Annotated in this window: 54 protein-coding genes, 2 pseudogenes and 1 riboswitch (2 of these 57 cut by a window edge); of the genes and pseudogenes, 36 read left to right on the top strand and 20 right to left on the bottom strand. The window is 62.9% G+C overall.

All coding sequences use genetic code 11. The features are described 5' to 3' along the window. The 10 genes and pseudogenes from paaA to ACF8GF_RS10575 all read left to right on the top strand — a co-directional run. Positions 1-391 carry the 3' portion of a 1,2-phenylacetyl-CoA epoxidase subunit PaaA gene (paaA, locus tag ACF8GF_RS10620; protein WP_010954157.1) on the top strand. Its footprint begins 599 nt before the window's first position, so only the last 391 of its 990 coding nucleotides appear in the window; the start codon falls outside the window, past its left edge; its stop codon occupies positions 389-391. A gap of 25 nt (positions 392-416) precedes the next feature. Next, positions 417-698 (top strand): 1,2-phenylacetyl-CoA epoxidase subunit PaaB, encoded by a 282-nt coding sequence (gene paaB, locus ACF8GF_RS10615; protein WP_004374528.1) that lies wholly within the window; start codon positions 417-419, stop codon positions 696-698. Positions 699-706: 8 nt separating this feature from the next. Further along, positions 707-1,465, top strand: a complete 759-nt coding sequence (gene paaC / locus ACF8GF_RS10610; RefSeq protein WP_392488593.1) for a 1,2-phenylacetyl-CoA epoxidase subunit PaaC — start codon at positions 707-709, stop codon at positions 1,463-1,465. Then, a complete protein-coding gene (gene paaD / locus ACF8GF_RS10605; RefSeq protein ID WP_392488592.1) occupies positions 1,452-1,985 on the top strand; it encodes a 1,2-phenylacetyl-CoA epoxidase subunit PaaD in 534 nt (177 codons plus the stop codon). Before paaC ends, paaD begins: the two co-directional genes overlap by 14 nt. A gap of 15 nt (positions 1,986-2,000) precedes the next feature. Further along, positions 2,001-3,077: a 1,2-phenylacetyl-CoA epoxidase subunit PaaE gene (gene paaE, locus ACF8GF_RS10600; protein ID WP_176684222.1), complete on the top strand. Its 1,077-nt coding sequence runs from the start codon at positions 2,001-2,003 to the stop codon at positions 3,075-3,077. A gap of 151 nt (positions 3,078-3,228) precedes the next feature. Continuing rightward, entirely contained in the window at positions 3,229-3,537 is a 309-nt protein-coding gene (locus ACF8GF_RS10595; RefSeq protein ID WP_004374508.1) for a DUF485 domain-containing protein, read from the top strand. Next, a pseudogene (locus tag ACF8GF_RS10590) lies at positions 3,528-5,096 on the top strand (cation acetate symporter); the annotation flags it as partial. The gene ACF8GF_RS10595 and the pseudogene ACF8GF_RS10590, both read left to right, overlap by 10 nt. A gap of 39 nt (positions 5,097-5,135) precedes the next feature. Beyond that, positions 5,136-6,368 (top strand): OprD family porin, encoded by a 1,233-nt coding sequence (locus ACF8GF_RS10585; protein ID WP_392488591.1) that lies wholly within the window; start codon positions 5,136-5,138, stop codon positions 6,366-6,368. Between the two features lie 37 nt (positions 6,369-6,405). After that, on the top strand, positions 6,406-8,460 hold the full coding sequence (gene paaZ / locus ACF8GF_RS10580) for a phenylacetic acid degradation bifunctional protein PaaZ (RefSeq protein WP_392488590.1): 2,055 nt from the start codon (positions 6,406-6,408) through the stop codon (positions 8,458-8,460). A gap of 251 nt (positions 8,461-8,711) precedes the next feature. Next, complete coding sequence (locus tag ACF8GF_RS10575) at positions 8,712-8,882, top strand: hypothetical protein (RefSeq protein ID WP_176684163.1); 171 nt, start codon at positions 8,712-8,714, stop codon at positions 8,880-8,882. Between the two features lie 78 nt (positions 8,883-8,960). Here ACF8GF_RS10575 and ACF8GF_RS10570 read toward each other — a convergent pair whose 3' ends face one another. Continuing rightward, positions 8,961-9,230 (bottom strand): DUF6555 family protein, encoded by a 270-nt coding sequence (locus tag ACF8GF_RS10570; RefSeq protein ID WP_004374494.1) that lies wholly within the window; start codon positions 9,228-9,230, stop codon positions 8,961-8,963. 144 nt (positions 9,231-9,374) lie between these two features. On the opposite strand from ACF8GF_RS10570, the pseudogene ACF8GF_RS10565 reads away from it, so the two are divergent. Beyond that, positions 9,375-9,496, top strand: a pseudogene (locus ACF8GF_RS10565) (DNA mismatch repair protein MutT); the annotation flags it as partial. A 1-nt stretch (position 9,497) separates the two neighbouring features. On the opposite strand, the gene ACF8GF_RS10560 reads toward ACF8GF_RS10565, so the two are convergent. Then, positions 9,498-10,049: an ATP-dependent Clp protease proteolytic subunit gene (locus ACF8GF_RS10560; protein ID WP_209966113.1), complete on the bottom strand. Its 552-nt coding sequence runs from the start codon at positions 10,047-10,049 to the stop codon at positions 9,498-9,500. 124 nt (positions 10,050-10,173) lie between these two features. On the opposite strand from ACF8GF_RS10560, the gene ACF8GF_RS10555 reads away from it, so the two are divergent. Genes ACF8GF_RS10555 through ACF8GF_RS10540 form a run of 4 tightly spaced genes read left to right on the top strand, consistent with a single transcriptional unit; the run spans position 10,174 to position 14,148 of the window. Further along, positions 10,174-11,226 carry a DUF72 domain-containing protein gene (locus tag ACF8GF_RS10555; protein ID WP_392488589.1) on the top strand — a complete coding sequence of 351 codons (1,053 nt, stop codon included), beginning with the start codon at positions 10,174-10,176 and terminating at the stop codon, positions 11,224-11,226. Next, the gene (locus tag ACF8GF_RS10550; protein ID WP_176684228.1) at positions 11,223-11,996 is read left to right on the top strand and encodes an endonuclease/exonuclease/phosphatase family protein; all 774 of its coding nucleotides are present in this window, start codon (positions 11,223-11,225) and stop codon (positions 11,994-11,996) included. The genes ACF8GF_RS10555 and ACF8GF_RS10550 overlap by 4 nt, the downstream gene beginning before the upstream one ends. Then, positions 11,993-13,195 carry a cardiolipin synthase ClsB gene (gene clsB / locus ACF8GF_RS10545; RefSeq protein ID WP_176684229.1) on the top strand — a complete coding sequence of 401 codons (1,203 nt, stop codon included), beginning with the start codon at positions 11,993-11,995 and terminating at the stop codon, positions 13,193-13,195. Before ACF8GF_RS10550 ends, clsB begins: the two co-directional genes overlap by 4 nt. Beyond that, positions 13,195-14,148 (top strand): lysylphosphatidylglycerol synthase domain-containing protein, encoded by a 954-nt coding sequence (locus ACF8GF_RS10540; protein ID WP_176684230.1) that lies wholly within the window; start codon positions 13,195-13,197, stop codon positions 14,146-14,148. The genes clsB and ACF8GF_RS10540 overlap by 1 nt, the downstream gene beginning before the upstream one ends. Before the next feature lie 226 nt (positions 14,149-14,374). Here ACF8GF_RS10540 and ACF8GF_RS10535 read toward each other — a convergent pair whose 3' ends face one another. After that, a complete protein-coding gene (locus tag ACF8GF_RS10535; protein WP_392488588.1) occupies positions 14,375-14,599 on the bottom strand; it encodes a metallothionein in 225 nt (74 codons plus the stop codon). After that, entirely contained in the window at positions 14,596-15,060 is a 465-nt protein-coding gene (locus tag ACF8GF_RS10530; protein WP_176684232.1) for a phosphotransferase system, HPr-related protein, read from the bottom strand. Before ACF8GF_RS10530 ends, ACF8GF_RS10535 begins: the two co-directional genes overlap by 4 nt. Before the next feature lie 127 nt (positions 15,061-15,187). On the opposite strand from ACF8GF_RS10530, the gene ligD reads away from it, so the two are divergent. Genes ligD through ACF8GF_RS10505 form a run of 5 tightly spaced genes read left to right on the top strand, consistent with a single transcriptional unit; the run spans position 15,188 to position 20,792 of the window. After that, entirely contained in the window at positions 15,188-17,689 is a 2,502-nt protein-coding gene (gene ligD, locus ACF8GF_RS10525) for a DNA ligase D (protein WP_176684233.1), read from the top strand. Between the two features lie 40 nt (positions 17,690-17,729). Further along, a complete protein-coding gene (locus ACF8GF_RS10520) occupies positions 17,730-18,773 on the top strand; it encodes an acyl-CoA dehydrogenase (protein ID WP_392488587.1) in 1,044 nt (347 codons plus the stop codon). Continuing rightward, complete coding sequence (locus ACF8GF_RS10515) at positions 18,770-19,525, top strand: PIG-L deacetylase family protein (RefSeq protein ID WP_176684235.1); 756 nt, start codon at positions 18,770-18,772, stop codon at positions 19,523-19,525. The genes ACF8GF_RS10520 and ACF8GF_RS10515 overlap by 4 nt, the downstream gene beginning before the upstream one ends. Positions 19,526-19,536: 11 nt before the next feature. Beyond that, complete coding sequence (locus tag ACF8GF_RS10510; RefSeq protein WP_176684236.1) at positions 19,537-20,136, top strand: bifunctional 2-polyprenyl-6-hydroxyphenol methylase/3-demethylubiquinol 3-O-methyltransferase UbiG; 600 nt, start codon at positions 19,537-19,539, stop codon at positions 20,134-20,136. Beyond that, a complete protein-coding gene (locus ACF8GF_RS10505) occupies positions 20,133-20,792 on the top strand; it encodes a glycosyltransferase family 2 protein (protein ID WP_176684237.1) in 660 nt (219 codons plus the stop codon). The genes ACF8GF_RS10510 and ACF8GF_RS10505 overlap by 4 nt, the downstream gene beginning before the upstream one ends. 22 nt (positions 20,793-20,814) lie before the next feature. On the opposite strand, the gene ACF8GF_RS10500 is transcribed toward ACF8GF_RS10505, so the two are convergent. From ACF8GF_RS10500 to ACF8GF_RS10480, 5 genes are all read right to left on the bottom strand, one after another. Next, complete coding sequence (locus ACF8GF_RS10500; RefSeq protein ID WP_176684238.1) at positions 20,815-21,636, bottom strand: Ku protein; 822 nt, start codon at positions 21,634-21,636, stop codon at positions 20,815-20,817. An 85-nt stretch (positions 21,637-21,721) separates the two neighbouring features. Continuing rightward, the gene (locus ACF8GF_RS10495) at positions 21,722-22,309 is read right to left on the bottom strand and encodes a nucleosidase (RefSeq protein ID WP_176684239.1); all 588 of its coding nucleotides are present in this window, start codon (positions 22,307-22,309) and stop codon (positions 21,722-21,724) included. A gap of 151 nt (positions 22,310-22,460) precedes the next feature. After that, a complete protein-coding gene (locus ACF8GF_RS10490) occupies positions 22,461-23,744 on the bottom strand; it encodes an NTP/NDP exchange transporter (protein WP_176684318.1) in 1,284 nt (427 codons plus the stop codon). A 4-nt stretch (positions 23,745-23,748) separates the two neighbouring features. Further along, on the bottom strand, positions 23,749-24,660 hold the full coding sequence (locus ACF8GF_RS10485; protein WP_176684240.1) for an aldo/keto reductase: 912 nt from the start codon (positions 24,658-24,660) through the stop codon (positions 23,749-23,751). 89 nt (positions 24,661-24,749) lie between these two features. Beyond that, complete coding sequence (locus ACF8GF_RS10480; protein WP_176684241.1) at positions 24,750-25,613, bottom strand: Dyp-type peroxidase; 864 nt, start codon at positions 25,611-25,613, stop codon at positions 24,750-24,752. A 184-nt stretch (positions 25,614-25,797) separates the two neighbouring features. Here ACF8GF_RS10480 and ACF8GF_RS10475 point away from each other — a divergent pair, with 184 nt between their 5' ends. Further along, positions 25,798-26,691 (top strand): bile acid:sodium symporter family protein, encoded by an 894-nt coding sequence (locus ACF8GF_RS10475; RefSeq protein WP_176684242.1) that lies wholly within the window; start codon positions 25,798-25,800, stop codon positions 26,689-26,691. Between the two features lie 43 nt (positions 26,692-26,734). On the opposite strand, the gene ACF8GF_RS10470 is transcribed toward ACF8GF_RS10475, so the two are convergent. Continuing rightward, on the bottom strand, positions 26,735-27,202 hold the full coding sequence (locus ACF8GF_RS10470; RefSeq protein ID WP_004374446.1) for a sterol desaturase family protein: 468 nt from the start codon (positions 27,200-27,202) through the stop codon (positions 26,735-26,737). A gap of 396 nt (positions 27,203-27,598) precedes the next feature. Between ACF8GF_RS10470 and ACF8GF_RS10465 the strand changes: the two genes are divergently transcribed. The 4 genes from ACF8GF_RS10465 to ACF8GF_RS10450 all read left to right on the top strand — a co-directional run bounded on the left by ACF8GF_RS10465 (position 27,599) and on the right by ACF8GF_RS10450 (position 29,722). Next, entirely contained in the window at positions 27,599-28,312 is a 714-nt protein-coding gene (locus tag ACF8GF_RS10465; protein ID WP_176684243.1) for an MgtC/SapB family protein, read from the top strand. Positions 28,313-28,329: 17 nt separating this feature from the next. Next, the gene (locus tag ACF8GF_RS10460) at positions 28,330-28,851 is read left to right on the top strand and encodes a GNAT family N-acetyltransferase (RefSeq protein ID WP_176684244.1); all 522 of its coding nucleotides are present in this window, start codon (positions 28,330-28,332) and stop codon (positions 28,849-28,851) included. A gap of 110 nt (positions 28,852-28,961) precedes the next feature. After that, positions 28,962-29,462 carry a DUF4142 domain-containing protein gene (locus ACF8GF_RS10455; RefSeq protein WP_392515170.1) on the top strand — a complete coding sequence of 167 codons (501 nt, stop codon included), beginning with the start codon at positions 28,962-28,964 and terminating at the stop codon, positions 29,460-29,462. An 8-nt stretch (positions 29,463-29,470) separates the two neighbouring features. Next, entirely contained in the window at positions 29,471-29,722 is a 252-nt protein-coding gene (locus ACF8GF_RS10450) for a hypothetical protein (RefSeq protein ID WP_176684246.1), read from the top strand. Positions 29,723-29,819: 97 nt separating this feature from the next. On the opposite strand, the gene ACF8GF_RS10445 is transcribed toward ACF8GF_RS10450, so the two are convergent. Continuing rightward, positions 29,820-29,984 carry a DUF6021 family protein gene (locus ACF8GF_RS10445; RefSeq protein ID WP_256122357.1) on the bottom strand — a complete coding sequence of 55 codons (165 nt, stop codon included), beginning with the start codon at positions 29,982-29,984 and terminating at the stop codon, positions 29,820-29,822. 55 nt (positions 29,985-30,039) lie between these two features. Then, positions 30,040-31,026, bottom strand: coding sequence for a DNA-binding protein (locus tag ACF8GF_RS10440; protein WP_176684247.1), 987 nt, complete (start codon positions 31,024-31,026; stop codon positions 30,040-30,042). Positions 31,027-31,265: 239 nt separating this feature from the next. Between ACF8GF_RS10440 and ACF8GF_RS10435 the strand changes: the two genes are divergently transcribed. The 3 genes from ACF8GF_RS10435 (at position 31,266) to ACF8GF_RS10425 (ending at position 33,936) form a co-directional block, all read left to right on the top strand. Further along, the gene (locus tag ACF8GF_RS10435) at positions 31,266-31,871 is read left to right on the top strand and encodes a transcriptional regulator (RefSeq protein ID WP_392488585.1); all 606 of its coding nucleotides are present in this window, start codon (positions 31,266-31,268) and stop codon (positions 31,869-31,871) included. Positions 31,872-31,990: 119 nt separating this feature from the next. Next, positions 31,991-32,992, top strand: coding sequence for a threonine/serine dehydratase (locus ACF8GF_RS10430; protein ID WP_392488584.1), 1,002 nt, complete (start codon positions 31,991-31,993; stop codon positions 32,990-32,992). Further along, the gene (locus ACF8GF_RS10425) at positions 32,989-33,936 is read left to right on the top strand and encodes an ornithine cyclodeaminase family protein (RefSeq protein WP_392488583.1); all 948 of its coding nucleotides are present in this window, start codon (positions 32,989-32,991) and stop codon (positions 33,934-33,936) included. Before ACF8GF_RS10430 ends, ACF8GF_RS10425 begins: the two co-directional genes overlap by 4 nt. A 13-nt stretch (positions 33,937-33,949) precedes the next feature. On the opposite strand, the gene codA is transcribed toward ACF8GF_RS10425, so the two are convergent. The 5 genes from codA to ACF8GF_RS10400 form a co-directional block, all read right to left on the bottom strand. Then, positions 33,950-35,191 carry a cytosine deaminase gene (gene codA, locus ACF8GF_RS10420; RefSeq protein ID WP_392488582.1) on the bottom strand — a complete coding sequence of 414 codons (1,242 nt, stop codon included), beginning with the start codon at positions 35,189-35,191 and terminating at the stop codon, positions 33,950-33,952. A 4-nt stretch (positions 35,192-35,195) separates the two neighbouring features. Next, the gene (locus ACF8GF_RS10415; protein WP_392488581.1) at positions 35,196-36,413 is read right to left on the bottom strand and encodes a PucR family transcriptional regulator; all 1,218 of its coding nucleotides are present in this window, start codon (positions 36,411-36,413) and stop codon (positions 35,196-35,198) included. Beyond that, the gene (gene codB / locus ACF8GF_RS10410) at positions 36,410-37,675 is read right to left on the bottom strand and encodes a cytosine permease (protein WP_176684253.1); all 1,266 of its coding nucleotides are present in this window, start codon (positions 37,673-37,675) and stop codon (positions 36,410-36,412) included. The genes ACF8GF_RS10415 and codB overlap by 4 nt, the downstream gene beginning before the upstream one ends. 230 nt (positions 37,676-37,905) lie before the next feature. Continuing rightward, a complete protein-coding gene (tenA, locus tag ACF8GF_RS10405; protein ID WP_176684254.1) occupies positions 37,906-38,571 on the bottom strand; it encodes a thiaminase II in 666 nt (221 codons plus the stop codon). Further along, the gene (locus tag ACF8GF_RS10400) at positions 38,568-39,215 is read right to left on the bottom strand and encodes a TenA family protein (RefSeq protein WP_176684255.1); all 648 of its coding nucleotides are present in this window, start codon (positions 39,213-39,215) and stop codon (positions 38,568-38,570) included. The genes tenA and ACF8GF_RS10400 overlap by 4 nt, the downstream gene beginning before the upstream one ends. A gap of 78 nt (positions 39,216-39,293) precedes the next feature. Continuing rightward, positions 39,294-39,408, bottom strand: a riboswitch (TPP riboswitch). 252 nt (positions 39,409-39,660) lie between these two features. On the opposite strand from ACF8GF_RS10400, the gene ACF8GF_RS10395 reads away from it, so the two are divergent. The 4 genes from ACF8GF_RS10395 to ACF8GF_RS10380 all read left to right on the top strand — a co-directional run bounded on the left by ACF8GF_RS10395 (position 39,661) and on the right by ACF8GF_RS10380 (position 47,546). Next, positions 39,661-43,056 (top strand): Ig-like domain-containing protein, encoded by a 3,396-nt coding sequence (locus tag ACF8GF_RS10395; protein WP_176684256.1) that lies wholly within the window; start codon positions 39,661-39,663, stop codon positions 43,054-43,056. Positions 43,057-43,112: 56 nt separating this feature from the next. Next, positions 43,113-44,096 carry an SCO family protein gene (locus tag ACF8GF_RS10390; protein WP_392461293.1) on the top strand — a complete coding sequence of 328 codons (984 nt, stop codon included), beginning with the start codon at positions 43,113-43,115 and terminating at the stop codon, positions 44,094-44,096. Positions 44,097-44,177: 81 nt separating this feature from the next. Beyond that, positions 44,178-46,505: a putative bifunctional diguanylate cyclase/phosphodiesterase gene (locus ACF8GF_RS10385; RefSeq protein ID WP_392488580.1), complete on the top strand. Its 2,328-nt coding sequence runs from the start codon at positions 44,178-44,180 to the stop codon at positions 46,503-46,505. Between the two features lie 60 nt (positions 46,506-46,565). Next, on the top strand, positions 46,566-47,546 hold the full coding sequence (locus ACF8GF_RS10380; protein WP_176686031.1) for a site-specific integrase: 981 nt from the start codon (positions 46,566-46,568) through the stop codon (positions 47,544-47,546). Here the strand turns inward: ACF8GF_RS10380 and ACF8GF_RS10375 are convergent. Next, positions 47,536-48,582 (bottom strand): SMP-30/gluconolactonase/LRE family protein, encoded by a 1,047-nt coding sequence (locus ACF8GF_RS10375; protein ID WP_176684260.1) that lies wholly within the window; start codon positions 48,580-48,582, stop codon positions 47,536-47,538. The two genes, ACF8GF_RS10380 and ACF8GF_RS10375, sit on opposite strands and share 11 nt — an antisense overlap. A 127-nt stretch (positions 48,583-48,709) precedes the next feature. On the opposite strand from ACF8GF_RS10375, the gene ACF8GF_RS10370 reads away from it, so the two are divergent. After that, the gene (locus tag ACF8GF_RS10370; protein ID WP_392461287.1) at positions 48,710-49,609 is read left to right on the top strand and encodes a LysR substrate-binding domain-containing protein; all 900 of its coding nucleotides are present in this window, start codon (positions 48,710-48,712) and stop codon (positions 49,607-49,609) included. 20 nt (positions 49,610-49,629) lie between these two features. On the opposite strand, the gene ACF8GF_RS10365 is transcribed toward ACF8GF_RS10370, so the two are convergent. Next, positions 49,630-50,769 (bottom strand): glycerate kinase, encoded by a 1,140-nt coding sequence (locus ACF8GF_RS10365; RefSeq protein ID WP_392488579.1) that lies wholly within the window; start codon positions 50,767-50,769, stop codon positions 49,630-49,632. A 141-nt stretch (positions 50,770-50,910) separates the two neighbouring features. Then, positions 50,911-52,008, bottom strand: a complete 1,098-nt coding sequence (locus ACF8GF_RS10360) for a sugar diacid recognition domain-containing protein (RefSeq protein WP_392461286.1) — start codon at positions 52,006-52,008, stop codon at positions 50,911-50,913. Between the two features lie 163 nt (positions 52,009-52,171). Between ACF8GF_RS10360 and ACF8GF_RS10355 the strand changes: the two genes are divergently transcribed. The 3 genes from ACF8GF_RS10355 to ACF8GF_RS10345 form a co-directional block, all read left to right on the top strand. Beyond that, positions 52,172-53,500, top strand: coding sequence for an MFS transporter (locus tag ACF8GF_RS10355; protein WP_392461285.1), 1,329 nt, complete (start codon positions 52,172-52,174; stop codon positions 53,498-53,500). 174 nt (positions 53,501-53,674) lie between these two features. Continuing rightward, the gene (locus ACF8GF_RS10350; protein WP_392488578.1) at positions 53,675-55,195 is read left to right on the top strand and encodes an FAD-dependent oxidoreductase; all 1,521 of its coding nucleotides are present in this window, start codon (positions 53,675-53,677) and stop codon (positions 55,193-55,195) included. A gap of 72 nt (positions 55,196-55,267) precedes the next feature. Further along, positions 55,268-55,865: the 5' portion of an aldo/keto reductase gene (locus ACF8GF_RS10345; protein ID WP_392488577.1), read on the top strand. Its footprint extends 413 nt past the window's final position; the window shows 598 of its 1,011 coding nt (coding positions 1-598); its start codon is at positions 55,268-55,270; the stop codon falls past the right edge of the window.

Here is a 55,865-nt window from a genome sequence, read left to right as displayed (position 1 = left end):
TCAGGACGCCATCAACCGCCTGTGGTGGCCGGCGCTGATGATGTTCGGCCCGAGCGATGAACACTCGCCCAACAGCGCCCAGTCGATGGCCTGGAAGATCAAGCGCCAGACCAACGACGAACTGCGCCAGCGCTTCATCGACCAGACCGTGCCGCAGCTGGAACTGCTTGGCTGCACTGCGCCTGACCCTGAGCTGAAGTGGAACGCCGAGCGCGGCCACTACGACTTCGGCGAAATCCAGTGGGACGAGTTCTACGAAGTGATCAAGGGCAATGGCCCGTGCAACCTGGAACGTGTCGCCACCCGGCGCAAGGCCATCGAGGACGGCGCCTGGGTACGCGAGGCTGCCGTGGCCTATGCGCGCAAGCAACAGAACAAGAACGCCGCCTGAGCGGCGATTGATGCGGAGATCGAATATGTCTGTCTGGACCCTCTACGAAGTGTTCGTGCGCAGCAAGCACGGCCTTAACCACAAGCATGTCGGCAGCGTGCACGCCGCCGATGCCGCCATGGCCATCGAGAATGCCCGCGAGCTCTACACCCGCCGTAGCGAAGGTGTGAGCCTGTGGGTGGTGCCTTCGGCGCTGATCACCGCCTCCTCTCCCGACGAGAAAGACCCGCTGTTCGCCCCTTCGGACGACAAGGTCTATCGCCATGCCAGCTTCTACGAGCTGCCCGACGAAGTCGGACACATGTGAGGTGGGCCATGCATAAAGAAGCCTTAATCCCCTATCTGCTGTTGCTCGGCGACAGCGCCCTGGTCCAGGGCCAGCGCCTCTGTGAGTGGTGTGGCCGCGCCCCGGCCATCGAGGAAGAGCTGGCCCTGATGAACGTCGGCCTCGATCTGGTCGGCCAGGCCCGCAACTGGCTGGAGTATGCCGCCGAGCTGCTCGACGATGGCCGGGATGCCGATGCCCTGGCGTTCCGCCGTGACGAGCGCGCCTACCGCAACCTGTTGCTGGTCGAGCAGCCCAACGGTGATTTTGCCGTGACCATGACCAAACAGTTCCTCTACGACGCCTGGCACTTCGCCGTGCTGCGGGGGCTGGTCGAGTCCAGCGACGCGCGAATCGCCGGTATTGCCGCCAAGGCCCTGAAGGAAGTCACCTACCACCTGCGCCGGTCCAGCGAGTGGGTACAACGTCTGGGTGGTGGTAGCGATGCCAGCCGCCAGCGCATGCTGGCCGCTATCCCGGCACTGTGGCGCTTCACCGTCGAACTCGCCGCTGGCAGCGACAACGAAGTGCGTTTGGCCGAATGCGGTATCGCCGCCGACCCAGCGACCGTCGGCGCCACCTGGCTGAAGCAGGTCACGGAGACCTTTGCTTCGGTCGAACTGCCGCTGCCCAAGGCCGCCAGCCACTTTTACCTGGATGGCCGCAAAGGCCTGCACACCGAGCATCTGGGCCTGCTGCTGGCCGAAATGCAGTTCCTGCCAAGGGCCTACCCCGATGCAACCTGGTGAACTGATTGCCGGTGACCGCGGCGCGCGGGCACAGCAAGGTGACGACCTGACCCGGGCCTGGGCGGTACTGGGCCAGGTCATGGACCCTGAAGTGCCGGTGGTCAGCGTGGTCGACCTGGGGATCGTGCGCGATGTCGATTGGCGCGCCGGCCACCTGCACTTGGTGGTTACCCCGACCTACTCTGGCTGCCCGGCCACCGAAGTCATCGAAGGGGATATCCGCCAGGCGCTGGAACAGGCCGGTTTCACCGCGCCAGACCTGGAGCGCCGGCTCACCCCGGCCTGGAGCACTGACTGGATCAGCGAACTGGGCCGCGAGCGCCTGCGCGCTTATGGCATTGCGCCGCCGCAAGGCAGCGCCAGCAAGCGCAGCCTGCTCGGCGAAGCGCCCCAGGTGTGCTGCCCGCAATGCGGCAGCGCCCATACCGAATTGCTCAGCCAGTTCGGCTCCACGGCCTGCAAGGCGCTGTACCGCTGCCGCGAGTGCCTGGAGCCATTCGACTATTTCAAATGCATTTGAGCCGTGGAGACCACCATGAGCCAGTTTCACAGCCTGACCATCAAGCAAGTGCGCAATGAGACCCGTGATGCGGTATCGATTGCCTTCGATGTGCCCGAGCACCTGCAGGACCAGTTCCGCTTCACTCAGGGCCAGTACCTGGTCATGCGTACCCAGCTGGACAACGAAGAAGTCCGCCGCTCCTACTCCATCTGCAGCGCCGTGCAGGACGGCGAGCTGCGCGTGGCCGTCAAGCGCGTGCCGGGCGGGCGCTTCTCGGCATTTGCCAATGAAGTGCTCAAGGCCGGCCAGCAGCTGGAAGTGATGCCGCCATCGGGGAGCTTCTTCGTGCCTCTGGACCCGGCTCGCCAGGGCAACTATCTGGGGGTGGCCGCCGGCAGCGGCATCACCCCGATACTGTCGATCATCGCCACTACGCTGGCCAGCGAGCCGCACAGCCGTTTCACCTTGCTGTACGGCAACCGCTCCAGTTCGGGGGCGCTGTTCCGCGACAAGCTCGAAGACCTGAAAAACCGTTACCTCGACCGTTTGAACCTGATTTTCGTGTTCAGCCGCGAACAGCAGGACGTCGACCTGTACAACGGCCGCATCGACGCTGACAAATGCGGCCAACTGTTTTCGCGCTGGCTGGACGTTGCCGGCCTGGACGCGGCATTCATCTGCGGCCCGCAGGCGATGACCGAAACCGTGCGTGACAGCCTGCAGGCCAACGGCATGGCCAAGGAACGCATTCACTTCGAGCTGTTCGCCGCCGCCGGCAGCGAGGCCCGCCGCGAAGCCCGTGAGGCGGCACACCAGGTGGATTCGGCGCTTAGCCATATCACCGTAATCAGCGACGGCCGGGCACTGAGCTTCGACCTGCCGCGCAACACCCAGAACGTGCTGGACGCCGGCAACGCCATTGGCGCCGAACTGCCGTACTCGTGCAAGGCCGGCGTGTGCTCCACCTGCAAGTGCCGGGTGATCGAGGGCGAAGTGGAAATGGACAGCAACCATGCCCTCGAAGATTACGAAGTGGCGGCCGGGTATGTGCTGTCGTGCCAGACCTACCCGGTGAGCGACAAGGTGGTGCTTGACTTCGACCAGCTGTAGACCGAGTCGACTGCTTCGCGGGTAAACCCGCTCCTACGGGGCCTGCGCAAGGCCTTGGGGCGTCATCCTACCTGCGAAGAGGGCCTACGCAACAACGCAATACCCCGCGTGACCTCAACAAAACAATTACAAAACCAAGAGATCGCTTGCCATGACACCCGAACGCATAGAAAGCATCGCCAACCACCCCGACTTCCAGCACCTGGTGCGGCGCAAACGCCGCCTGAACGGCAGCCTGACCCTGGCCATGCTGGTGGTCTACTACGGCTTCGTCCTGCTGGTCGCGTTCTCGCCCAGCACCCTCGGCCAGTCCCTCAGCGGCGGCGTAACCACTGTCGGCATGCTGGTGGGCGTGCTGATGGTGCTGCTGTCCTTTGCCCTGACCGGCATCTACGTGCACCGCGCCAACAACGTGCTCGACCCGCTCAACGACAAGGTCAAGCAGGAGTGCGCACAATGAACTGGACAGCCATTTCGATGTTCATGGTGTTTGTCTGCTTCACCCTGCTGGTCACCCGCTGGGCTGCCCTGCGGACCCGTTCGGCCAGCGACTTCTACACCGCCGGCGGGGGCCTGACCGGCATGCAGAACGGCCTGGCGATCGCTGGGGACATGATCAGTGCCGCTTCGTTCCTGGGCATTTCCGCGATGATGTTCATGAACGGCTATGACGGCCTGTTGTATGCCCTCGGTGTCCTGGCAGGCTGGCCGATCATCCTGTTCCTGATTGCCGAGCGGCTGCGCAACCTGGGCAAGTACACCTTCGCCGACGTGGTCAGCTACCGGCTGGCGCAAACCCCGGTGCGCTTGACCTCGGCTTTCGGCACCCTGGTGGTGGCGCTGATGTACCTGGTGGCGCAAATGGTCGGTGCCGGCAAGCTGATCGAGTTGCTGTTCGGCATCAGCTACCTGTACGCCGTGATGCTGGTCGGCGTGCTGATGGTTGCCTATGTCACCTTCGGTGGCATGCTCGCCACCACCTGGGTGCAGATCATCAAGGCGGTAATGCTGCTGTCGGGCACCAGTTTCATGGCTTTCATGGTGCTCAAGCACTTCGGCTTCAGCACCGAGGCCATGTTTGCCAGCGCCGTGGCCGTGCATGCCAAGGGCCAGGCGATCATGGCCCCAGGCGGCTTGTTGTCCAACCCGGTGGACGCCATTTCCCTCGGTTTGGGCATGATGTTCGGCACCGCTGGCCTGCCGCATATCCTGATGCGCTTCTTCACTGTCAGTGATGCCAAGGAAGCACGCAAGAGCGTGTTCTATGCCACCGGTTTCATTGGTTACTTCTACCTGCTGCTGATCATTGTCGGCTTTGGCGCCATCGTCATGGTCGGCACCGAGCCGTCCTACCGCGACGCCTCCGGCGCAATCATCGGTGGTGGCAACATGGTCGCCGTGCACCTGGCCCAGGCCGTGGGTGGCAACCTGTTCCTCGGCTTCATCTCTGCCGTGGCCTTCGCCACCATTCTGGCGGTGGTTGCCGGCCTGGCGCTGTCCGGGGCTTCGGCAGTGTCCCACGACCTGTATGCCTGCGTGATGCGCAAAGGCAAGGCCACCGAGCAAGAGGAAATGCGCGTGTCGCGCATCGCCACGCTGGTCATAGGCCTGCTGGCAGTGATCCTGGGCCTGATGTTCGAGTCGCAGAACATTGCCTTCCTGTCCGGCCTGGTGCTGGCGGTGGCCGCTTCGGTCAACTTCCCGGTGCTGCTCCTTTCGATGTTCTGGAAAGGCCTGACCACCCGCGGCGCGGTGTGCGGCAGCATGGCCGGGCTGGTCTCGGCGGTGCTGTTGGTGGTGCTGGGCCCGGCGGTGTGGGTCAACGTGCTGCACAACGAAACGGCGCTGTTCCCCTACAGCAACCCGGCACTGTTCTCCATGAGCCTGGCCTTCCTCAGTGCCTGGGTGTTCTCGGTTACCGACAGCTCCGAACGTGCCGTTGAAGAGCGTGGCCGCTACCTGGGCCAGTTCATCCGCTCCATGACCGGTATCGGTGCGGCTGGCGCCAGCAAACACTGACTTCAAGGACGAACAGACATGTCGGGTAAAACAACAACAATGAACCGCACACACTTCCTGTCAGCCGCCTGGCTGGCCACCCTCGCCCTGCCCATGCCCGCGCTGGCCGACTTCATCGGCGACAGCCATGCTCGCCTGGAGCTGCGCAACCACTACCTCAACCGCGACTTCCGCCAAAGCAACGCCCCGCAGGCCAAGGCCGAGGAATGGGGCCAGGGCTTTACCGCCAAGCTGGAATCGGGTTTTACCGAGGGCCCGGTCGGCTTTGGCGTGGACGCGCTGGGGCAGTTGGGCATCAAGCTCGACTCCAGCCGCGACCGTCGCAACACCGGCCTGCTGCCGTTTGGCCCGAACAGCCACGAACCGGTCGACGACTACAGTGAGCTGGGCCTGACCGGCAAGGTTCGTGTGTCCAGGAGCACCTTGCGCCTGGGCACCTTGCAGCCGATCCTGCCGGTGGTGGTGTACAACGACACCCGCCTGCTGGCGTCCACCTTCCAGGGGGGGCTGCTCACCAGTCAGGACCTCGATGGCCTCACCTTCAATGCCGGGCGCCTGACCAAGGCCAATCTACGCGATTCCTCTGGCCGCGATGATATCGGCTATGGCGCAGCCAGCAGTGACCACCTGGACTTTGGTGGTGGCAGCTACGCCATCACGCCGCAAACCACGGTCAGCTATTACTACGCCAAGCTCCAGGACATCTACCGTCAGCAATTCGTCGGGCTGATCGACACCCGCCCACTGGCAGAAGGTGTGAGCCTGCGCAGCGACCTGCGCTACTTCGACAGCCGCAACGACGGTGCCGAGCGTGCCGGCAACATCGACAACCGTAACTTCAACGCCATGTTCACGCTGGGCGTGCGGGCGCACAAGTTCACCGCCACCTGGCAGCAGATGTCCGGTGACAGCGCCTTCCCGTTCGTCAACGGCGGCGACCCGTTCACCGTCAACCTGGTCACCTACAACACCTTCACCCGCGCCGGGCTGGACTCTTGGCAAGTACGCTACGACTACGACTTCGTTGCCATGGGCATTCCCGGCCTGAGTTTCATGACCCGCTACACCGACGGTCGCCACGCCGAAACTGCCACCGTGACCAATGGCCGCGAGCGCGAGCGCGACACCGACATCGCTTATGTCATTCAGAGCGGTCCGCTCAAGGACGTCAGCCTGCGCTGGCGCAATGTCACCTTCCGCTCCGGCAACGGCCTGACCAACGCCGTGGACGAAAACCGCCTGATCATCGGCTACACCCTGGCGCTGTGGTAACAGCGCCCCTCACATTTTGAACAGCATGGAGAACAGCATGTCTGCCGCCCCTACTCTGCAGAGTTTCATCGCCGGCCGTTGGCTCGGCCAGCATGGCGCCCAGGCCCTGCGTAGCGCCCTCGACGGCCACGTGTTGGCCTACAGCCATGAAGAGCGCCCTGACTTCGCCGAAGCCGTGGACTACGCGCGTGCGCGCGGCCTTGCCTCGCTGATGGGCATGGATTTCCAACAGCGTGCCCAACGCCTCAAAGCCCTGGCCCTGTACCTGGCCGAACGCAAGGAGCAGCTCTACGCCCTGTCGCACCACAGCGGCGCCACCCGGGCCGACAGCTGGATCGACATCGAAGGCGGCAACGCCACGCTGTTCTCCTATGCCGGCATCGGCAGCCGCGAGCTGCCGTCGGGTAACCTGGTGCACGAAGGCCCAGCCATACCGTTGGGCAAACAAGGCCATTTCGCCGGCAGTCATATCCTGGTGCCACGGGCAGGCGTTGCGGTGCACATCAACGCGTTCAACTTCCCCATCTGGGGCATGCTGGAAAAATTTGCCCCGACGTTCCTCGCCGGTATGCCCTGCATCGTCAAGCCGGCGACCTCGACCAGCTATTTGACCGAGGCCGTGGTACGCCTGATGAATGCCTCAGGCCTGCTGCCCGAAGGCAGCCTGCAGCTTGTGATAGGCAGCACCGGCGACCTGCTCGACCGCCTGCAAGGCCAGGACGTGGTGACTTTCACTGGTTCTGCCGATACCGCTGCCAAATTGCGCGTGACGCCCAATCTGATTCGCAACTCGGTGCCGTTCACTGCCGAGGCCGACTCGCTCAACTGCGCCATCCTCGGCCCGGACGTGACACCGGACAGCGAAGAGTTCGACCTGTACATCAAGGAAGTGGTGCGTGAAATGACCACTAAAGCCGGGCAGAAATGCACCGCCATCCGCCGGGCGATCGTTCCGGCCAGGCACCTGGATGCCGTTGCCACCCGCCTGCGCGAGCGCCTGAGCAAGGTCGTGGTTGGCGACCCGTCGCTGGAAGGTGTGCGCATGGGGGCCCTGGCCTCCCATGACCAGCAGCGCGACGTTGGCGAGCGGGTGCGCAGCCTGCTGCAGAGTTGTGATCAACTGTTTGGCGCCAGCGATGGCTTTGCCCCGCGTGGCGAAGGCGTGGCTGAAGGCGCGTTCTTTGCGCCAACCTTGTTGCAGGCCCGCGACCCACATGCCGAGGGCGGCGCCCACGACATCGAAGCGTTCGGCCCGGTCAGTACGCTGATGGCCTATGACGACCTCGACGAGGCCTTGGCACTGGCTGCCCGTGGCAAAGGCAGCCTGGTGGCGACCCTGGTCACCGCCGACCGCAGCGTGGCCGCCAAGGCTATCCCGGTGGCTGCTGCCTGGCATGGCCGACTGCTGGTGCTCGATAGCCAGGCCGCCAAAGAGTCCACCGGTCACGGCTCGCCACTGCCGCAGCTCAAGCACGGTGGCCCGGGCCGCGCCGGTGGTGGTGAAGAGCTGGGTGGCCTGCGTGCGGTCAAGCACTACCTGCAGCGCGCGGCAGTACAAGGCTCGCCGAGCATGCTCACGGCGGTCACCGGCGAGTACGTGCGCGGCGGCGAAGTGATCGAAACCGAAGTACACCCGTTCCGTCGCTACTTCGAGCAGCTGCGTGTCGGCGAGTCGCTGCTCACCCATCGCCGCACCGTGACGGAAGCTGACCTGGTCAATTTCGGCTGCCTCTCCGGCGACCATTTCTATATGCACTTCGACGAAATCGCCGCCAAGGCGTCGCAGTTCGGTAAACGCATTGCCCACGGTTACTTCGTACTGTCGGCAGCGGCCGGGCTGTTCGTGTCGCCCGGTGCCGGCCCGGTGCTGGCCAACTATGGGCTGGACACCCTGCGTTTCATCAACCCGGTGGGCATTGGCGATACCATTCAGGCGCGCCTGACCTGCAAGCGCAAGATCGACCAGGGCAAGACCAGCCCGCTGGGGCAGCCGCAGGGGGTGGTGGCATGGGATGTGGAGGTAACCAATCAGTTGGGTGAACTGGTGGCCAGCTATGACATCCTGACCTTGGTGCTGAAAAAGCCAGCATGATGGGTTGAATCTACTGGCCTCTTCCCGGGCAAGCCGCCTTTGCCCGGTACTGCACAGCGCCCTTGTAGGAGCGGGTTCACCCGCGAAGAGGCCGTTAGCAGCTCAAGGTACTTGGGATCAATGCACCTACGTGGCTGCCGTGAAGTATCCAGGCATTTGAAACCGTTGGTCAGCGACTGCCAATGCTCAGTGGACCTCTGGCGTGCACCTGTCGCTCTTAGTTTATGAGGATCATGAACGAGGACTGCACCATGGATTCCCTACTGCGAATGGGTGGCGGCAATGTTGAAGATGACTGGCCGGAGCTGGAGCCGGATCGACGCAATGATCGGGCAGACGACCCGGATACCGACCCCAATTTGACTGATGATGAGGAAAACCGGCCCGGCGTCCCGGCCAGCGACCCTGAGTCTGGCGCCTGACACTATGAGTATCAGCGTACCCTGCAGGAGCGGGCACGTCCGCTCCTGCAGTTTCTTCTACCGGTTGCAAGCGAGCTATTAAACCATCGCCGCCGGATCGCCCACCGACTGGTTGGGCTTGCTCCCCGAAATCCGCCAGCTCACGGCGGTAATGCCGTAACGCTCGGCCATCGGCCGACTGACCTTCCTGATCTTCTCGCGACCGAACTTGGGAATGATGCCGATGCCCGCATCACAACTTGCCCAATGCCAGGCCTCGGCATTATCCAGACGTTCCAGGCGAATGATGAAGCTGCGCGGCTGGTCATGCAGTTTGTAATCAATTATGTACAGCTGTGGGCTAGGCATCGCAGGGGGCCTCCTCTTCTCCATGGATGACATTTTGATTGATCTGGCCGTGACCGGAAGATTCAAAATTTTGTCGAACCTTTGGTGCCAGTGGCCGAATGTGTGCCCCTGCCTCGGTTTCGAGAGCCTGTTTTATCGCTGTGGCACGAAATTTCCGATTGCCACTTTGCTCACCTCACCAGGTGGCTACGGTAAAGGGCGAGATCAAGTCCCTGATCCGCTCCTTGCTGGCTTGTGCCCCCGGCACTGCGGCGTCCGTTCGGTAAGCTAGGCGTGCACACTCCACTGAACGGCGTCTGACGCGATCGGCATCTCGTCGATTGCATGGATCATTCCGTTTTCCAGCGCCTCCCGCGGCGCCAGTATCCTTGGATAGGCCATTAGATAGCGCGGTACATCCAGAACCTCGGCCGCGCCTTTCGTGCGCTCGGCCACGATCTGCGCATACAGACGCAAGTCGTAATCCAGGCTCATTGCATACTCGGACATCCGCGAATGGTCTACCGAGCCATGCAAGGTCCAATGAAACGGGTGGAAAAGAAACTTGCTGAAACTGCAAGCCGTACGTCGCTCCCCGGCCAGGAAGAGGATATTGCCCATGGATTCCACCGTGCCCAGGTTGTGGGTATGCACCTCTACGGGTAACGCCCGCAGAAAGTTGTAAAGGGTAAACCCATAGCTGCACTCGCCGCCCATGGTGGCGATGTTCAGTTGCAGCGTTTCGGCACCCTGTTGCAATGCCCGCGAGCAGGTACTGATCAGGTTGCCGCAGGTAGACGAATTGATCGGTCCGGTGAAGTGGATGATATGTCTGGCCATGCTTGCCTCCACGGGTGGCAGGTCATTGCTTGTTCTACAGCACATCGTCACCCTGCCCGGCAATCTGCCAGAGGGCGAGGCGGTCGAATTTCATCCTGGCACCCTGCCATGAGGCGGGTATGCGGTGGAGACGCCAGCCGCTGCAAAGTTCAACTCGGCGTCAGCATTTCCGTTGGTCAAGCGTTGTGAACCCTCGCCGGCCTTTGCCGGTCGCACCTTCAGAGCGACCGAACAAGGAACCGGCAGTGAGGACGGCAGCGTGAGCGATATTCGCATCGGTATCTCCGGGTGGCGCTATGGCCCCTGGCGCAAGGATTTCTACCCCAAAGGCCTGAAGCAGGACGATGAACTGGCATTCGCTTCACGGGCGGTGAACAGCATCGAGATCAATGGCTCGTTCTACAGCCTGCAAACGCCCGAGCGTTATCTGGGCTGGCGTGAACAAACACCGGACGGCTTCGTGTTCGCGGTCAAGGGGCCGCGCTATATCACCCATGTGCGGCGGCTGAAGGACATCGAAGAGCCAGTGGCCAACTTTTTTGCCTCCGGGCCGCTGCTGTTGGGCGAAAAGCTCGGGCCGTTCCTGTGGCAGTTCCCTCCTAACATGAAGTTCGATGAAGACCGTTTCGCCCGGTTTTTCGAGCTGCTGCCACACACCCGCAAAGCGGCCCGCGAACGCGCCCAGGGCTGCGCTGAACGCCTCAAGGGCAATGGCAGCCTTGCCATCAAGGGCAATGCACGCTTGCGTCACGCCGTGGAAATCCGCCACGAGAGCTTTCTCTGCGAAGCCTTCATCAAGCTGTTACGCAAGCATCGCGTGGCGCTGGTGGTTGCCGACAGCGCCGGCAAGTGGCCCTGTGTCGAAGATGTGACCGCCGACTTCGTCTACATGCGCCTGCACGGTGATGTGGAGCTGTACAGCAGCGGATATACCGCACGCGCGCTACGGCGCTGGAAACAACGTATCCAGCAATGGAGTGAAGGTAACCAGACGGACGATGCCCGTCTGATCGTGCCGGGGCCGCCGCCTCGGCGTGCGACACGGGATGTATACTGCTACTTCGACAACGACCAGAAGGTTCACGCGCCATACGACGCCAGGCGCTTGCTGCAAAAGCTGTCGTTGGACCATGAGCTGATGACTGAGCCTGGCATGGTGCCGGAGGTGGCCTTGTGAACAAGACCCTGCCCACCCCACGCTGCATCATCGACAAGGTGACCGCTGTACGCCGGCTCAATGTGTTGACGCTGAACGTGCACAAAGGCTTCACCTTCTTCAACCGGCGCTTCATCTTGCCCGAGTTGCGCGAGGCGGTGCGCGCCACCGGCGCCGACCTGGTGTTTCTGCAAGAGGTGCACGGCAGTCATCAGCAGCACGCCTTGCGTCACCCTGCCTGGCCAGAAACGCCGCAGTACGAGTTTCTGGCCGACAGCATGTGGCCGCAGTTCGCCTACGGTCGCAATGCCGTGTATCCACATGGCGATCACGGCAACGCACTGCTGTCGAAATTCCCCATCAGCCGCTTCGACAACCTGGATGTCTCGGTGCAGGGCAATGAACAGCGTGGCCTGCTGCATTGCCAGCTGGAGGTGCCGGGCCATGACGAGGTGCATGCGGTATGCGTACACCTGGGCCTGCGGGAAGCCCACCGGCAGAGCCAGGTGAAGCTGATGCTGGACCTGCTGGCCAGCCTGCCGCCCACAGCGCCGGTCATCATCGCCGGCGATTTCAACGACTGGCGGCTGAAGGCGGACGCGGTGCTGAGCGAACACCTGACGGAGGCCTTCGGCACCCCGGCGCGCAGTTTCCCGGCGCGCCTGCCGTTGTTGCGTCTGGACCGCATCTACGTGCGTAACGCCATGCCGGGCGCTGCCCAGGTGCTGTCGAAATACCCGTGGTCGCATCTGTCCGACCACGTACCACTGGCTGCGGAGATCAACCTGTGAACCGACCTTGGGTAGAGGGCAACAGCGTGCAGTTGCTGATCAATGGCGAGCAGTACTACCCCCGCGTGTTCGAGGCCATGGCCAAGGCGCGGGAAGAAATACTGCTGGAAACCTTCATCATCTTCGACGACAAGGTGGGCCAGCAATTGCAGCAGGTGTTGATCGACGCTGCCCGGCGTGGTGTGCGCGTGGAAGTGGCTGCGGACGGCTACGGCACAGCCGACCTGCCGGCTGCATTCATTTCAGCGATGACCGATGCGGGCGTAAGCTTTCACGCGTTCGATCCACAACCCCGGTTGTTAGGCATGCGCACTAACCTGTTCCGCCGTTTGCACCGCAAGATCGTGGTGGTCGATGGCGAGCGGGCCTTCATCGGCGGTATCAACTACAGCGCCGACCATTTGGGGGACTTTGGTGCCATGGCCAAGCAGGACTATGCCGTGGAGGTCACCGGCCCGGTGGTGGCGCAGGTGCATGCCTCCAGCAAGCGCCTGATGTCCCCCGTGTTGCAGCCCCCCAGTGCGGTGCGTCCGGTTACCGAGCCTGCCGGGGGGAGCGACGCGGTGTTGATCGAGCGCGACAACGGGATGCGCAGTAACGATATAGAAGCGTACTACCTTCAGGCTTTTCGCAAGGCCAGGCAACGCATCGTGGTCGCCAATGCGTACTTCTTTCCAGGCTATCGGTTGATGCGAGAGTTGCGTAACGCGGCCCGGCGTGGCGTGGAGGTTCACTTGATTTTGCAGGGCCAGCCTGACATGCGCTGGGTACGTGCGCTGTCGCGCCTGCTGTACAACTACCTGCTGCGCGACGGCGTGATGATTCATGAGTACTGCCAGCGGCCGTTGCACGGCAAGGTGGCACTGGTAGACGACCAGTGGGCCACCGTTGGCTCCAGCAACCTCGATCCTCTGAGCCTGTCGTTCAACCTGGAGGCCAACCTGTTCATTCGTGATCGAGCCTTCAACCAGCAACTGCACCAGCATTTGCAAGCACTGGCCAGCGAGCAATGCAAACCGGTTACCTTGGAGCGGATGATTCGCGGCTACTGGTGGCGAGCACCGTTGATCTTCGTGTGTTTCCACGTGATCCGTCACTTCCCGCGCATTGCGGGTTGGTTCCCTGCGCACCGGCAGCGATTACGCTCGCTGCAGCCGGACGCCGAACCCCAGGGCAAACTGCACGAGGGCAATTCCTGATGGCGGGCAAAAACTGGCAAACCTGGGGCAAACGCTTGTTTACGCTTGCGTTCCTGATCCTGATCCCTGTGCTGTTGTACCTGCTGGCACGCAATCTGGACTGGAATGAAGTGCGCCAGTCTTTGCTGGCCTACAAACCTGGCACCCTTGTCATCGGCTTGGCGATCGCGTTGTGCAGCTATTTCGCGTTTGCCAGTTACGACCTGCTCGCCCGGGCTTACACCGGCCATACACTACCTGCCCGTCAGGTATTGCCAGTCGCGTTCGTGTGTTATGCCTTCAACCTCAACTTCACTACCTGGGTAGGCGGGGTTGCCTTGCGCTACCGGCTCTATGGCCGACTGGGCCTGGATACCGCGACCATTACGCGAATCCTCACCTTGGGCCTGTTGACCAACTGGATGGGTTACATGCTGCTGGCCGGCACCGTCTTCGCCCTGGGCCTGGTCGAGATGCCCGGCAACTGGGCGGTAGGCACTACAGGCCTGCGCCTGATCGGCTTGCTGCTGCTGGCGATTGCTGGAGGCTACCTGCTGGCCTGTGGTTTTGCCAAGAAGCGCACCTGGTGCTGGCGCGACCACGAAGTGACGCTGCCCTCGCTGCGTCTGGCGCTTTGCCAGGTGGTGCTGGGTGCCAGCAACTGGGCGCTGATGGCGCTGCTGATCTTCTGGTTGCTACCGGGCGAAGCCTTCTACCCGTCGATTCTCGGCATCCTGCTGATCAGTTGCGTGGCTGGGGTGGTTGCGCACATCCCTGCGGGGCTGGGCGTGCTGGAGGCGGTGTTTCTGGCCCTGCTGCACGGGCAGATGGCCCAAGGCACGCTGGTGGCTGCCCTGCTCGGCTACCGCACGCTGTACTACCTGATTCCGCTGCTGTTGGCGGTGGTGACCTACCTGATCCTGGAAAAGCGCGCCAAGGCCATGCGCCGGCGCGACAAGCCTGCCCAGACCTGAAAGGGGCCATGTGCGCTGGAGGTGACAAATGCGACGCGTTGCGTGGCACCGGCTGCGCCGGTGTTCGCGGGTGAACCCGCTCCTACGGGGGCGCGCGCCAAGAAACCAACCCCGCGCAAGCCATGCGCCGTAAATGTAGGAGCGGGTTTACCCGCGAAGCAGGCAACGCAACACCCGAGGCCCCAATGACTGGCGCCCGGGTGAAAGGGCAGCCCGCCTATCGGCCTCAGGGCGAACTGGGGTCACTCGCCGGATAGGTTTCATCCAGCGCATTGTCCACCGCATTCTCGCCCGGCTTTTCACCACAATGGCAGTCCTGCATCCGGCATGGCTCACCCTTGCGGTGGCCGGTGGCGCAGGCCTCGCAGCAATATGCCTTACCGTCGCGCTGCAGGGCATTGGCATCCACCGTGCAGGAACAATGCGTGCACGCGCAGCGTTGTTCGTTCATGGCTTGTTCTCCTCGTCGTCAATTACATCATCGGTCCAGGGCACCCCATCCAGCGGCGCGGAGCGGGCCAGTTCGGCCTCGTCCAGGCCAATGCCGCCACCAATCTCATCGGCGTCCACCTGCCGCAGGCGTTGGTCTGCCGGACCGCCTCTGCCGCCCGGCTCGTGGGGATCGCGGGCACCGGTTTCGTCAAGCAGCGTGTCCGGGCTCAAATCGTCATCGGTAACATTGTCCTCATGCAGGCTGTCACTCAGCGCCTCGCCGCCGGTCATGCCACTCTGCGCCACGCGTCGGGGGGGAAACTCACGGGCGACCTCGGCGGCCGGTCGTTCGTCGCCCACACGCCCTTCACGCTCATCCAGGCGTTCGTCGAAATCCAGCTCATGCACGCTGCCCATGCGGTCTTCGGTGTCATCGATTTCGCTGGGGGTGTACGGCTGAGGTTCATCGGGTCGGGTCATGTGCGTTCTCCATCAGTTGGCTTCATTCGGTCGACTGCGCCAGCTCAGGGAAGATTCAGAGTTTTTTGAACTACCGCCTCGGCCGACGCCTCCCACCTTAGAGACTGTGATCTGCCCGGAGCCCGCCATGGCCAAGCCCCTGCAGGAATACGCGCGCAAGCGCAACTTCAACGCCACACCCGAGCCCGCCGGCAAACGCACCCGTGGCAAGCGGGCTCATGCGCTGCAGTTCTGCATCCAGAAACACGACGCCAGTCACTTGCACTACGACTTCCGCCTGGAACTCGATGGCACCTTGAAAAGCTGGGCAATCCCCAAAGGCCCTTCGCTGGACCCCAAGGTGCGCCGCCTGGCAGTGCATGTGGAGGACCATCCGCTGGACTACGCCAATTTCGAGGGCCATATCCCGGAAGGCCACTATGGTGCAGGGGACGTGATCGTCTGGGACCGTGGCACTTGGGAGCCTGAAGGCGATGCCCATGAAGGCTACGCCAAAGGCAAGCTGCGTTTCCGCCTGCAAGGTGAGAAGCTTGGCGGCGTGTGGAACCTGTTCCGCACCCACTTGGCCGGCAAGAAAGAGCAATGGATGCTGGTCAAGTCGCACGACGCCCAGGCGCGCAGCGAAGCGGAGTACAGCATTGTCGAGGCCCTGCCCGACAGTGTGCTCAGCGAGCGCACGCTGGTGCCACGCAAACCCGCTGCGAAAAAAGCCGCTACACCGCGCAGCAGCCGTAAACGCCCTGGCAAAGCTCAGACTGCACCGTTGCCAGCGCAGCTGCCGCCGCAGCTGGCCACGCTAGTGGATTCTCCACCCAGCGGCGACTGGCGCTACGAAGTCAAGTTCGATGGCTACCGTCTCCTCGCCCGTATCGAGGGCCAGGACATCCGCCTGTTCACCCGCAACGGCCATGACTGGAGCAGCAAGATGCCCCGGCAGGTTGCTGCCCTGCGCGCACTCAGTATCGACTCGGCCTGGCTCGACGGCGAAATGGTGGTGGCTGATGAGAATGGCATGGCTGACTTCCAGGCGTTGCAGAACGCCTTCGATACCGAGCACGACGAACACATCACTTATTACCTGTTCGACCTGCCATTTCTGGGCGGTCAGGACCTGCGACAGCTACCGCTGCAGAACCGCCGCGATACATTGCGCCAACTGCTTGAACACAACCATTCCGACGTCATCAAGTATTCCGCCGACTTCGACCAACCTGTCGGGTCACTGCTCGACAGTGCCTGCCGGCTGAAGCTGGAAGGCCTGATCGGCAAGCGAGCTGACAGTGTTTACAGCGGCCGCCGCAGCCCAGACTGGATCAAGCTCAAGTGCAAGCAACGCCAGGAATTCGTGATCGTCGGCTACACCGACCCCAAAGGCAGCCGCAGCGGCTTTGGTGCCCTGCTGTTGGCCCTGCACGACAACGAAAGTGGCGAGCTGCGCTATGCCGGGAAGGTAGGTACCGGCTTCAATACCACGACACTGGCCAGCATCCACGCGCGGCTCAAGCCCCTGGAAGTCGCCAGGCCAGCCCTGCCCTCGCCGCCTGCCGGTACCCAGGCGCGTGGTGTGCACTGGCTGCGGCCCCAGCTGTTGGCCGAAGTCGCCTATGCCCAAATGACCCGTGACGGCATCGTGCGCCACTCGGTATTCCACGGACTGCGCGATGACAAGGCGGCAACCGCCATTGACCTGGAGCGCGCCATGCCCGCAACGACTGTATCCAACCGCAACAAGCAGGCCAAGGCGTCTGAAAACCTGGGTGAACTTCGCCTGACCCACCCCGACCGGGTCATTGATCCCACCACTGGGGTGACCAAGCGCGAGGTCGCCGAGTATTACGCCGGCATCAGCCAGTGGATCCTGCCCCAGCTCAAGCACCGCCCGGTGGCATTGGTGCGCGCCCCGGACGGCCTGGGCGGCGAGCTGTTCTTCCAGAAAAACGCGGGCCAGCTGCACATACCCAACCTACTCAGCCATGAAAAGGCCGAGGCAGGCCAGGCGGCGATGGTCATCAATCGCCCGGACACGCTGCTGGGCGCGGTGCAGATGAACATGCTGGAGCTGCACACCTGGAACGCCACGGACAAGGACTTCGACAAACCGGACCGTTTCGTGCTCGACCTGGACCCTGACCCCGCGCTGCCCTGGAAGGCAATGGTGGAGGCGACCCAACTGACCCTCACCCTGCTGGACGAGCTGGGCCTGAAGGTGTTTCTGAAAACCAGTGGTGGCAAGGGTATTCACGTGGTCGTGCCCTTGACCCGGCGAACCGGGTGGGACGAGGTCAAGGACTTCAGCCACGCCATCGTCAATTACCTGGCCAAGCTGTTCCCGGAGCGCCTGAGCGCGGTGTCGGGGCCGAAAAATCGCGTGGGACGCATCTTCATCGACTACCTGCGCAATGGCAAGGGCGCCACCACGGCGTGCGCCTATTCACTGCGTGCCCGTGACGGGCTGCCTGTATCGGTACCTGTCTGGCGTGAGGAACTGGCGCAAATAAAAACCGCCAATCAATGGAACATCACCAACCTGCGCGAGCGCCTGGCGGAGGTCGACGACCCTTGGGCCGACATGGGCAAGGTACGCCAGTCGATCACCGCGCGCATGCGCAAGCAGCTAGGGCTCGAATGATGACGCCACAGCGATTGGACACGAACCGGGAGGCCCGCCCATGAGCATCGTTCAGGACTTCAACCTGACCACCCTTGACCGCCTGTTACGCACCTTTGGCGAACGCCAGTTACCGCTCAACCTCGACAGCCAATTGCCGCAACTGATCCAGGCGCTGCAAGCTGATCATCTCGACCTGCTACCGCTGCCGGGGCAAGGCAACACTTTGCTGCGCTGGCAGACCTTGGCACGGGTGGCCGGTTGCGACCTGGCGTTGACCAAGCTCTATGAGGGCCATACCGATGCGTTGGCGATCCTGGCGGAATGCGGCGCAGCGCACCACGCCAACGACGGCATCTGGGGCGTGTGGGCGGCAGAGCCGCCCGATGCACGGGTCCTCATCACTGCGCGTGAAGGCGACCAGGTGCGCCTGAACGGCACCAAAGCCTGGTGTTCCGGTGCCTTGCAGATCGATCGCGCGCTGATTACCGCCTGGGATGAGGCCGAGCAGCCGCAATTGGTGGCAATCGAGCTGTCGCAGCCAAGCCAGGGCCTGAACATCGAACACTGGCAGGCCGTTGGCATGGCCACTACCGCCAGTGTCGAGGTGGCGTTCAACGATACCCCAGGCACGCTCATCGGCACGCCAGGCCAATACCTTTCGCGCCCTGGCTTCTGGCAAGGCGGTGCGGGTATCGCCGCCTGCTGGTACGGCGCGGCCGAGGCGCTGGCGGATTACCTGCGTGAACATTGCCGCAAACCCCGCCCAGACCCGCATGCCGATGCGCATCTGGGCGCTGTGGATGCTGCGTTGCAGGGCGCCCGGGCGTCACTGCGTGAGTGTGCTGCCTGGATCGATCAGCACCCCGGAGTGGATGCCAGTTTCGAAGTTCGCCGCACCCGCGCCCAGGTAGAACAGGCCGTAGAGCAGGTCATCAGCCACGTCGGGCGTGCCTTGGGGGCCTCGCCGTTCTGTCGCTGCAGTCATTTTGCCCGGCTGAGCGCCGACCTGCCGGTGTTCCTGCGCCAAAGCCATGCCGAGCGCGATCTGGCGATGCTGGGCCAGCAGTTGGCCCACTTGCCAGCGGGGGTATGGCAGCTATGAACCAGAACCTGATCCAATCCGCCGGTGGCACGCCCTGGACAGCCTGGCAGCATAGCGCGCACCTGGCGCGTGCAACCTGGCTCGACGCACACCAACTGTGCCCGCCGGGGCGCCGGCTGGTATTGATTGCGCCGCATCCGGATGACGAAATTCTCATGGCCGGCGGCCTGCTGGCAGGCTTCAAAGGGCGCGAGGATGAGCTGGTGCTGGTCTCCGCCACCGACGGCGAAGGCAGCCACCCCGGCTCCAGCCATTGGACCGAACATCGCTTGCGCCGCCAGCGCCCCCAGGAAAGCAGACAGGCCCTGCAACAGCTCGACCTGGACCTTGAGCGCCTGGACTGGCGCAGGCTCCATCTGAAGGACGGCCAGTTGCCGCGCGAAGAAGCGTTTCTGGCCAGTCACCTCACGCAGTTACTGCGCCCCAATGACCTGCTGATGGCCACCTGGCGCAGTGACGGCCATTGCGATCACGAGGCCGTCGGCCGCGCCGCTGCGCAGGCGGCTGCAGCCCGTGGGGTGCAATTGGCTGAGGTACCGGTCTGGGCCTGGCACTGGGCTGAGCCTGACGACCCGCGCCTGCCATGGCCCCGTGCGCACCGTCTGCAGCTCGATGAAAGCCATCTGGCACGCAAGCGCAAAGCCTTGGCCGCCCACGTCAGCCAGCTGCAGCCGGACGGCGAGCAGCCGCCGGTGCTACCGCCGCACCTGTTGGATTGCCTTCTGCAACCTTTCGAACTGGTGTTCCTTTGAGTGGAGCTGTCATGAGCCTCGATCCTCAGTATTTTGCCGAGCTATACGCCACCAATGAAGACCCTTGGGCCTTTCGCAGCCGCTGGTATGAGAAGCGCAAACGCGAACTGGTGATGGCCAGCCTGCCACGCCAGTGCTATCAGCGTGTGTTCGAGCCAGCCTGCGCGAATGGCGAGCTCAGTGCGCTGCTGGCCGAGCGCTGCGCTGACCTGCTATGCCAGGACCTGGACCCGACGGCCGTAGGCCTGGCCCGGGAACGCCTGGCTCACGTGCACAACGCTACGGTCGAGCGGGCCCGGCTACCGGGGGACTGGCCAGGCGGGCGCTTTGACCTGATCGTGCTCAGCGAGGTGGGCTATTACCTTGATCCCACCGACTGGCTGCAGGTGATCGAACAGTCGGTGGCCAGCCTTGGCTACGACGGCGCGCTACTGGCCTGTCACTGGAAGCACCCTATCGCGGGTTGCCCTCAGGACGGTCGCGAAGTGCACCGCCTATTGACCCGGCATTTGCCGTTGCATCAGCAGTTCCGGCATGAGGAGGCGGACTTTTTGCTGGAGTGCTGGTCATGCCAGCCAAGCGTCGTCGATCTCGATGAGACGTGCCCATGATTGCCGTTGTCATCCCTGCGCATAACGAAGCCCGCCGCCTTGGGCGATGCCTGCGGGCGGTGCTGGTGGCTGCCCAGCAGGCGCAGCAAACGGGGCTGCACGTGGAAGTGCTGGTGGTACTGGACCGCTGCAGCGACGGCAGCGCTGCCGTGGCGCGGCGTTTCGCTGTACACATGCTGGAGGTGGATGCCGGTAATGTCGGCATGGCACGTCGTGTGGGGGCGGCGCACATGGTCGAGCGTGGCGCCACGTGGCTGGCATGCACCGATGCGGACAGCCGGGTCCCGGCGCACTGGCTGCTGTCGCAGCTGGCCTGTAGCGCCGAGGTGGTTTGCGGCACCGTGCATGTCGAGTACTGGCAACCCTGGCAGACCGCCGCGCTGCGCAAGCTGTACCAGAGCCGCTACCAGGCGTGCGAAGGGCATCGGCATGTGCACGGCGCGAACCTGGGGGTATGTGCCGATGCTTATGAGCGTGTGGGTGGCTTCCAGCCCCTGGCGGCGCATGAAGATGTGCAACTGGTCAGCGACCTGCAGGCCAGCGGTGCCCAGATCATCTGGACCGCCAGGCATAGTGTGGCCACCAGCAGCCGGCGCGATAGCCGCGCCCGCGAGGGGTTTGGTGATTACCTGGCCGGGTTGCAGGCGCAGCCTTGAAATCAATGGATTTCGGCGGTGTTCATGAAGCCTTGCGCGTTTTCTTTACCGGTTTCTTGCCACCCAGGCTGCGCTTGAGCAGTTCGGTCAGGTCGAGGATGTCCGCACCTTTCTCGCTCCCCCCTGCGTCGCCCTTCTCCACCGCCTCGATCTTGCCCTTGCTGGCCTTCTCTTCCACCAGGTCCATGATCGTCTGGCGGAAGGCGTCATGATAATCCTCAGGCTTCCAGGGCCCGCTCATGTCTTCTACCAGGCGCTTGGCCATCTCCAGCTCGCGCTTCTCCACCTTGCTGTCGGTCACACTGGAATCCAGCTCCAGCGTTTCCAGCCCGCGCACCTCTTCAGGCCAGCGCAAGGTGATCATCACCAGCGCATCCTCCAGCGGCCGCAGCAGCGCCAGGTGCTGCCGGGTATGCAGTACCACAGTGGCCAGTGCCACCTTGCCGGTCTTTTCCAGCGTCTCGCGCAGCAAGGCGTACACCTTGCCGCCACGGCGGTCCGGGGTCAGGTAGTACGGCGTATCGAAATGCTGCAGCGGAATGTCGCCCGCTTCTACAAAGGAAAAGATATCGATCGTCTGGGTCGCTTCGGGCCGGGCCTTGCGGATCTCCTCCTCACTGATCACCACATAGCGGCCCTTCTCGAACTCTACGCCCTTGACGATATTGTCCTTGTCGATTTCCTTACCGGTCACCTTGTTCACCCGCTTGTAGCCGACCGGCTCCATGCTGCGCTTGTCCAGCCAGTCGAAGTCCACACGCTCGGTGCGCACGGCGGTATTGAGTGCCACGGGGATGTGCACAAGGCCAAAACTGATGGCGCCTTTCCAGATTGCCCGAGCCATGAGGGTGCTCCCAGGGTTGCCTGCTGATACCAGAAGTGACTGCGCCGGGCGACAAAGGTTTAGCTGCCCTGCCCTGCGGCAACCGTCACGCCTGGCTGAACAGCACCCGCTTGAACGCTTCGGCCGCCAGGTGCACTTGCACCGCCCAATCCCCCGCGGCATCGCTGCCGGCGTCATCGGAAATGTATTTCAGGCACAGAAACGGAATACTTTCGTCACGCGCGATCAATGCCAGCACGTAGGCTTCCATGTCGACCACGTCATAAGGTGCGTCGCCATGGTTGATCTCGAAGCTGTCACCGCTGCCACAGGTTTCCACAGCCAGGCCGGGAATTACCGCCCCATGCTCGAGTACCACCGGGGTATCGGACAAGGGCGTTTCATAGCGGGCAAAGCCCAGCGCGGTCACATCCATGTCGCGTTGTACGAAGCGGTTACAGCACACGACTTCGCCCTTGCCATGACGCTGGCTGCCAGCCGAGCCCAGGTTGACGATGAGCCTGGGCCTGCGCGTTGCGATCGCCTTGGTCAGGGCGATCGCGGCATTGACCTTGCCAATGCCGGTGAACACGGTGTTCACCTCGGTAAAGACATCGCCAGCCTCCGCCTCGAGGGCAAAGACGAACAGCGTGTCATCCAGGGAAATGTCGGGGAATTGCTTGATCAGCATCATGGAGCAGGTGTTTCCGAGTGGCTGCAAAGGGCGCGGTCATTGTCGGCCAACACAGCCTAAATGCAAGTCCCGGCGATATCGGCAGATTCGCTTTATTACGAGAGGTTCGGGCCGGTGGCGTTCAACGACATTGCCATATTGGGTGCGCTTGTCAGTGGTGCGGCGGGCTCTCCATGCGCGCCTGGCGCCGGCCCAGCCAGCCACCCGTCGCGGCCCAGCCCACGGCAAGCAGCGCGCCGATGAGCATTGCCAATTGCGGGTGCTCGCCCATCACGTCCAGTGCACGCTTGACCCAGCCGCTCAGGGCATCGCCGCCGCGGTAGACCACCGTGTCGATGAAGTTCTTGGCTTTGTACTTGTCCTCGGCGGGCAGCACGGTGAACAGCATCTCCCGCCCCGGCCGTACCAATGCGTATTCACCCGCCCGACGTACCACCATTACCACCACGAACAGGGCGAAAACCGGGGCCAGTGCCAGCCACAAGAAACCGGCAGCCATTACCAGCGGCACTGCAACCAGCAACACACCGACCCCCAGCCGACGGGCCAGGCGCCCGGTAAGAAAGACCTGGGTAAGGATGGCCAGGGCCTGCACAACCGTGTCGATCAGCCCGAATACCTGTGTCTGCCGGGTGCGGTCAGTGAAGGTTTCGCTGACAATACGCGCCTGCTCAAAGTACAAGAATGTGCTGACGCTGGCCAGCAATACCACGAACAAAGCGATGCCTAGCAGATAGGGCGAGCGCAGGACGGCGGTGGCGCCGGTAAACGGGTTGCCACCCAGTGGCCGCGCGTCCTGGTGTTTGGTTTGCATCGCAATGGGTTGGCGTGCTCGCCAGCGTTGCAGGAACAGTGTCGCGCCGATACTGCCCAGCAGAAATACCGCCGCCAGCACCAGCAACCCGGCATGTCCGAGCGGCGCCACCAGCAAGGTGCCAAGCACGGGGCCACTGAGCCCGCCCAGGCTGGCCCCGGCTGCCAGCAGGCCGAACAGCCGCTTGCCTTGGGCGGTGGAGAACAGATCGGCGAGCACGCTCCAGGCCAGCGAGATCGTCAGCAAATTGAACACCGACAGCCAGATGTAGAAAGCCCGGGCGGTCCACAGATCGTCAGGGTTACCGGCCAACAGTGCCGCGAACAGCAACAGGTTGCTGACGAAAAAGCCATAGGTCCAAGGCAGGATGTGCCTGCGCTGCACCTTGGATGCTAGCCAGCCAAACAGCGGCAGGCACGCCAACGTGGCAATGAAGGTGCCGGTGAACAACCACTGCAGGTTTTCCACGCCACCGGCAACGCCCATGGTCTCGCGCACCGGGCGCAGCATGAAGTAACCGGTGAACAACAGGTAGAACAGCAACAAGCCGGCGACTACCGCCGCCCCCTCACCAGGCTGGATGTTCAGCCCTTGGTCCAGGCGCCGCCGCCAGGCTTGCATGGTGTCAGGCAAACTGTTTGATCAGCGCCTGTTGCTGCGCCTGGGTGAGCATTGGCTCATGCCCGGCCTTGAGCTGATCGAGCTGGCGATCAGGCCGACTGGTAGCGGGTATGACCGTGGTCACTGCCGGGTGGCTGATGGCGAACTTGAGAAAGAGCTGTGCCCAGCTGCCGATGCCTGCCTCGGCAGCCCAGCCCGGCAAGGCCTGGCCCTTGACCCGGGCGAACAGCCGGCCATCGTCGAAGGCCCGGTTGATCAGTACCGCAACACCCTTGTCCTGACACAGAGGCAGCAGTTCACGGGCGGCGTCGGGAGCGTTGACCGCGTAGTTGATCTGGATGAAGTCCAGCGGCTCGCTGCGCACGATACGGGCGACGTCGTCGTGGCCACTGTTCAGGTAATGGGTGATGCCGACATAACGTGTCCCGCCCTGCTGCTTCAACTCGCGGGCATAAGGCAGCTGGGTCTGCCAGTCACGCAGGTTGTGAATCTGCAGCAAGTCCACCTTGTCGGTACGCAGGCTCCTGAGGCTGCCGGCCCACTGCGCCTGGGCTTCGGACCGGCTATTGGCGGCGATCTTGGTGGCAATGAAGCACTGGCGGTGCCAGCCGCCCTCTTCCAGCAACTGGCCGAGAATGCTGTCGGCTCCCCCGTAGTTGGGCGAGGTATCGATCACCCGGCCGCCGCCTTCGAAAAACGCCTTCAGCACGGTTCTGAGCTGAAGGTATTGGGGTGAACCACTTTTTACCTCGAAACTGCCAGAAGTACCGGCACCGATCACTGGCAACGCTTCACCGGTGGACGGGACTTTACGGGCCAGCAAACCCGCCGGCACGGTAGCGTGCAGCCAAGGACTGGCGGCGGCCAGCAACCCCAATGTTGCACCTGCGCGCAGGACTTCACGACGTGCGTACATGGAAAATCTCCCGTCATGAATCGGAAACTTTCAAGGCTAGCCGCTCTGTCCCTCGCCTGCGGGTGTTTCTGTATCTGGATGTTTAGTGATCAGGCCCGCAGCAACAGGCTCAGATCAACACCCGTCTCGCCCATCGGCGGGCACCAGTAGTAGCCACCCGTCAGCGGGCGACTAAAGCGGTACAGTCCGTCGATGATGCCGTCTTCCAGGCCACTCATGCGCCGCAATTGCACTTCGAATGCCTCGAAACTTTTGCCCAGGGCGACGAAGGCCAGGCCGGCGCCGCGTTGGTCCGCCCAGGCTACCGAGCGACGGACCATGAACGCCTCGGGCTCATAGCTTTCCTGGGCGGTGCGCTTGACGTGCGCGGACTCGGGGGCGTCGTCGAGCTCTTCGTTGTCGCTCAGGCGGCGGCCGATGATGTTGTCCTGGTCAGCTTGAGGCAACGACTTGAAGTATTCCAGGTCGTGCTTCCACAGCTGGAACGCGGCAAAGCTGGAGCCATCGCCGGCAATGGCCGCTTGTACGGCATCTTCGTCCACCGGGTTTTCGGTGCCGTCTTCGTAACCGGTAAGGTCATGGCCACCCCGGTGCAGGAAGCCATCAACGCTGTCGGCCAACTGCAGGGCGGGTGCCAGCGCCTGCTCCAGGGCCTGGGCACGCAGCAGCAGATCGCCACGTTCGTCGCCACGCAGCCACAGCCACAGGGCGTGTTGGGTGCTGGGGTTCTCCACCGCAGCATCCAGCAGCGGAAAAGCGCGCAGGCCTGGTACTTCACGGCCCAGGGCCTTGGCCAGCGGGGCGCCTACGCCGAGCAGCAACTGTTCGCCATCGACCTGCGGCAGCAAGGCATCCAGCGCGGCAGGCAACGCCTCGGGCGACTGCAGGGTGAAGAACAGGTGACGGGCGTGGGCCGGCACCGGGGTGGCAAGCAGACCTTGCTGGAACGGCATATCAGGCTAATCCTAGGTTAAAAGCGGAATGCTACTTCGCCTGCAGGCCTGCTGCAATGCGGCATGCAGCCTCGCCAGCCGCTGTGCTTGGTAACAAACGGTTACCAAGAGCTGGCCCATTGCAATTAGCTATCAATCAGGGCCGACCTACACTGCTTCAGATCCTTCGCCCGAGAACGCCCTCATGACTGCCTCGCCCCTGCTCACTGCGTTTCTGCCGCTTGCCCTGGGCATCATCATGCTTGGCCTTGGGTTGTCACTGACCCTGGCTGACTTCGCTCGCGTGGTGAAGTACCCAAAGCCCGTGGTGGTGGGCCTGGTTTGCCAGATCCTGCTGTTGCCGCTGGTGTGCTTTCTGATCGCCAATGGCTTTGGCCTGGAATCTGCCCTGGCAGTGGGGCTGATGCTGCTGGCTGCTTCGCCGGGCGGTACCACGGCCAACCTGTTCAGCCATCTGGCCCACGGTGACGTGGCGTTGAACATCACCCTGACAGCGGTCAACTCACTGATCGCGATCCTGACCATGCCGTTGCTGGTGAACCTGTCGCTGAGCTGGTTCATGGCCTCGGACCAGGCTATTCCACTGCAGTTCGCCAAGGTCATGCAGGTTTTCGCCATCGTCTTGCTGCCGGTGGCGCTGGGCATGCTGATTCGCCATTTCGCCCCGGCATTCGCTGCGCGCATGGAAAAACCGATGAAGCTGGTGGCTGCGCTGTTCCTGGCCTTCACTATCGTCCTGGCATTGGCAAAGGACTGGCAGACGGTGGTCGAGTACGCACCGGTGGTGGGGCTGGCGGCGCTGCTGTTCAACCTGCTGAGCCTGGCAGTGGGCTATTGGGTGCCGCGGCTGTTGAACATTCCCAAGCGCCAGGCGATTGCCATTGGTATGGAGATTGGCATCCATAACGGGACCTTGGCGATTGCCCTGGCGTTGAGCCCTTCGCTGCTGAACAACGCGACCATGGCGGTGCCGGCTGCGTTGTACAGCTTGATCATGTTCTTTACCGCGGCCGGGTTTGGCTGGTGGGTGAGCCGCGGGCATGTGGCGGCAGAGCCCAAGGGTGAAACCGTGAACTGACGTCACCCAATGCCCGGCAGGTGCCGGGCCTGTCAGGGATGCGTCACGATTGGCTGCGCCTGCTGCGCAATTGCTGCTTCAACACCTTAAGCGGCGGCGCATAGAAGAACCCGAACGACACGCTCCCCGTGCGCCCCTTCACCGCATGGTGCAGGCGGTGCGCGCGGTGCAAGCGTTTCAGGTAGCGGTTGACCGGCCGCGGCTTGCGCGGCCAGTGCCGGTGAAAGAAGCCGTCGTGGGCCAGCACATACAGCGCCCCATAGCCTGCCACACCACCGCCCACCCACTGCAAAGGCGCATAACCACTTTTGCCCAGCGCCACCAGCGCCGTGGCGATCAGCCCCAGGGCCACCAGGTACAGGTCGTTGGTTTCGAGCATGCCCAGGTGTGGCTCATGGTGCGATCGGTGCAGCCACCAGCCCCAGCCATGCATGATGTACTTGTGAGCCAGCGTACCAACGCCCTCCATGGCCACCAGGGTGCCGAACAATATGGCGAGATTGAACAGCATGGAACGGTCCGGGTGATGGCAAAGGAAGGCGCAAGGTTACCGGCTGCCCAGGGTTTTTTCCATGTGGGCGTGACCGGCAGCAGGCCGTTCCCGGATGAAGCCATTGTCATGATTTTGCCCTTGACCTGCTCTGCCCTGCGGCGTATGGTCCGCGACGCAATTTTGCCTTCCTCAACAGGAGACCTGCCTTGGACAGTAGCCCCAGTCGCTTGCGACAGGCCCGCGTGGCGCGCTAGCCCGGCAATGTTCTGCACTGTCTGGCCGCGCTGGCAAGACGGTGGTTTCCTGTAACCCCGCTTCTCCTTCCCTCCTCGTGGTCCTGCGCAATTTTCTGGTTTTTCAACCGCGCCAACTGATGGCGTTCATGCAGGCGTGTGCCTGCGGAAGAGGTTTGCTATGGATTGGAAAGTATTTCTGCTGCGCGTCAGCATTGCTTTGGTGCTGGGTGCGCTGATCGGTGCCGAGCGGCAATTGCGCCAGCGCCTGACCGGCCTGCGCACCAATGCGCTGGTCAGTACCGGTGCCTGCCTGTTCGTATTGATGACCCAGGCGGTGCCAGGCATGGCGCCTGCAGATGCGTCGCGCGTCGCAGCCTATGTGGTGTCGGGCATCGGCTTTCTCGGCGGTGGCGTCATCATGCGCGATGGTTTCAATGTACGTGGCCTGAACACCGCGGCCACCTTGTGGTGCACGGCTGCGGTCGGCGTGCTGTGCAGCCTTGGGCTGATGATGGAGGCGGCACTGGGTAGCCTGGTGGTGCTCTGCGCCAACATCCTGTTGCGTGATATCGCCCAGCGCCTGGACCGTCAGGACGTGGTGCCGGCCAGCGAGGTGGAACAGCACTTCGAAGTCCGTATCGTCTGCCGCGGCGAGGACGAGATCCAGGTGCGTAGCCTGATGCTGCACAGCCTGGGCGATCCACAGCTGCGCCTGCAGTCGTTGCAGAGCCAGGACCTGGACAACCCTGCGCGCCTGGAAGTGCGCGCCGAGCTGTTGGGCACCGCGCAGGCACCGGCGCAGCTGGAGCGCCTGGTCAGCAGGGTCAGCCTGGAGAAAGGTGTAAGCTCGGTGCGCTGGCAATTAAAGCCGCAGGTGCTGGCGACGGATTAGAACGACAGGAGTGATTCATGCTTATCCGCCCTACCCTTGAACAGGACATTGAGTGGCTGCCGGACGTCGAGCGCTCGGCAGCCCAGGCATTTGTCAGTTGGCCGGCACTGGCCTGGCTGGCGCAAGGCGAAGTCATGGATTGCGCGGCGCACAGGGCTTTCGTCGAGGCAGGTGGTAGTTGGGTGGCGCAGGACGCGGCTGGGTGCATTGTGGGTTTTGCATGCGCCCGGCTGGCGGATCAGGCATTGCACCTTCATGAAATATCGGTGCGCCAGGAGGCCCAAGGGCAAGGTGTCGGGCGCCGGTTGCTGCAGCAAGTGGTCGATGCAGGGCGCTGCGCCGGTGTACGCGAGCTGACGCTGACCACCTTCGTGGATGTGCCTTGGAATGCGCCGTTCTATGCACGTTTCGGTTTTGAGATGCTTGAGGAAAGCCGGCTTTGCGATCGGCTCCGGGGCATCCTGGCCAGCGAGCATGCTCACGGCCTCAGCGGGCGTTGTGTAATGCGTCTGCGCGTTTCGCCGCCTCTCACCCTATAGTTCAGTGTGGCGCGGTCGAAACCGGCAGCGAAAAAGATTAAACCTTTGCCACGGCTTCACCCTCAACCGTACGCGACACTGCGGTCGCGCCACGGTTTAAGGAGTGAAGCATGAATAGTCTCTTCATCAGACGCGTTGGTTTTTCCATGGTGCTCGGCTTGGCATCGGTGCACGCAATGGCGGCGACTTCCGATGATTTCGTAGATGCGGCCACCGAGGCCGGTATTGCCGAAGTGGTGACAGGCAAGCTGGCTCAGGAGAAAAGCCAGAACGCCGAGATCAAGACCTTCGCCCGGCAAATGGTCACCGACCACACCCAGGCCAACCAGAAACTCGGCGACATTGCCCGCAAACTGGACATTTCCGTGCCGGATGAGGCCGCAATGACCGACAAGGTCAAGAAAATGATCCTGGAATGGCGCGACGAATCCTTCGACAAGGCGTACCTCAACAACCAGGTCGACGCTCACGAAAAAGCGGTGGAGCTGTTCAAGAAAGAGGCTGCATCGTCCGACAAGGCCGAGCTGAAGGCCTTTGCCAGCGAAACGCTGCCCAAACTCGAACAGCACCTGGAGCAGGCAAAAGCCCTTCAGTCCAAGCACGGCAAGTGAGGCCGCACATGAGTAACCATGCATTGAAGACCGAAGTACTTACCCGCCTGTTGCATGCGCACCCCGAAGGGCTGGGCAAGGAAGTGCTGGACAACTACCGCGGCGAAAAGGCGGTGGCCGGCATGCTCAAGACGCTGCAGGAAGCCGGTTTGATTCACGACGGGAGCGTGGCAGTAAGCAGTGATCACCAGATCAGCGTGCACTATCCGATCAAGCTGTCGGCGGCGGGCGTAGAGGCCGCCAGGCGCGCCGAGGGCTGACACTTGCCTGGTCTGGTCTGGTCTTGTCGCCAGCAAGCCCGCCCCGAGGGATAGCGCATGGCTTGCCGGCGATGAGGCCAGTCATCAAGGCCGTGGCTCACTCCTTTTTCTCAATGTCTCCAGGCGGCTTGGCCGGCCCCTGTGGGTCGACTTGAGGGTCTTCGACATCCGGGGAATCGGGGTCGAAACCAAGGTCCGTCTTTTTATCGGCCTGCTCGGTCGAGTGAGGCCCCTCTTTGCGTGGTGGTTGAGATCCAGGCATGGCGTTGTCTCCGGTGAGTGTCTAGGGAAGAAACCACCCGCCAGGAAAAGTTTGATTAATCTGCGCCCGGGGCCAACTGCGCCCGACACTGTGCCAACGCCTCATCACGCGCCTGCAGTTGCTCCTCAAGCCGCTGCAGCTGCCGCGCCTGCTCGGCGCACAGGTCGCGCCTGGCTTCCAGGCTTTGGGCTTGCACATCGAGCTGGCGGCGCATCTCTTCGCTGGCACCTTGTGCCTGGGCCAGGATCGTGCGCAGGCCCTGGATCTGCGCATCGCGCTGCTCCAGCAACTCATCCTGTGCCCGGCATTCACTGGCCGCCTGACGGTGCTCTCCCAGTAAACGCTCATTGTCGCGGTGCAAACGGGTAAGTTCGTCCTGCTTGACGATCATGCCCTGCTGCAACTGGCGCAACTCCACCTGCATCTGCTGCAACTGCGCTTCATGGCGGCGCTGTTCCTGCTCGCGCTGTTCACGGCTGGCATTGCGGTAGTGCTCCAGGGCGTCGCGGGCATGGCGGTGCTTGTCTTCCAGGGACTTGACCTGCTCGTCCTTGTCAGCCAGGCGCACCTGCAACTCACCCAGCGCCTGGTTGAGGCTGGCACTGCGCAGCTGTTCGGCCTGCAGCGTGCTTTGTGTGGACAACAGTTTTTCTGTCTCGGCCGCCAATGCCGCGGCATCGATCTTGTGTTGCTGGTGCGCTGCAGCCAGTGCCTGCTGGGCGATTTCCAGCTGCGCCTCAAGCGTCTCGCGCTGTTGCGTGAAGGTGCTCTCGGCCTGCTCGATCTTCAGGTCGGCCTCGTCCTGCAGTTGGGTTGCCAATTGCCCGACCAGGCGGCTCAGCACATCGCTCAGCGCGACGCCGCCTTCGGAAGCCATCGGCTGCTGGCCGTTCAGTTCCTTCAGGTAGCGGTGAATCGTGGTTTTGGAGCCGGTATTGCCCAACTCGATACGTATGGCATCGATGCTGGGGTTTTCGCCCCGGGCAATCAGCGCCTGACGCGCCTGCTGCACTACCACCTTGTTGATACCGCCACGGGCCATGCTTGCTCCTACGATTTTGTACTGTGTTATGTAACATGTAATTACGTACCAATTATGGCAATATCAAACCACCCCTGCAAACATTTCCTCAGGTGGAATAATCACGGCTTATCGCATGTGTTACGCAAATTGGTCTTGTTTTCGACCTGCGCAACCGTACGGAAGCTGCGGGCTCGCCACCTTGTGTCGGTAACGCTTTGCCGCCACCATGGGCGTCCAGCACCGATCACCGACAGAAAATGACCCTGGAAAACTACAAAGCAATCGCCGACAGCATCGCTCTGCTGCTGTATCCGCACGCTGAAGTCATCGTCCATGAACTGCACAGTCAGACGGTCGTGCACATCGCCAATAACTTCTCCCGACGCAAGCTGGGCGATGATTCGGCGATCGATCACGAACTGGGCGATGTACTTGGCGGTGCCAACCTGGGCCCTTACGAGAAGCTCAACTGGAACGGCCAGAAAATCCGCTCTATCAGTACCGTACTGCGCAACTCGCAGGGCGAACCCGAGTACCTGATGTGCATCAATCTGAACGTGTCGGTACTGGAGCAAGCCCGCGTGGCGCTCGATGCGTTCTTCCAGATGAACCGGCTGGTACCGCAACCTGACTCGCTGTTCCGCAATGACTGGCAGGAACGTATCAACACCTTCCTGCATGCCTGGCTGCAAGCGCGCAGCTTGTCGCTGCAGACCTTACAGATGAAGGACAAACGCAGCCTGGTGCAGGCGCTGTACGCTGAAGGCGCGTTCGAAGGGCGAAGTGGTGCTGACTATGTCGCCAACGTTCTGAGCATGGGTCGGGCCACCGTGTACAAGTACCTGAAAGAGCTCAAGGGCTAACCGCCCGCCGCTTGGCCGAACTGGCAGCCTGTCAGGGTGTTGCCAGCGATTGCGCTCGCCCCCTTGCCTTGAATGGATTAATATTCTACTGTGGATAAATATTCCACAAGGAGCGCAGCATGCCAGTCGCGACTGTTTCACCGACCACTGTCGATGCCCGACACCTCGATGCACTGTACACGTCCATAAAGGAAGCCCACGGCGCGCTGCGCCCCGCCGTCAGCATCACACCGCTCACTCGCAGCGCCCGTTTGTCGGCACTGACCGGCTGTGAAGTGCTGCTCAAATGCGAACACCTGCAGCACACCGGTTCATTCAAGTTTCGCGGTGCCAGCAACAAGGTGCGCCTGCTGCCGGCCGAGGCGCGCAAGCAGGGGGTGATAGCCGCCTCTTCCGGTAACCATGGGCAGGCCCTGGCCCTGGCCGGCAAGATGGCTAGCGTGCCAGTGAAGGTCTACACCACCACGGGCGCATCGGCATACAAAACAGAGGCAATGCGCGCGCTTGGCGCCGAAGTGGTCTGCCTGCCCACCGACCCGCTGAGTGCAGAGCTGGAAGCAGCCAGGCAAGCCAAGGCCCAGGGCGTACCTTTCGTGTCCCCCTACAACGACCTGCAAGTCATTGCCGGCCAGGGCACCATCGGCATGGAGTTGTTCGAGCAGGCGCCAGACCTGGACGCGGTGTTCGTTGCCGTGGGCGGTGGCGGGATGATTTCCGGCATCGGCGCCGCCCTGCGCGTACTCAAGCCGGGCACTGAGATCATCGGCTGCTGGCCGGCGAATGACCCAACGCTGCAGCAATCACTCAAGGCCGGTGAAATCATCGAATTGGATGCCTGCGAAACGCTGTCGGATGGCACGGCTGGCGGCGTCGAGCCAGGCTCCATCACCTTCCCGCTTTGCCAGGCGCTGCTCACCGATACCGTGCTGGTCAGCGAGGACGAAATCCGCTGCGCCATGCGCGACATCGCCAGCAGTGAGCGCTGGATCATCGAAGGCGCTGCAGCGGTTGCGGTCGCCGGCATGCAGAAGCTCGCCGAGCGCTATCAGGGCAAGCGTGTCGCGGTGATCCTGTGTGGCCGTAACATCCTGCTGGAGAAGTTCCTCGAGGCCGTTCAATGAGGGTCTTCAGCAAGGCGCAGATCATCGCCCGCTTCAACCCGGAGCTCGCGGTCAGCCAACTGGAGGAAGGCTTCATCGCCTACTCCGAAGGCAAGGTGCAGGTACCGCCCGTGCAGGGCTTCGCATTCAAGGGCGCGAACGGTGACTGTTGCGTGAAGTCGGCCTACATCGAAGGCAGCCCGACCTTCACCGTCAAGCTTTCGACAGGCTTCTACGACAATCCGTCCAAGGGCCTGCCGAGCAATGATGGCCTGATGCTTGTGTTGTCTGCACACACCGGTCAGCCGCTGGCACTGCTGCAGGACCAAGGCTGGCTGACTGCCATGCGCACCGCGTTGGCCGGGCGTATCGCCGCCCGGCTGCTGGCGCCATCCCAGGTCAAGGCCATTGGCATCCTCGGCACCGGCATGCAGGCGCAGATGCAGCTTGAGCAGCTTCGCGCTGTGACCGACTGCCGCCAGGTGATTGTCTGGGGCCGGCATGAACGCGGGCTTGCGGCCTATACCGCATTTGCCCGCGAGCTGGGCTTCGGGGTTCGCAGCACGCAGGATGCGGCCGAGATTGCGGGTGCTGCAAACCTGATCGTCTGCACCACGCCTTCTCGCCAGGCGCTGTTGCACAGCGATTGGGTCCAGCCGGGTACGCATATCACCGCCGTCGGTGCCGATGCGCCCGGCAAGCAGGAACTGGACCCAGCACTGGTGGCAAGGGCAGACCGTATCATCGTCGACTCCATCGCGCAGTGCAGCCAGTACGGCGAAGTGGCCCATGCCCTCGGCAGCGGCCGGATCGACGCTAACCAGCTGATCGAGCTGGGTACGCTGCTGGCTGGCCGTGCCAAGAGGCGTGAGCACGACAGCCAGATTACCCTGGCGGACCTGACCGGTGTAGCAGTGCAGGATGCACAAGTCGCAAGCTACGCCCTGGCAGCCCTGTGCACCTGAGGCGACAACAGCGTCAGCGCAAACGTTGCACCTGCGCCGGCGTGCGCTGCATCAGCACCTTGCCATTGCGTACCGACACCAACGCGTGTCCCTGGCTGCGCACCATCTCGTAATCATCCGGCGCCGACAGCAGCAACAGGTTCGCCGGCCGCCCCACCTCGATGCCATAGCGCTCGCCCAGGTTCAGGGTGCGGGCGCTGTTGTCGGTAATCAGGTCCAGGCAGCGCTGCAGGTCTTCATAGCCGAGCATGTGGCAGATGTGCAGGCCTGCTTCGAGAATGCGCAGGATGTTGCCATTGCCCAGCGGGTACCACGGGTCGACGATGGAATCCTGGCCGAAGCACACGTTCATGCCAGCGCGGTCAATCTCGGCGACGCGGGTAACGCCACGACGTTTCGGGTAGTTGTCGAAGCGCCCTTGCAGGTGAATGCTCTCGGTCGGGCACGACACAAAGTTGATGCCCGACAGCTTGAGCAGGCGGAACAGCTTGTAGCAATACGCATTGTCATACGAGCCCATGGCCACGGTGTGGCTAGCCGTGACCCGGGCCCCCATGCCGCGTACCCGCGCTTCTTCGGCCAACACTTCGAGGAAGCGCGATTGCGGGTCGTCGGTCTCGTCGCAGTGCACGTCCACCAGGCAGCCGGTACGCTCGGCCAGGTCCATCAGGAACTTCACCGACGATACACCCTGGTCGCGGGTATTTTCGAAATGCGGAATGCCGCCGACGACGTCAGCGCCAATCGCCACGGCTTCAGTCATCAGCGCCCGGCCGTTGGCGTACGACTCGATGCCCTCCTGCGGGAAGGCGACAATCTGCAGGTCGATCAGCTCACGCACCTCGTCACGTACCTCGACCATGGCCTTGAGCGCGGTGAGTTTCGGGTCGGTCACATCGACATGGGTGCGCACATGCTGGATACCGTGGTCCACCAGCATGCCGATGGTTTTTTTCGCACGGGTCTTGATGTCGTCGTGGGTGGTGATTTCCTTGCGCTCGGACCAGCGCTCAATGCCTTCGAACAACGTGCCGCTCATGTTCCACTTCGGCTCACCAGCGGTCAGCGTGGCATCCAGATGAATGTGCGGCTCGACAAAGGGCGCGACCACCAGGTTATGCCCGGCGTCCAGGTCATTGACCGTAGCGGGCGCCACGGCGTCGGTCTGGGGCACGATGGCGGCAATGCGCTCGCCGTTCAGTTCGACGCGGAACAGGCCAGGCTTGCCGCGCAGGCGTGCGTTGATAATGTTCATGCTGTTACTCCTTGCCGTGGGCTTCGCTCATGCGCCATACCAGCATGGCGACCGAAGCATTCATGCGAAAAAGCGGGTCGTCCAGCGACTGCCCGCTCAGTTGTTCGATGCGCTGGATGCGCTGATTGATGGTGTTGCGGTGCAGCCCCAGGCGTTGTGCGGCCTTGAGCCCGTTGCCATTTTCCATTAGCAAGGCGTCGAGGGTATGCACCAGGGCATTGGCGTGTTTGCGCCCGGGGGCGATCAGCGGGCCGAGGGTGCGGCTGACGAAATCGTCGATCAGCGAGCGGTCGACAATACCTTGCAGCAGGCGCAGGACGCCAAGCTCGCTGAAGTTGCAATAGCCGTTGACCGGGCGCAGATGCTGCGCTACATCCAGCGCCTGGCGTGCCTCGTTGAGGGCCTGGCGGTAATGCGCGCAATCGTCAGCGAGGCTCGACAGGCCCATGTAAAGGCCCAGTTCACCTGTCGCGGCTTGCAACTGCCGGTACAGCGCACCCAACGTCTCGGGTAAGTCGTGCGTATCGGCCAGCAGCACCACGAACAGGTCGCCCGGCAGTTGCGCTGTCACACTGTCAGGCCGCTGGCGGCACCAGGCTTCCAGCTGGTCTTCCAGGGCCTGCCGGGTGGCTTGCCAGGTACGCTCGCCGTGGGCCAGCCCTTGGCGCTCGAACAAGGCGTCCACGCCCGTCAGGCGCAACGCCAGCAGGCGCCGAGGCTTGTCCAGCGCCAGTTGCAGGTGCGCTGCACGCTGCCGGGCAATCGCCAGGCTCGGGTAGTCGCCCGTCAGCAGTTGGCCAAGGATGTCGTTGCGCGAGCGGCGCACCTGGCTCATCTGCACCAGTGCAGTGCCGATCAGGTGGGTGACCACCACCATCTTCAGCGCGTAGGGTTGTTCGATCAGTGGTAAGCCCAGTTGCTCGGCGCGCGCGATTACGGACGCCGGGATGCTCTGGATGAAACTGCCGCCGGTGAGAATCACCATGCCGGCAATGCCCACGGCGTCGCCATCCTCCACCAGGCTCAGCAGGTTGGCTTCGCCGCGCGGGTGGTTGATGCCGGTGACGAACACCAGTTCGCCGCCCATCACCCATTCGGCGATACCCTCGTTCTCCGCCACGTAAGGCCAGCGTACCCGCCGTTGCAGGTTGCGCGCCCCGGCCCGCACATGCATTTCGTGCAGGCCGGGCAAACGCAGGATCTCGTCCAGCGCCAGGCTCACGGCTCGACACCCGCCTGGCGTGGCGCCCGGCGGCGTGCGCCCAGCTCCAGAATGACGATGTAGCACACTGCCGAGGCGGCGATGCCCACCAGCGGCGCGACCCACGGTGAGGCATAGGCCAGTACAGCGCCCACGGCATAGGCAAGCAGCCCGGTGAGGTTGTAGCGTGGCAGGTTTGCCGCACCCAGCGCCGGGTATTTGCCGCGGTGGCGATACCAGAAGTCAGCCATGATCACCCCACCCACCGGCGGAATGATCGACCCCAGCAGCACCAGGAACGGGATCAGCATTTCGTACATGCCACCCATCGCCAGCACAATCCCAACTCCGGCCGCCACCAGGGTTGCCGTGCGCCGGCGCTCACTGCGCAACAAATGGCAGGCGGCGGCCGACACGTTGTAGATGGTCGGCCCCTGAATGGTCCACAGGTTCAGGCACAGCATCACCACCGCCGCGAACGACAGACCCTGCAGCATCATCACGTCGACGATATCGGCCTGCTGGTAAACCATCGCGCACCACGCGCCGGCCACCACCATCAGGCCGTTGCCAAGGAGGAATGCCACCACGCTGGCGGTCACCGCTACCCGGCCACTGCGTGCCAGCCGTGTCCAGTTGGTGGCCTGGGTGGCGCCACTGGCGAAGGTGCCGAAAACCATGGTGACTGCCGCCGAAAAGGTCATGGTTTCATGCGGGACGACTGCAGCCAGGCCGGCAAAGCCACCGGCATCACGGGTGGCGATGTACATGGACACCAACAGCAGCACGAACATCAATGGCACCGACACCCGCGACAACACATCCAGCCCCTTGAAACCGATGATGGCCGTAATGCTGAAACCCAGCCCGAACAGCACCATCAAAGGCATGCCGAAGCCATCCGCCAGCCCCAGCAGCTTGACCAGCACGATGGCCACCGTAGCCGTGCCCCAGGCATACCAGCCCAGTTCGGCAAAACCCAGCAGAAAATCCGAGAGCCGGCTCCCCGCTTCACCGAAACAGAAGCGCCCCATCAGCACGGTGTTCAGCCCGCTGCGCGAGGCGATGAAGGCCAGCACTGCGGCATACAAGGCCAGTAGGCTGTTGCCAAGGGTAGCCACCCACAGCATGTCGACAAAACTGAATGCCATGCCCAGCTTGCCGCCGGCGAACATCGTGCCGGTAAAGAAGGTGAAGCTGAACAAGACCATCGCGATCGGCAGCAGGCCCCTACGGGCGGACTGCGGGGCTTCGCTGAGGGGGAATTCGTTGGGTGAGCTCATTGCACGGGTGCTCCGGGTGTGTAGTCGGGAGCAGAAAGAGCAATATGCGGGCCGCTTTTTTTACTGCGCCGCCACCCGGAAAAATCGGGCTGGTCGCCCAGAAATCCATATGCACTGTGCACATTAAAGCCGCGATCTGACGATTTGAAGTGTGCGGGACGACTTATTTTGAGGCGTTCATGCACCAAAGCGGGCTCAGGCTGGGTAGTAATCACCCAGCCCACGGCGGTTTACACGATCCCGTCCAGCCCCATCTGCCAGAAATCAGCCTCCAGGCTGGAGGCCTGGCCAAAAATCCCTGCCAGTTCGGCGAACCGCTGTTCGGTCATGCTGCGCGCTGCCAGTTCGTCCAGGTGCTTGCGCGCTGCTGCGGCCACCCCTTGGTAGCCCTCCCCGGCATACTCGCCAATCCACTCGCGGTAGGGGTGATTGCTCAAGTCGCCAATGCGCTCGGCCAGGGTCCGGCCGATTTCGGCATAGCCGATCACGCAAGGTGCCAGTGCCACATGCAGCTCCAGCAGGTCGCCGGCAGCGCCGCAGTCCAGCACGTAACGGGTGTATGCCACCGTGGCCTGGTGCTCTGGCGCGGCTTCGATGTCTGCCTGGGTCAAGCCCCAGCGCGCGCACAGGCGCAAGTGCAGCTCTGTTTCATCCAGGATCGCCGCCAGCCCGGCCTGCGCCGCGCGAATGTCGGTCGGGCGACGGCTCTTGTAGGCGGCCAGCGCCCAGGCGCGGGCGAACTGGATCAGGAACAGGTAATCCTGCACAAGGTAGGTTCGGAACGCTTCCTCGCTCAGCGTGCCCTCGCCCATCTGACGCACGAAGTCATGGTCTACGTAGCTGTTCCATTGTGGCGTGGCGGCGGCCTTGAGGCGCTCGAAGATATCCATGCTCATTTGCCCTCCGGGTACACTGCATCGAAGAAAGCCAGCTCCAGCGCCACGGTGCGCTGGTAGAAGTCACTGGCCAATGCGGCCTCCTGCGGGCCGACGCGGTCCAGTTCGGCCTGCAGGAAAGCGACGAATGCCTGGAACGCCGGGTTGTCGTGCAGGGTGATCCACTCGGCATGGACGAAGTTGTCCGGCATCGGTTTCGGCGCCTTGAGCGCCCAATCCAGATACAGCCCTTCGGCGACGTTGAGCACCGCCAGTGCCGCTGCGTAGGAACGGGTGGCTGCCGCTTCGCGCATGATCGCCTTGAAACCTGCGGTAGGCGCGGTATCGGCCGGTTCACTGCGTTGCGCCGGGCTGACACCCAGGGCCTCGAAGGCACGCAGGAAATAGGTGTTCTCGTCACTGGAGATCATCCCGGCAAAGCGGCCGAAGCGCAGGCGGGCTTCAAACGTGTCAGCGGTGGCGATCGCCGCGCCCAGCAGGGTCAGGAAGCTGTCGAGAAAACGGTGGTCCTGAACCAGGTAGCTGACCATGATCGGGTCAGGCAGGCTGCCGTCGCACAATTGGGTCACGAAACGGTGGCCAACGGCCGCCGACCAGGTCGGCTCGCACTGGCGGCGCAGGGACTGGCTGAAACGTTCGGTCATGTTGCTGTCCTTGATGAGGGTGACAGCGAGACCTTGAAAGTTGGCATGGACTGGCCTCGCAGTGAGGCCGGCAAAAAGGCAGGTTACAAGCCCCATCCCTTCGCCGGCATGATCCGGATCAGGTTCGAAGGGTCACCGCGCTGTAGCGTTCAGCGGTTTCTCAGCCCATTGCCGGGCTCCCCTTGGTGGCGTTCAGGTATACCCGAGGGCGCCGCGCCTGTCACTACTCTCCAACTCCCCGAACTGTGGGCAATTGTGACCCGCTAATGGGTATCTGCCCCCATTCTTGACGCGCCATCGTTTAGTGCACGCCAGGCGCTGCAAGGTTTTGTATGTCAAAGCATTACTGAAATATCTGTTGGCATAGCTGTTGCTCATGGCCATTTAACGGGCAAAACGCCATTGATGGCTTAAGGCCGTAAGGCCGCAACAGAGGCTTAAGCCAATGAAAACATCCGCCATGAGCCACGCGTCCAGGCGCGCGTTCCATCTGTCCTCCGTCACTGCGCTGATGATCAGCCTGGGGTTGATCACGGCCATGGCAGCCCCCCTCGACGACAACAGCCCGCCACCGCCGACCGACCCGTCGGCCTACACCGACCAGCCGGACGACCCGACCGCTGCCTTGCTTGAGCTGAAAACCTTGCCCGAGGCCAACGAGGGCGCGCTGGAGCTGACCGATGGCGTGTATGGCGACCGCAGCACGGTACGCACCGACAACGTGCTGCCGCCTGCCCTGCAAACGTCGGACAAGTACCCTACCAACGGCAAACCCAGCCCGTTGTTCGGTGCGCAACCATTCACCCAGCAACTGTTGCTGTTCGAAGAATTCGGGCCAGAGAAGCTCGACCCGACCACGCCGGCGCCCGATCTGACCTTCCCGGTCCCCACCCTCGGCGCGGCCCCCGCGCAAGACCCCAACGTGGTGGCACGCAGCGGCCCCAGTGGCAGCGCACTGGAAGCGTTCCTCAAGCAGCCCGGCCTGTACCCGTTCCCGACCCAGTACGCCAACGTGCTGGACCGCAACCCATGGAAGGCGCAGATCGAGATGTTCCTCAACCGCCAGCCGGTCGGCTCGCCCGCTGAAGGCCGGCCACCAGGAAAAGGCTGGTCGCACCAGCGCTGGAACGAGTTCTACCCGCAGGCAGCGTTCAAGACCGCCCAGGCCGGTGCGCGCATCAACCTCGGCCTGCGCGACCGCAAGCAACTGCACAACTATGCCGTCGGTGAATTTGCCCCAGGAGGCCTGTACTACCAGACGTCGGACATTCCGACCACGCTGGGCACCACCAAGGGTATCGACATACGCTTCCACCCAAACATGCCGCTGCAAAACCACAAATCGTTGTGGACCTTCGACGGCACTTTCCCGCCCAAGCTGCTGATGGTGCGCTACGGCCAGCCAATCCTGATGCGCCATTACAACGCCCTGCCGATTGACCCGTCGGCCAACGGCGGCTTTGGCCTGCATACCATCTCGACCCACGAGCACAACGGCCACTCCCCGGCCGAAAGCGACGGCTTTGCCAACGCGTACTTCTTCCCCGGCCAGTACTACGACTACCGCTGGCCGGTGCAGCTGGCCGGCTACGACACCATCAACACCCGTGCCCAGGACCCGCGAGCAGCTTTCCCCTGCTCGCCGGGTGAAACCTTGTTCGTCAACGATGGCACACCGGGCCTGAAAACCTGCGAGAACGGCAGCATCAAGATTCGTGGTGACTGGCGCGAAACCATGAGTACCCACTGGTTCCACGACCACATGATGGATTTCACGGCGCAGAACGTCTACAAAGGCAACGCCGTGATGATGAACTACTACAGCGCCCTGGACCGCGGCAACGAGGCCCTGCAGGACGGTGTCAACCTGCGCTTCCCAAGTGGCTCAGCCATGCCTTGGGGTAACCGTGACTATGACGTCAACCTGGTGATAGCCGACAAGGCCTGGGATGCAAACGGCCAGCTGTGGTTCAACCCGTTCAACACTGACGGCTTCCTCGGTGACCAGATCCTGGTCAACTGGCAGTACCAGCCCAGGCTCAAGGTGCGTGCGCGCAGTTACCGTTTCCGTATCCTCAACGGTTCGGTTTCACGCTACTTCAAGTTCGCCGTGGTGCGGGAAATTGCCGGTAACAGTGGCGAGTTCAAAGGCCCGTCCGGCTCCAACGTGTCGTATGCGCGGGTGCCGTTCCACATGATCGCCAACGACGGCAACATCATGGAACACGCGGTGCCATTCGACGGCACGATGGACCTCAATGGTGACGGCAACCTGCAAGACAACAACGGCATCCTGCCACTGCAGGGCATTGCCGAGCGCTACGACATCATCATCAACTTCGCCAGGAATGGCATCAAGGCAGGCGACAAGCTGTACTTCGTCAACCTGATGGAGCACGACTCCGGCAAAGGTCCGAAGCAAGCTATCCCGTTGGCCGACGTGCTGTCGGAAAAATACAAGGCGGTGATCAAGCAGACCAGCAAAGGCCCGCAGTGGGACAAGGGCGATCCGGCAGTCGGCAAGTTTCTGCAACTGTGGGTGCAGCCGTACACCGGCCAGGACCTGAGCATGGACCCGGTAGCCTATGAGCCGGCCAAGCCAGGCAAGGCGGCCGGCCTGAAAATGCTGCCCCTGCCAATTGACCGCGATGCCGCAGCGGACCAGGCCAAACTCAAGGATGCCCGACACCGCGAGTTCATCTTTGGCCGCTCTGACGGTACGGACACAACCCCGTGGACCATCAAGACCGACGGCGGCTTTGGCTACAGCATGGACCCACGCCGCATCAGTGCCGCACCGCAACTGGCCAACCAGTCTACCGACGCTGGTTTCAGCGGCGACGGCACCCTGGAAGTGTGGAAAATCGTCAACGGCGGCAATGGCTGGAGCCACCCGGTACACGTGCACTTCGAGGAAGGCGTGATCCTTAGCCGCGACGGCAAGGCCCCGCCAGAATGGGAAAAATGGGCGCGCAAGGATGTGTACCGAATCGGGCCGGATACTGATTCGTCCATCGAGGTGGAAATGGCCATCCGCTTCCGCGAGTTTGCCGGCACCTACATGGAGCACTGCCACAACACACAGCACGAGGACTCTTCGATGCTGCTGCGCTGGGACATTGAACACCCGGGGCAGTTCCAGGTGATGCCGACCCCGCTGCCGGGATGGGATGGCGTGCATTACATGGCCTCGGTGGGCCTGCCAACGTTCCGCACCAAAACCCACGACGACAATGACGACCCGGCCAACAAACCACCCGTCGCGGCCAATGACAGTGCCGCAACGACGGCTGGCACACCGATCACCCTGAACGTGCTGGCCAACGACAGTGACCCGGACGGCAATGTACCGCTCACGGTAACCGGCCTCAGCCAGCCGGACTCCGGCCAGGGTGCCGTCAGCACTGACGGCACCACCGTAACGTACAGCCCGCCCGCTACGGTCGCCACGCCATTCACGGCCAGCTTCAATTACACGGCGCGTGATACCAAGGGTGCCGAGTCGGTGGCCCCGGCCACGGTCAGCATCGCCGTAACCGCAGCAGCAGCGGCCGACGAACTCAAGGTCACCAGTGCCACGGTGCAGGAACGCAGCGGCAACCGTTTCACCTGGGATGTGCAGGGGACTACCACGGTGGCCACGGGCAACAGCATCAGTGTGACTGCAGCAACCACCGGTGGTCCGGTAAGCCTGGGGAACGCGACGCTGACTGCCACGACTACGGGGGCCCGTTGGCGGGTAGCGGTGACCACCACCGGCTTTGGCCCGGCCACGCCAGCGACGGTCACGGTGAAATCGGCACTGGGCCAGACGGTGACAGCGCCAGTCAAATACAAGTGAGTGCAAAGCGGGGACCCCTATGCGGCCCCGCTCAGCCAACCCACGAGGACCGCATCATGCCCGGCTCATGGCGTTTCCTGCTGGTACTTGCGTTGTTCGCCGCCAGCATTCCGTTCTGGCCACTGCACCCGCAACAAACGGTGGCCGAAGCAGCTGCCACTCCCTGGGGGGCCAACTACTTCCCCAACATCCCCCTGCTCACCCAGGATGGCGAAGAAGTGCATTTCTTCGACGACCTTATCAAGGACAAGGTGGTTGCCATCAACTTCATCTTTACCGGCTGCTCCGATTCCTGCCCAGTGGAAACCGCACGCCTGCGCCAGGTACAGAAAATCCTCGGTGACCGGGTCGGCAAGGATATCTTCCTCTACTCCATCAGCATCGACCCCTATAACGACACCCCCGCCACCCTCAAGCGCTATGCCGAAAAGTTCAGCATCGGCCCAGGCTGGACCTTGCTGACCGGCGAACCTGACGATATCGAGCAACTACGCCGCAGCCTGGGGCTGTGGATCGATGGCCTGGAAAACGGCCGCTCCAAAGACCACAACCTGAGCCTCATCATCGGCAACCAGGCCACCGGCCGCTGGATGAAAGCCTCGCCTTTCGAAAGCCCGTACATCCTCGCCGACCGCCTCGGCAACAGCTTGCACAACTGGAAGCAGGCCAGCGCCATGACCAATGACTACGCTCAAGCGCCGCAGATGCGCACACCCAGCAGCGGCGAGCAGATCTTCCGCACCCGTTGCTCTTCCTGCCACACCGTGGGCAACACCGAGCCAGGCCAACCAGGCATAGGTCCCGACCTGCTGGGCGTGACCCGCCAGCGTGACGCCAACTGGCTGGTCCGCTGGCTGAAGGTGCCCGACCAGATGCTGGCCGAAAAAGACCCCTTGGCCATGCTGCTGTTCGAACAATACAACCGCCTGGCCATGCCCAACATGCGCCTGGGCGATGCCGAAGTCAGCGCATTGATAAGCTACCTCGAAGAAGAAACGGCACGCCTGCAGACACCCGTTGCAAATAAGGGAATCCCCTAAAGGCGATTAGCCATCAGTCATCAGGCTGTCATCTCGCTGTCGTATTTTTCGAGCATCACCCAGGGTCGGGAACTATCAGCAGTGATTCGCCGTTCGCTTTCCTCATCCAGCCTTCTGCGACTGCTGATCCTGATGCTCTGTGCAGCGACCCTGGCCTTTCTCTGGGGGCTGCACGTCACGCAGAAAGCCGCCGCTCGCCAGGATGCACTGTCGGCCAAAGCCACCGAGCACCTGAACCTGGCCAACATCGTGGGCGCAAGCCTGCGACAGCTTGTCGACCGCGCCCAGGCGGTGGGTCGTGTTACCCAGGACGATATGAAAGCGCTGCGTCAGGGCAACTTCCGCCTGGCACCCAGCCTGGTAGCAGACCCAGTTTTCAAGCGCTTGAGCCTGTACGACCGACAAGGCCGGCTGCTGTCGGCCAGCCATACCGATGAGGCCGCCGAGTTGCCGGCAGACTGGTTGCGCCAACTGCAACGGCACATTGACCGCTACGGTTTCAAACCTTTCCTGCCAAGCATTCAGCCTGTCAACCAAACCGCTACCCTGCCCACTTGGCGCCTGCCCTTCCTGCTGCCGTTGACCAATTCGACCGGCCGGGAAATCGACAACATTTTGGTGGTGCAACTGGACGTCGGCTACCTGGCGGTGCTGTTCCAGCCTATCGACCTGGGCAACAGTGGCCTGGTGCGTCTGCTGCAGGATGACGGCCTGGAGCGGCTGCGCATCGACAACAGCGGCACGGTGACTGCCGGCGACCTATTGCAGCCCCCGCTGCCGGCGCTAAACACCGAAGCGGGCATGCTGACCCAGTACGTAGCGGGTGATGCCTACCAAAGCGTGTACCGCCATGTACCCGAGCAAGGCTTCAGCGTGGTGGTCAGCCAGCGCCAGGCAGAAATCCTCACACCCTCGACGCTGGCCTATTCCCGGCAATTCTGGTTGAACCTGAGCATGACCCTGATGATCCTGGCCAGCCTGCTATGGACCTTGCGCCTGCTACGCAAGCGCCAGGAGGCATTCGATGCGCTGGAACATGCCCAGCAGGTCAATCAGCAGCTGATCGTGCGCCTGGAGGACGAACACCGGCGCAGCAGCCACGCCGCCGCCACCGACCACCTCAGCGGCCTGCACAACCGTCGCCAGTTCGTCGAAGTGGCCAGCCAGGTGCTGACTCGGCAACGTGGCAAGCGCCGACTGATGGCGATCCTGTTCATCGACATGGACCGTTTCAAGTCGATCAACGATTCGCTCGGACACAAGATTGGTGACCTGCTGCTACAGGCCGTGGCCGGGCGTATCCAGCGCCTGCTGGAGCCCGGCGACGAGGCTTCGCGCTTTGGCGGCGACGAATTCGTGGTGCTGCTGGCCGGCGAGCGCAGCGAGGAGCAGATCAACGCCTGGGTCCACGAACTGGTGCAGAAACTGTCGGCCACCTACGCCCTGGATGGCCAAGAGGTCAACACCAGCCCCAGCGTAGGGGTGAGCATCTGTCCGCGTGATGGCCAGGACATCGACAGCCTGATACGCAGCGCCGATGCGGCAATGTACTCGGCCAAGCAGGCAGGGCGCGCGCAGTATCGCTTTTTCGACCCCTCGCTGAACCTGGCCGATATCCAGGCGTTTACCCTTGAACAGGCGTTCGGCAGTGCCTTGGCCGAACGCCAGTTCGTGCTGCACTACCAGCCGCAGATGCGCCTTGACACCCACCAGGTGCTGGGCTACGAGGCGCTGGTGCGCTGGGACCACCCCGAGTTCGGCCTGCTGTACCCGGACCGCTTCATCGGCCTGGCCGAGCGCAGTGGTTTCATTGTCGAGCTGGGTTGGGAAGTACTGCAGCTGGCCTGTGAAGCCTTGTCGAGCTGGAATGCCCAAGGCCGCAAGACACGGCTGGCCGTCAATGTCTCCGCCCTGCAACTGCGTCAAGCCGACTTCGCTGACCGGCTGCTGAGCAAGTTGCAGCATCATGGCATCGCGCCCCAGCAGCTGGAGCTGGAAATTACCGAAACCACCATTCTCGACCCCGAAGGCACGGCGGTGGCGCACCTGCATACGTTGCGCGGCGCAGGTCTGGGTATCAGTCTGGACGATTTTGGCCGTGGCTACGCCGGCTTTGCCCACCTGCATTCACTGCCCCTGAGCAAGCTGAAGATCGATCGTTCGCTGATCGCGGCGCTGTCCAACAGCCATGACGACAGCCCTATCGTGTCCTCCACCATCATCCTGGCCAAGCGCCTGGGCCTGGAAGTGGTGGCCGAGGGGGTGGAAACCCGTGAACAGGTGGTGTATCTGAAGCTTGCCGGCTGCGATATCGCCCAGGGCTACCACTTCAGCCGGCCACTGTCGCTGCCGCAGCTGTGGGTTTACCCGCCCTTCAACGGTATCGAGGACAAGGCATGCGTGTACTGAGCGCAACGGCAGGCTTGCCGATGGCGTTGGGCAAGGACAGGCAACGCATTTCGGTTTATCGTGTACCGATCACACACCGACACCCGCACCATGACCGATATCGAGCGCTACCTTCGCGCCGCCACCCGTGACAACACCCGGCGCAGCTACCAGGCCGCCATCGAACATTTCGAAAGCCACTGGGGCGGTTTTCTCCCGGCCACTGCCGAGAGTATCGCCCGCTACCTGGCCGATCATGCCGACCAGCATGCCGTCAGCACCCTGCGTCAACGCCTGGCCGCGCTCAGCCAATGGCACGTCGCCCAAGGTTTCCCCGACCCGACCAAGGCACCCTTGGTGCGTCAGGTGCTGCGCGGCATCCGCACCCTGCACCCGACGCCACCCAAACAGGCCGCCCCGCTGTTGCTGCAACACCTGCAAACTGCTGTGACGTGTTTTGAAGAAGAAGCCCGACAAGCCCGCGAGCACCATGATTTGGCAGCCCTGCGCCGGGCTCGCCGTGACAGCGCCTTGCTGTTGCTGGGTTTCTGGCGTGGTTTTCGCGGCGATGAGTTGGCACGCCTGCGCATCGAACACATCCAGGCCGAAGCCGGTGTCGGCATTACGCTTTTCCTGCCACGCAGCAAGGGCGACCGCGAAGCCTTGGGCGTGCAGCACCGCACCCCAGCCCTCAAGGCCTTGTGCCCTGTCACTGCCTACCTGCAATGGCTTGAAGTCGCGGGTATTGCCCACGGGCCGGTGTTCCGCAAACTCGACCGCTGGGGCAACCTTGGTGACAGCGCGCTCAACAGCAACAGCCTGGTCGGCCTGCTGCGGCGCATGCTGGAACGTGCCGGGGTGCCGGCGGCGCTGTATACCGGCCACTCGCTACGGCGTGGCTTCGCCACCTGGGCAACCGCCAATGGTTGGGAACTGAAATCGCTGATGAGCTATGTGGGCTGGAAAGATGCCAAGTCGGCGCTGCGCTACATCGACTCGGCGCAACGCTTTGGCGAACTGGCCGTGCTACCGGCCAGTCAGGTGCAACCGCTTATTCCTTGAAGCTGTGCCTGGCGACACCACCCGTTTCCGGGCGGATGGCATACAGGTCGCCAGCGTCCGGATAATGGTGCAGGTCTTCTGGCATCATGTCGTAACGCGCGGTGCTGATGTACAAGGTGTTCATCCCGGGCCCGCCAAAGCAGCAGCTGGTGGGGCACGGTACTGGCATCAACACCTGGTCGGTCAGGTGCCCGTGGCGGTCGTAGCGCAGCAGGCAACTGCCATGGTACTGGCACACCCACAGCCCGCCTTCGCGGTCCAGCGCCAGGCCATCCGGCCGGCCCAGTTCGGCGGGGGTTTCGGCAAACAGCGTAACAGCGCCCAGCCGGCCTTCGATGAGGTACTCGGCGCGGTAGATCGCACGCGCCGCCGAATCGACGAAGTACACCGTGTGGCCGTCCTGCGACCAGGCAAGGCCGGTGGGCAAGGCCATGTCATCGTGAATCACCTGGTCGCTCAATTGCCAGTCAAAGCGAAAGAGCGCCCCGGTATTGCCACTGGGGGCCTCGTCCATCAGGCCGGTGACGAAGCGTCCCTGCGGGTCGCAGGCGCCATCGTTGAAGCGGAAAGTCGAGCGCGGATGAACCGAAGCCGAATGCTGGCGCACCTTGCGCGTTGGCACATCGAAGATGGCCACGCTGGCATCCTCGGTGAAAATCAGGTTGCCTCGGTCGGTCAGCGCCAGGGCGCCAATGCGCGCGGCAGACTCGTAAAGGCAATCGACTTCGCCATCAGGTGCCAGGCAGTTGATGCGCCCGCCAGAGATATCGACAAAATACAGTACGCCGCTGCGCTCATCCCAGACCAGGCTTTCACCAAGGTCCGCGCGTGCGTTGGCAACTTTGACTGGCACGTAGTTGCATTCCTTGATGCGTCTCCTACGCTCGGCCACCTGGGCCAGGTCGCTGGTCTGCACACGGCCGAGGTCAAGACGATAGCTGACGCCGCTGTCTTTGTTGAAGCGCGTGGCGGTGTACTGGCCATCGCTGTCATTAGTGTGATGGCACAGCGCACCGGCCAGGTGAGTAACGGGCATTTCTGGCTACCTTCAATTCTCCTTTTTTACGATATCAACAAAAAAATCAATGACTTAATATTAAAAGCATGCAACTTTGATATCCCATGGATATCACCGCCGTGTCGCCGCGCTGCAGGAATGCTGGATGATCGAAACACGTTTGCTCAGGCAGTTCATCGCTGTGGCCGAAGAGCTGCACTTTCACAAGGCCGCCCAGCGCCTGCACATGGCGCAGCCACCGCTGAGCCAGGCGATCAACCGGCTTGAAGAAAAGCTCGGCTTTGGCCTGTTTCTGCGTAACAAGCGCGAGGTGCGTCTGACCGCAGCGGGTGCAGCGTTTCTCGACACCGCTTACCGCACGCTTGCCGAACTGGAACAAGGGATCGAGTACGCGCGCAACGTTTCTGCGGGGGTCAGCGGCAAATTGACCATCACGGCCATTTCCATCGCCTATTACGACTCGCTGCTCAACCGCTTGCGCCGCTTTCGGGAAACCTATCCGAACGTGCAACTGACCATCCGCGAGATGCCATCCGCCGCTCAGGCCAAGGCCTTGCTGGCCGGCGAGGCGGATATTGGCTTCATGCGCAGGCTTCCGCTACCAGTCGGCACCCTGGAGGCACGCTTGCTGCTTGACGAGCAGATCGTCATGGCGTTGCCCGCCAGCCATCCCAAGGCACGGCACGAAGTTGTCGACTTGCGCGAGTTTGCCGATGAGGACTTCGTGTTCACCCCGCAAGCGCTGGGCGGGGGCTACCACGCGCAGTTGGTTGCGCTGTGCGAATCGGCCGGGTTCTACCCCAGGATCGTGCAGGAGGCGGCGCAGATCCACACCCTGCTTGGCCTGGTGGCCTGCGGCTTTGGCGTGGCCCTGGTGCCGGAGTCGTTCGTCCGCTCGACCCCGCGCGAACGCGTGCAGTTTTGCCCGATCCAGCCTATCGATGACCAGCCTGCCCCAGGGCTTGGGTTGTACATGAAATGGAGCGCCCAGAATGCTTCGCCAGCGCTGGCCAACTTCATTGCCATGTTCCAGACGCAGCCCTAAGGCCACTTGAACAGTGGTGTTCAGCCTCGCTTCGCGCAGCGCCACAACCGACCAATATCACAAGCCCTGGCCTGCAACAGCTCGGCAGCATTTGCACATGCCTGCTCCAGGGTCATCGGCCCACTGGCCAGTGCAAACGCAGCATCGACCCCATGGGCATACAACTGTTGATACCCCTCCCCCAAGGTACCGGCCAGCACCACCACCGGCACGCCATGGCGCTTGGCAACCCGTGCCACACCCATAGGCGTCTTGCCACGCAATGTCTGGGCATCGAAACGCCCCTCGCCAGTCACCACCAGATCTGCCCCCTGCACCAGGGCGGCAAGGCCAGCCAGCTCAGCCACGACTTCCACCCCTGGACGGAACTGCGCATCCATGAATGCCCGGGCAGCGAAGCCCATGCCACCGGCCGCGCCACAACCAGGGTAATCGCGCACATCCTCGCCCAACAGCAGCGCACAATGGTCGGCAAAGTGCTTCAGCGCGTGGTCCAGCGCCTCCACTTGCTGCGGGTTGGCACCTTTTTGCGGGCCGAAGATGGCCGATGCGCCGTTGGCGCCACACAATGGGTTGTCGACATCCGCCGCGACTTCAAACTGCACCTCGGCCAGGCGCGGGTCGAGGCCGCTGGCGTCGATACGGGCCAGCTTGGACAAGGCCAGGCCGCCCTCTTCCAGTGCTTGCCCGTCAGCATCCAGCAGGCGTAGCCCAAGCGCTCGCAACATACCACTGCCGGCATCGTTGGTGGCGCTGCCGCCAATCGCCAGCACCACACGCAGGGCTCCGGCGGCGAGGGCTGCGGCAATCAGTTCACCGGTACCCCAGGTGCTGCTGCAGCAAGCATCGCGCTGGCCGGTTGGCACCCGTTGCAGGCCACTGGCCTGGGCCATTTCAATGATTGCGGTGCGATCTTGCGGCAACCAGCCCCAGCTGGCCTCGACGCTTTGCCCTAATGGCCCGCGCACGGCCTGGCGGCGCAGTTCACCGTGGCTGGCGGCCAGGATCGCTTCCATGGTGCCTTCGCCACCGTCGGCCATCGGGCACTCGACCAGTTCAGCCTCCGGCCACGCTTCGTTCAGGCCTGCAGCGATGGCGCGGGCGACACCGGCAGCGTCGAGGCTGTCCTTGAACGAGTCGGGGGCAATGACGATCTTCATGGGGTTTCTCCTGTCCTGATGAGCAGCATGCTGACAGGTGGCAGCCAAGGTGACCTCGGTCAAATGCACAAATCGCTGGCCGGGTTGTTTGGGCAGATGCCTTTTTGCCTGTTCTCGCCCAATCGCCGGCAAGTGAACCCTTCAGTCAGCTGGCAACAGCTGCAACCCCAAGTACAAGCTAAGCATCCCTTCCAGGCGCAACGGGTCGACCTCTCCCAGCTCGGCTATCCGCTCCAGTCGATAGCGCAGGCTGTTGCGGTGGATGCCCAGGGCATCGGCACAGGACTGGCTCTGGCCGTCATGGGCACACCAGGCGCGCAGAGTGACGAGTAACTGACCACTGCTGTCCTTGGCGCGGATGCGCTGCAACGGCTCCATCAACTCGTCCAGCGCGTCGTCGTTACGGTGGCGCCACAGCAGCGCCGGCAGCCGGTAGCGCTGCAGGCTGAGCAATCGTTCGGTGGGCAATACCTCGCGGCCATAGGCCAGCAAGTCACGCACCCGGCGGTAACCACGGCGTAACTGCTCCAGACTCTGCGCTGCACTACCCAGGGCCAGTCGCTCAATGTCCCAGCCGTGGCGTTGCAGGCGTTCCAGCAGGCGCAGTTCATCCAGTGCCACGCCGGCCGGGCGGCACCACAGCAACGACTGGCGGGCCGGGCTGACACACCAGCTATCCGGATAACGGCTCATCAACCATGCGGCCAGCGCCTCGGCAGGTGCCCCCGAGGTAATTTCAAACAGGCACGGAATCCGCGGCAGCTGAGGTTTCAAACCCAACTGACGGGCTTCGTCCAGCAAGCGCGGGGCGTTACCGCTGCCGCCGAGCAACAGCGCCAGCAGGTCGTCACAGCGCTGCCTTCGCCATTGCTGGTCAGCCTGTAAATTGCGTTGGGCCAGCAGCATTTCGGCGGTCATGCGTACCAGCTCGCCATAGGTGCGCACCTGCTGCGGGTCACCGGTCAGGCCCAACACACCCATCAGTCGCCCATCAAGCATCAATGGCAGGTTCACCCCAGGCTGCACGCCCTTCAGGCACTTGGCCGCGTCGGTATCCAGCTCCACGATCCGGCCATTGGCCAAAACCAGCTGCGCCCCCTCGTGACGGGTGTTGATGCGCTCCGGTTCACCACTGCCCAGGATCAACCCCTGGCTGTCCATGACATTGACGTTGCAAGGCAAGATGGCCATTGCCCGGTCAACGATATCCTGTGCCAGGTCATGGTCGAGTTCGAACATTGCGTGGTCCTTTAGGTGTTTGGCTTTTGGGCTCGGGCACAGCAGCCTGGGCCAAGCGCTGTGCAAAAGCACAAAGACAGGCTAGCCGCAGTCCCCGAGACTCGTCAGGGCGAGCGCCGAAACAGGCGACGCGGCGAAAACCATAACAACAGAGAACCCGATCATGGCACACAGCCCCGCCCCTGACCAAGGCACGGACACCACCCGTAACGCGCTGTACCGGCGTATCACCCTGCGGCTGATTCCGTTCATTTTCATCTGCTACCTGTTCAACTATCTGGACCGCGTCAACGTCGGCTTTGCCAAGCTGCAAATGCTCGACGCTCTGAAATTCAGCGAAACGGTGTACGGCCTTGGCGCCGGCATCTTCTTCATCGGCTACGTACTGTGCGGCCTGCCAAGCAACCTGGCCCTCAATCGCTTCGGCCCACGGCGCTGGATCGCCCTGATGATGATCGCCTGGGGCAGCCTGTCCACCTGCCTGCTGTTCGTCACCTCCCCTACCGAGTTCTACACCCTGCGCCTGCTCACCGGCGCTGCCGAAGCCGGCTTCTTCCCGGGTGTGGTGCTGTACCTCTCGCGCTGGTTCCCGGCGGCCCGGCGCGGCCGCATCATGGCCCTTTTCATGTCGGCGATCCCGGTATCGGGTCTGCTTGGCGGGCCATTCTCCGGCTGGATCCTCGAACATTTTGCCGCCGGCCAGCACGGCCTGGCCGGCTGGCAGTGGATGTTCCTGATCCAGGGCCTGCCAACCGTGGCCTTGGGCGTACTGGCGGTGTTCCTGCTCAGTGACGGCTACCAGAAAGCCGCCTGGCTGAGCCCGGCTGAACGTCAACTGATCGCTGCCGACCTGCAGGCCGATGCCGCAAGCAAACCGAACACCACCAGCGACAGCGTGCTGGCCGTATTGACCAACCCGCTGATCTGGACCTTCGGCTTCGTCTACTTCTGCATCCAGAGCGGTGTGTACGCGATCAACTTCTGGCTACCCTCGATCATCAAGAGCATGGGCTTCGACAACCCGCTGCTGATCGGCTGGCTCAGCGCCATCCCGTACTTGCTGGCGGGTGTGTTCATGATCCTTTGCGGGCGCTCGGCCGACCTGCACAGCGAGCGCCGCTGGCACCTTGTGGTGCCAATGCTGATGGGCGCCGTCGGCCTGCTGATTGCGGTGAACTTCGCCGGTACCCCGAGCATTGCCATTCTTGGCTTGTCGATCGCCACCATGGGCGCGCTTACCGGCCTGCCGATGTTCTGGCCAATGCCCACCGCGCTGCTCAGTGCCGGAGCTGCCGTGGCAGGTCTGGCGATCATCAATTCGGTAGGCCAGATGGCAGGGTTCCTCAGCCCGTACCTGGTCGGGTTCATCAAGGACCAGACCGGCTCAACCGATGCCGCACTGTATTCGCTCGCGGCGTTGATCGTAGTGGGTAGCCTGGTGGCCTTGCGTGTAACGCGAGCGGGTTCGCTGAGCACTGCGCGGGCGAGTTGAGGCATTCGCGGGCTTGCCCACTCCCACAAGTTTCAAGCCTGTGGGCGGGCAAGCCCGCGAAGAGGCCCACCCAAGCCATACGAAATTCAAACCCTCCACCGATCGTCAGCTCAACGCATCCCCTCCGCGCCCCAGGCGTCAAATGGTTCCAAAGGCCCCTTTGGAGAAACCTCGATGACCCAATACGCCGTGGCACGCTTGGCTCAGCTCGACGAACACCGCCCCCTGCGCGTGCAGGCCGGCAACGAAGAACTCATCCTCATCCGCCAAGGCGATCAGGTACATGCCTACCAGGGCAACTGCCCCCACGCAGGCGCCCCCCTTGATGAAGGCGTGGTTTGCAGTGGCCTGCTGGTCTGTCCTTGGCACAAAGCTGCCTTCGCGGTTGACGACGGGGTGGTCTGTGAGCCACCTGCGCTGGCCGACCTGCGCCGCTACAGGGCGTGGATCAAGGGCGATGAAGTCTGGGTCGATGACCAGCCCCTGCCGGCAACCGAACCGCCCAGGCACAGCGATGCCCGCTGTTTCGTGGTAGTCGGCGCCGGTGCCGCCGGCAGCGCCGCCGTCGCCACCCTGTTGGCTCATGGCTTCGCTGGCCGGTTGGTATGGATCGATCAGGAACGCCAGCCGGCCTACGACCGCACAGCACTGAGCAAATTCGTGATTGCCGGGCAGATGCCGCCCGATGAGGTCCCCGCGCTGCTCGAAGCCGACGCCCTGCGCAAGGGCCAGCTGGAACGCAAGTGCGGCAAGGTGCGCACCCTGAACAGCCAGAAGCGCCAGGTCACCCTCGCCGATGGTCAGCAGATCGATTACCACGCCTGCCTGCTGGCAACCGGCGGTAAAGCACTGCGCCCAGACATTCCCGGTGCCGACTTGCCCGGGGTGTTCACCCTCCGCTCACTGGAAGATGCTGCACAGTTGCTCGATGCAGCCGAGCCTGGCCAGCCGGTGGTCATCGTCGGTGACGGCTTCATCGGCCTGGAGGCAGCCTCGGCATTGCGCAAATATGGCTTGCAGGTGCACGTGGTCACACGCCACGAAGTCCCTCTGGCCCGACAGTTGGGTGAGCGGATCGGGCGCTGCATTCGCGCGCTGCATGAACGAAAAGGGATCACCTTCCACGGCCCTACCGAGGTCGAGCGGATCGAAGGCCAGGACAAGGCCGAAGCGGTGAAACTGGCCAATGGTGAACGGCTGCAGACCCCCTTGGTCCTGCTCGGCACCGGGGTAAAACCCGCCACCGCGTTCCTTCAAGGTGTGCCGCTTGGCGAAGACAAATCGGTGAGGGTCGACGCAGAAATGCGCGCAGCTGACGGTTTGTGGGCCGCAGGTGACATTGCCACGTTCCCGCTCACGGGGCGCCCGGTGCGCATCGAACACTGGCGCCTGGCCCAGCAACACGGGGTTATCGCCGCCGCGAACATGCTTGGCGAACAGCGCCGTTATGCCGATGTACCCTTCTTCTGGACCTACCAGCACGGCCGTACCTATGAAGTGCTGGGTCATGCCAGGGACTGGAACCGGATCGAATTCGTCGGGGAGCCGGAAAAAGGCGATTTCGTTGCCCTGCAGTGTGTGGATGAGCGCGTCGAGGCCGTTATCGCCAAAGGTTATTCCGATGCCATGGCGACACTGTCGCAACGCCTGAAGCGCCCGTTAAGCCTGCAGGAGGCTTTGGCGCTCATTGGCTGAGCGGTGCCTTTCAATGCTTCCCGGTTGTGTGTAAAACAGGCAGGTCAGCCGACTGCACAAGGACCCACGCGCATGATCTACCGCCCCCTCGGCCACAGTGGCCTGCAGGTTTCCGCCCTTACCCTGGGCAGCATGATGTTCGGCGAGCAGACCAGTACCGATGATGCCCTGCGCATCATCGACAAGGCCTGGGACCAAGGCATCAACTTCATCGACACCGCCGACGTGTACAACGCCGGGCGCTCGGAAGAAATCGTCGGTGAAGCCGTGGCGCGCCATCGCCATGACTGGGTGGTCGCCAGCAAGGTCGGCTTCGGCCCGGCCGACGGCCTGCCCAACCGCAGCGGGTTGTCGCGCAAGCACATCTTCAATGCCGTGGATGCCACGCTGACCCGCATGGGCATGGACCACCTGGACATCTACTACCTGCACCGCGAAGACCGCAAGGTACCGCTGGAAGAGACCGTGCAGGCCATTGGCGACTTGCTGCGCCAGGGCAAGATCCGCTACTGGGGGGTGTCCAATTTCCGTGGCTGGCGCATTGCCGAGGTCTGTCATATTGCCGAGCGCCTTGGCGTACCCAAGCCGGTAGTCAGCCAGCCACTGTACAACATCGTCAACCGCCAGGCCGAGCCAGAGCAACTCACTGCTGCGGCCGCGCACGGTCTGG

Source organism: Pseudomonas sp. yb_5 (genome assembly GCF_043103865.1).
In the GTDB taxonomy this organism is placed as follows: Bacteria; Pseudomonadota; Gammaproteobacteria; order Pseudomonadales; family Pseudomonadaceae; genus Aquipseudomonas; species Aquipseudomonas putida_Y.
Note: the sequence above shows the minus strand (reverse complement) of the source record. Positions and strands in the feature narration are given on the sequence as shown.

Coding starts and splice junctions, on each gene's coding strand:
- paaB (WP_004374528.1), top strand. CDS start 417: ATGTCTGTCTGGACCCTCTACGAAGTGTTCGTGCGCAGCAAGCACGGC.
- paaC (WP_392488593.1), top strand. CDS start 707: ATGCATAAAGAAGCCTTAATCCCCTATCTGCTGTTGCTCGGCGACAGC.
- paaD (WP_392488592.1), top strand. CDS start 1,452: ATGCAACCTGGTGAACTGATTGCCGGTGACCGCGGCGCGCGGGCACAG.
- paaE (WP_176684222.1), top strand. CDS start 2,001: ATGAGCCAGTTTCACAGCCTGACCATCAAGCAAGTGCGCAATGAGACC.
- ACF8GF_RS10595 (WP_004374508.1), top strand. CDS start 3,229: ATGACACCCGAACGCATAGAAAGCATCGCCAACCACCCCGACTTCCAG.
- ACF8GF_RS10585 (WP_392488591.1), top strand. CDS start 5,136: ATGAACCGCACACACTTCCTGTCAGCCGCCTGGCTGGCCACCCTCGCC.
- paaZ (WP_392488590.1), top strand. CDS start 6,406: ATGTCTGCCGCCCCTACTCTGCAGAGTTTCATCGCCGGCCGTTGGCTC.
- ACF8GF_RS10575 (WP_176684163.1), top strand. CDS start 8,712: ATGGATTCCCTACTGCGAATGGGTGGCGGCAATGTTGAAGATGACTGG.
- ACF8GF_RS10570 (WP_004374494.1), bottom strand. CDS start 9,230: ATGCCTAGCCCACAGCTGTACATAATTGATTACAAACTGCATGACCAG.
- ACF8GF_RS10560 (WP_209966113.1), bottom strand. CDS start 10,049: ATGGCCAGACATATCATCCACTTCACCGGACCGATCAATTCGTCTACC.
- ACF8GF_RS10540 (WP_176684230.1), top strand. CDS start 13,195: ATGGCGGGCAAAAACTGGCAAACCTGGGGCAAACGCTTGTTTACGCTT.
- ACF8GF_RS10535 (WP_392488588.1), bottom strand. CDS start 14,599: ATGAACGAACAACGCTGCGCGTGCACGCATTGTTCCTGCACGGTGGAT.
- ACF8GF_RS10530 (WP_176684232.1), bottom strand. CDS start 15,060: ATGACCCGACCCGATGAACCTCAGCCGTACACCCCCAGCGAAATCGAT.
- ligD (WP_176684233.1), top strand. CDS start 15,188: ATGGCCAAGCCCCTGCAGGAATACGCGCGCAAGCGCAACTTCAACGCC.
- ACF8GF_RS10520 (WP_392488587.1), top strand. CDS start 17,730: ATGAGCATCGTTCAGGACTTCAACCTGACCACCCTTGACCGCCTGTTA.
- ACF8GF_RS10515 (WP_176684235.1), top strand. CDS start 18,770: ATGAACCAGAACCTGATCCAATCCGCCGGTGGCACGCCCTGGACAGCC.
- ACF8GF_RS10510 (WP_176684236.1), top strand. CDS start 19,537: ATGAGCCTCGATCCTCAGTATTTTGCCGAGCTATACGCCACCAATGAA.
- ACF8GF_RS10505 (WP_176684237.1), top strand. CDS start 20,133: ATGATTGCCGTTGTCATCCCTGCGCATAACGAAGCCCGCCGCCTTGGG.
- ACF8GF_RS10500 (WP_176684238.1), bottom strand. CDS start 21,636: ATGGCTCGGGCAATCTGGAAAGGCGCCATCAGTTTTGGCCTTGTGCAC.
- ACF8GF_RS10495 (WP_176684239.1), bottom strand. CDS start 22,309: ATGATGCTGATCAAGCAATTCCCCGACATTTCCCTGGATGACACGCTG.
- ACF8GF_RS10490 (WP_176684318.1), bottom strand. CDS start 23,744: ATGCAAGCCTGGCGGCGGCGCCTGGACCAAGGGCTGAACATCCAGCCT.
- ACF8GF_RS10485 (WP_176684240.1), bottom strand. CDS start 24,660: ATGTACGCACGTCGTGAAGTCCTGCGCGCAGGTGCAACATTGGGGTTG.
- ACF8GF_RS10480 (WP_176684241.1), bottom strand. CDS start 25,613: ATGCCGTTCCAGCAAGGTCTGCTTGCCACCCCGGTGCCGGCCCACGCC.
- ACF8GF_RS10475 (WP_176684242.1), top strand. CDS start 25,798: ATGACTGCCTCGCCCCTGCTCACTGCGTTTCTGCCGCTTGCCCTGGGC.
- ACF8GF_RS10470 (WP_004374446.1), bottom strand. CDS start 27,202: ATGCTGTTCAATCTCGCCATATTGTTCGGCACCCTGGTGGCCATGGAG.
- ACF8GF_RS10465 (WP_176684243.1), top strand. CDS start 27,599: ATGGATTGGAAAGTATTTCTGCTGCGCGTCAGCATTGCTTTGGTGCTG.
- ACF8GF_RS10460 (WP_176684244.1), top strand. CDS start 28,330: ATGCTTATCCGCCCTACCCTTGAACAGGACATTGAGTGGCTGCCGGAC.
- ACF8GF_RS10455 (WP_392515170.1), top strand. CDS start 28,962: ATGAATAGTCTCTTCATCAGACGCGTTGGTTTTTCCATGGTGCTCGGC.
- ACF8GF_RS10450 (WP_176684246.1), top strand. CDS start 29,471: ATGAGTAACCATGCATTGAAGACCGAAGTACTTACCCGCCTGTTGCAT.
- ACF8GF_RS10445 (WP_256122357.1), bottom strand. CDS start 29,984: ATGCCTGGATCTCAACCACCACGCAAAGAGGGGCCTCACTCGACCGAG.
- ACF8GF_RS10440 (WP_176684247.1), bottom strand. CDS start 31,026: ATGGCCCGTGGCGGTATCAACAAGGTGGTAGTGCAGCAGGCGCGTCAG.
- ACF8GF_RS10435 (WP_392488585.1), top strand. CDS start 31,266: ATGACCCTGGAAAACTACAAAGCAATCGCCGACAGCATCGCTCTGCTG.
- ACF8GF_RS10430 (WP_392488584.1), top strand. CDS start 31,991: ATGCCAGTCGCGACTGTTTCACCGACCACTGTCGATGCCCGACACCTC.
- ACF8GF_RS10425 (WP_392488583.1), top strand. CDS start 32,989: ATGAGGGTCTTCAGCAAGGCGCAGATCATCGCCCGCTTCAACCCGGAG.
- codA (WP_392488582.1), bottom strand. CDS start 35,191: ATGAACATTATCAACGCACGCCTGCGCGGCAAGCCTGGCCTGTTCCGC.
- codB (WP_176684253.1), bottom strand. CDS start 37,675: ATGAGCTCACCCAACGAATTCCCCCTCAGCGAAGCCCCGCAGTCCGCC.
- tenA (WP_176684254.1), bottom strand. CDS start 38,571: ATGAGCATGGATATCTTCGAGCGCCTCAAGGCCGCCGCCACGCCACAA.
- ACF8GF_RS10400 (WP_176684255.1), bottom strand. CDS start 39,215: ATGACCGAACGTTTCAGCCAGTCCCTGCGCCGCCAGTGCGAGCCGACC.
- ACF8GF_RS10395 (WP_176684256.1), top strand. CDS start 39,661: ATGAAAACATCCGCCATGAGCCACGCGTCCAGGCGCGCGTTCCATCTG.
- ACF8GF_RS10390 (WP_392461293.1), top strand. CDS start 43,113: ATGCCCGGCTCATGGCGTTTCCTGCTGGTACTTGCGTTGTTCGCCGCC.
- ACF8GF_RS10375 (WP_176684260.1), bottom strand. CDS start 48,582: ATGCCCGTTACTCACCTGGCCGGTGCGCTGTGCCATCACACTAATGAC.
- ACF8GF_RS10370 (WP_392461287.1), top strand. CDS start 48,710: ATGATCGAAACACGTTTGCTCAGGCAGTTCATCGCTGTGGCCGAAGAG.
- ACF8GF_RS10365 (WP_392488579.1), bottom strand. CDS start 50,769: ATGAAGATCGTCATTGCCCCCGACTCGTTCAAGGACAGCCTCGACGCT.
- ACF8GF_RS10360 (WP_392461286.1), bottom strand. CDS start 52,008: ATGTTCGAACTCGACCATGACCTGGCACAGGATATCGTTGACCGGGCA.
- ACF8GF_RS10355 (WP_392461285.1), top strand. CDS start 52,172: ATGGCACACAGCCCCGCCCCTGACCAAGGCACGGACACCACCCGTAAC.
- ACF8GF_RS10350 (WP_392488578.1), top strand. CDS start 53,675: ATGACCCAATACGCCGTGGCACGCTTGGCTCAGCTCGACGAACACCGC.